41 protein-coding genes (1 of these 41 running past the window's edge) are annotated in these 52935 nt (G+C 70.1%); 20 read left to right on the top strand and 21 right to left on the bottom strand.

The genetic code is table 11. From position 1 onward, the window contains the following. Positions 1–382 precede the first annotated feature (382 nt). From CEK66_RS02760 to CEK66_RS02750, 3 genes are all read right to left on the bottom strand, one after another. The gene (locus CEK66_RS02760; RefSeq protein WP_152235869.1) at positions 383–1195 is read right to left on the bottom strand and encodes a sel1 repeat family protein; all 813 of its coding nucleotides are present in this window, start codon (positions 1193–1195) and stop codon (positions 383–385) included. A 418-nt stretch (positions 1196–1613) separates the two neighbouring features. Beyond that, positions 1614–3533, bottom strand: a complete 1920-nt coding sequence (locus CEK66_RS02755) for an alpha-amylase family glycosyl hydrolase (protein WP_193312546.1) — start codon at positions 3531–3533, stop codon at positions 1614–1616. Positions 3534–3580: 47 nt separating this feature from the next. Further along, on the bottom strand, positions 3581–6040 hold the full coding sequence (locus CEK66_RS02750; RefSeq protein ID WP_152235868.1) for a TonB-dependent receptor: 2460 nt from the start codon (positions 6038–6040) through the stop codon (positions 3581–3583). Between the two features lie 299 nt (positions 6041–6339). On the opposite strand from CEK66_RS02750, the gene CEK66_RS02745 reads away from it, so the two are divergent. After that, positions 6340–7686: an MFS transporter gene (locus tag CEK66_RS02745; RefSeq protein ID WP_152235875.1), complete on the top strand. Its 1347-nt coding sequence runs from the start codon at positions 6340–6342 to the stop codon at positions 7684–7686. Positions 7687–7814: 128 nt separating this feature from the next. Here the strand turns inward: CEK66_RS02745 and CEK66_RS02740 are convergent, their stop codons facing one another. The 4 genes from CEK66_RS02740 to CEK66_RS02725 all read right to left on the bottom strand — a co-directional run bounded on the left by CEK66_RS02740 (position 7815) and on the right by CEK66_RS02725 (position 12581). Then, on the bottom strand, positions 7815–8846 hold the full coding sequence (locus CEK66_RS02740) for a LacI family DNA-binding transcriptional regulator (protein WP_152235867.1): 1032 nt from the start codon (positions 8844–8846) through the stop codon (positions 7815–7817). 215 nt (positions 8847–9061) lie between these two features. Continuing rightward, on the bottom strand, positions 9062–9802 hold the full coding sequence (gene phbB / locus CEK66_RS02735; protein ID WP_010344527.1) for an acetoacetyl-CoA reductase: 741 nt from the start codon (positions 9800–9802) through the stop codon (positions 9062–9064). A gap of 130 nt (positions 9803–9932) precedes the next feature. Next, entirely contained in the window at positions 9933–11258 is a 1326-nt protein-coding gene (locus CEK66_RS02730) for a CitMHS family transporter (RefSeq protein ID WP_152235866.1), read from the bottom strand. Positions 11259–11390: 132 nt separating this feature from the next. Next, positions 11391–12581 carry a porin gene (locus CEK66_RS02725; RefSeq protein WP_152235865.1) on the bottom strand — a complete coding sequence of 397 codons (1191 nt, stop codon included), beginning with the start codon at positions 12579–12581 and terminating at the stop codon, positions 11391–11393. A 222-nt stretch (positions 12582–12803) separates the two neighbouring features. Here CEK66_RS02725 and CEK66_RS02720 point away from each other — a divergent pair, with 222 nt between their 5' ends. From CEK66_RS02720 to CEK66_RS02710, 3 genes are read left to right on the top strand one after another with little or no spacing between them, the layout of a single operon-like run. Next, entirely contained in the window at positions 12804–13508 is a 705-nt protein-coding gene (locus CEK66_RS02720; RefSeq protein ID WP_152235864.1) for a response regulator transcription factor, read from the top strand. Further along, positions 13501–14889 carry a sensor histidine kinase gene (locus CEK66_RS02715; RefSeq protein WP_152235863.1) on the top strand — a complete coding sequence of 463 codons (1389 nt, stop codon included), beginning with the start codon at positions 13501–13503 and terminating at the stop codon, positions 14887–14889. The genes CEK66_RS02720 and CEK66_RS02715 overlap by 8 nt, the downstream gene beginning before the upstream one ends. Beyond that, positions 14886–15968 (top strand): ABC transporter substrate-binding protein, encoded by a 1083-nt coding sequence (locus CEK66_RS02710; RefSeq protein WP_193312545.1) that lies wholly within the window; start codon positions 14886–14888, stop codon positions 15966–15968. Before CEK66_RS02715 ends, CEK66_RS02710 begins: the two co-directional genes overlap by 4 nt. A 19-nt stretch (positions 15969–15987) precedes the next feature. On the opposite strand, the gene CEK66_RS02705 is transcribed toward CEK66_RS02710, so the two are convergent. Next, positions 15988–19122 (bottom strand): ligand-binding sensor domain-containing diguanylate cyclase, encoded by a 3135-nt coding sequence (locus CEK66_RS02705; protein WP_152235862.1) that lies wholly within the window; start codon positions 19120–19122, stop codon positions 15988–15990. Between the two features lie 283 nt (positions 19123–19405). Here CEK66_RS02705 and CEK66_RS02700 point away from each other — a divergent pair, with 283 nt between their 5' ends. Both CEK66_RS02700 and CEK66_RS02695 read left to right on the top strand, forming a co-directional pair. Next, complete coding sequence (locus CEK66_RS02700; protein ID WP_017910914.1) at positions 19406–20044, top strand: response regulator transcription factor; 639 nt, start codon at positions 19406–19408, stop codon at positions 20042–20044. A 94-nt stretch (positions 20045–20138) separates the two neighbouring features. Next, positions 20139–20489: a DUF5713 family protein gene (locus CEK66_RS02695; protein WP_010344517.1), complete on the top strand. Its 351-nt coding sequence runs from the start codon at positions 20139–20141 to the stop codon at positions 20487–20489. Between the two features lie 163 nt (positions 20490–20652). Here CEK66_RS02695 and CEK66_RS02690 read toward each other — a convergent pair whose 3' ends face one another. Together CEK66_RS02690 and CEK66_RS02685 are read right to left on the bottom strand one after the other, a co-directional pair. Beyond that, entirely contained in the window at positions 20653–23298 is a 2646-nt protein-coding gene (locus tag CEK66_RS02690; protein ID WP_152235861.1) for a PAS-domain containing protein, read from the bottom strand. A gap of 316 nt (positions 23299–23614) precedes the next feature. Then, on the bottom strand, positions 23615–24787 hold the full coding sequence (locus tag CEK66_RS02685) for a porin (protein WP_017917402.1): 1173 nt from the start codon (positions 24785–24787) through the stop codon (positions 23615–23617). Positions 24788–25236: 449 nt separating this feature from the next. On the opposite strand from CEK66_RS02685, the gene CEK66_RS02680 reads away from it, so the two are divergent. Next, positions 25237–26601, top strand: a complete 1365-nt coding sequence (locus CEK66_RS02680) for a dicarboxylate/amino acid:cation symporter (protein WP_026143958.1) — start codon at positions 25237–25239, stop codon at positions 26599–26601. A 148-nt stretch (positions 26602–26749) separates the two neighbouring features. Beyond that, positions 26750–29035, top strand: a complete 2286-nt coding sequence (locus CEK66_RS02675) for an NADP-dependent malic enzyme (protein ID WP_017910606.1) — start codon at positions 26750–26752, stop codon at positions 29033–29035. A 465-nt stretch (positions 29036–29500) separates the two neighbouring features. Here CEK66_RS02675 and CEK66_RS02670 read toward each other — a convergent pair whose 3' ends face one another. Next, complete coding sequence (locus tag CEK66_RS02670; protein WP_255325562.1) at positions 29501–29749, bottom strand: helix-turn-helix transcriptional regulator; 249 nt, start codon at positions 29747–29749, stop codon at positions 29501–29503. 192 nt (positions 29750–29941) lie between these two features. On the opposite strand from CEK66_RS02670, the gene CEK66_RS02665 reads away from it, so the two are divergent. From CEK66_RS02665 to CEK66_RS02655, 3 genes are read left to right on the top strand one after another with little or no spacing between them, the layout of a single operon-like run. Then, positions 29942–30139 (top strand): zinc-finger domain-containing protein, encoded by a 198-nt coding sequence (locus CEK66_RS02665; RefSeq protein ID WP_010344507.1) that lies wholly within the window; start codon positions 29942–29944, stop codon positions 30137–30139. 10 nt (positions 30140–30149) lie between these two features. After that, the gene (locus CEK66_RS02660; protein WP_152235860.1) at positions 30150–31262 is read left to right on the top strand and encodes a glycosyltransferase family 4 protein; all 1113 of its coding nucleotides are present in this window, start codon (positions 30150–30152) and stop codon (positions 31260–31262) included. Continuing rightward, on the top strand, positions 31243–32598 hold the full coding sequence (locus CEK66_RS02655) for an O-antigen ligase (RefSeq protein ID WP_152235859.1): 1356 nt from the start codon (positions 31243–31245) through the stop codon (positions 32596–32598). Before CEK66_RS02660 ends, CEK66_RS02655 begins: the two co-directional genes overlap by 20 nt. A 4-nt stretch (positions 32599–32602) precedes the next feature. Here the strand turns inward: CEK66_RS02655 and CEK66_RS02650 are convergent, their stop codons facing one another. Beyond that, the gene (locus tag CEK66_RS02650) at positions 32603–33544 is read right to left on the bottom strand and encodes an LpxL/LpxP family Kdo(2)-lipid IV(A) lauroyl/palmitoleoyl acyltransferase (RefSeq protein WP_150409973.1); all 942 of its coding nucleotides are present in this window, start codon (positions 33542–33544) and stop codon (positions 32603–32605) included. A 103-nt stretch (positions 33545–33647) separates the two neighbouring features. On the opposite strand from CEK66_RS02650, the gene waaA reads away from it, so the two are divergent. Next, the gene (gene waaA / locus CEK66_RS02645; RefSeq protein ID WP_152235858.1) at positions 33648–34967 is read left to right on the top strand and encodes a lipid IV(A) 3-deoxy-D-manno-octulosonic acid transferase; all 1320 of its coding nucleotides are present in this window, start codon (positions 33648–33650) and stop codon (positions 34965–34967) included. Positions 34968–35269: 302 nt separating this feature from the next. On the opposite strand, the gene CEK66_RS02640 is transcribed toward waaA, so the two are convergent. From CEK66_RS02640 to CEK66_RS02630, 3 genes are all read right to left on the bottom strand, one after another. Further along, positions 35270–36637: a TolC family outer membrane protein gene (locus tag CEK66_RS02640; RefSeq protein ID WP_017911135.1), complete on the bottom strand. Its 1368-nt coding sequence runs from the start codon at positions 36635–36637 to the stop codon at positions 35270–35272. 18 nt (positions 36638–36655) lie between these two features. After that, entirely contained in the window at positions 36656–37315 is a 660-nt protein-coding gene (locus tag CEK66_RS02635) for a protein-L-isoaspartate O-methyltransferase (RefSeq protein ID WP_152235857.1), read from the bottom strand. 134 nt (positions 37316–37449) lie between these two features. After that, positions 37450–38040, bottom strand: a complete 591-nt coding sequence (locus CEK66_RS02630; protein WP_017911136.1) for a TetR/AcrR family transcriptional regulator — start codon at positions 38038–38040, stop codon at positions 37450–37452. Positions 38041–38329: 289 nt separating this feature from the next. Between CEK66_RS02630 and CEK66_RS02625 the strand changes: the two genes are divergently transcribed. The 8 genes from CEK66_RS02625 to CEK66_RS02590 all read left to right on the top strand — a co-directional run bounded on the left by CEK66_RS02625 (position 38330) and on the right by CEK66_RS02590 (position 47834). Beyond that, positions 38330–38986 (top strand): thermostable hemolysin, encoded by a 657-nt coding sequence (locus tag CEK66_RS02625; RefSeq protein ID WP_152235856.1) that lies wholly within the window; start codon positions 38330–38332, stop codon positions 38984–38986. Continuing rightward, entirely contained in the window at positions 38983–40476 is a 1494-nt protein-coding gene (locus CEK66_RS02620; RefSeq protein ID WP_152235855.1) for an AMP-binding protein, read from the top strand. Before CEK66_RS02625 ends, CEK66_RS02620 begins: the two co-directional genes overlap by 4 nt. Beyond that, a complete protein-coding gene (locus tag CEK66_RS02615; protein WP_043094824.1) occupies positions 40473–41150 on the top strand; it encodes an iron-containing redox enzyme family protein in 678 nt (225 codons plus the stop codon). Before CEK66_RS02620 ends, CEK66_RS02615 begins: the two co-directional genes overlap by 4 nt. Beyond that, positions 41150–41968: an SDR family oxidoreductase gene (locus tag CEK66_RS02610; protein ID WP_152235873.1), complete on the top strand. Its 819-nt coding sequence runs from the start codon at positions 41150–41152 to the stop codon at positions 41966–41968. Before CEK66_RS02615 ends, CEK66_RS02610 begins: the two co-directional genes overlap by 1 nt. Beyond that, the gene (locus CEK66_RS02605) at positions 41965–42621 is read left to right on the top strand and encodes a tetratricopeptide repeat protein (RefSeq protein ID WP_150411446.1); all 657 of its coding nucleotides are present in this window, start codon (positions 41965–41967) and stop codon (positions 42619–42621) included. The genes CEK66_RS02610 and CEK66_RS02605 overlap by 4 nt, the downstream gene beginning before the upstream one ends. 21 nt (positions 42622–42642) lie before the next feature. After that, positions 42643–43320 (top strand): response regulator transcription factor, encoded by a 678-nt coding sequence (locus tag CEK66_RS02600; protein ID WP_010344484.1) that lies wholly within the window; start codon positions 42643–42645, stop codon positions 43318–43320. Further along, on the top strand, positions 43317–44714 hold the full coding sequence (locus CEK66_RS02595; RefSeq protein WP_226978472.1) for an ATP-binding protein: 1398 nt from the start codon (positions 43317–43319) through the stop codon (positions 44712–44714). The genes CEK66_RS02600 and CEK66_RS02595 overlap by 4 nt, the downstream gene beginning before the upstream one ends. 183 nt (positions 44715–44897) lie before the next feature. Next, positions 44898–47834, top strand: coding sequence for a ligand-binding sensor domain-containing diguanylate cyclase (locus tag CEK66_RS02590; RefSeq protein WP_226978471.1), 2937 nt, complete (start codon positions 44898–44900; stop codon positions 47832–47834). A gap of 178 nt (positions 47835–48012) precedes the next feature. On the opposite strand, the gene leuB is transcribed toward CEK66_RS02590, so the two are convergent. From leuB to CEK66_RS02560, 6 genes are all read right to left on the bottom strand, one after another. Beyond that, on the bottom strand, positions 48013–49074 hold the full coding sequence (gene leuB, locus CEK66_RS02585; RefSeq protein ID WP_152235853.1) for a 3-isopropylmalate dehydrogenase: 1062 nt from the start codon (positions 49072–49074) through the stop codon (positions 48013–48015). Further along, complete coding sequence (gene leuD, locus CEK66_RS02580) at positions 49064–49642, bottom strand: 3-isopropylmalate dehydratase small subunit (protein ID WP_152235852.1); 579 nt, start codon at positions 49640–49642, stop codon at positions 49064–49066. The genes leuB and leuD overlap by 11 nt, the downstream gene beginning before the upstream one ends. Further along, positions 49642–49824 carry a hypothetical protein gene (locus CEK66_RS02575; RefSeq protein WP_152235851.1) on the bottom strand — a complete coding sequence of 61 codons (183 nt, stop codon included), beginning with the start codon at positions 49822–49824 and terminating at the stop codon, positions 49642–49644. The genes leuD and CEK66_RS02575 overlap by 1 nt, the downstream gene beginning before the upstream one ends. Next, positions 49824–51239, bottom strand: coding sequence for a 3-isopropylmalate dehydratase large subunit (gene leuC, locus CEK66_RS02570; RefSeq protein WP_019801584.1), 1416 nt, complete (start codon positions 51237–51239; stop codon positions 49824–49826). The genes CEK66_RS02575 and leuC overlap by 1 nt, the downstream gene beginning before the upstream one ends. Positions 51240–51323: 84 nt before the next feature. Further along, positions 51324–52880, bottom strand: a complete 1557-nt coding sequence (locus CEK66_RS02565) for a 2-isopropylmalate synthase (protein WP_152235850.1) — start codon at positions 52878–52880, stop codon at positions 51324–51326. Continuing rightward, on the bottom strand, positions 52877–52935 hold the 3' portion of the coding sequence (locus CEK66_RS02560; RefSeq protein ID WP_152235849.1) for a threonine dehydratase. The gene runs 1042 nt beyond the window's last position; only the last 59 of its 1101 coding nucleotides appear in the window; the start codon falls outside the window, past its right edge — the gene reads right to left on this strand; its stop codon occupies positions 52877–52879. Before CEK66_RS02560 ends, CEK66_RS02565 begins: the two co-directional genes overlap by 4 nt.

The following is a 52935-nucleotide window of genomic DNA, read 5'->3' as shown; positions in this document are numbered from 1 at the left end:
CCACCACCACCGCCGTCACCGCCGCCGCCGCCATTACCGCCACCGCCACCATCAACCACCTGTTGTTGGATTGGGGGACCTCCCAACCATCCGTTGTTGGTCCTGGTATAGGTAACGCAGGCGCTTCCATTACAAAGTATTACTTTGTCGCCAGGGCCGACAGTTACTGCTGGGGAGTTAGGCAGTGGGTGCATGTATTTTTTGAGAGTGTACTCTGCGTAGGTCCTGGTTCTGGCGTTCCAAGATAAATGATCTCATGGTATGGGCCATAAATCGCTGCCATGGCCAGTATAGAAATTGGGAAGATTGAGAAGACAAAAATAATTATTCTTGCGAGACTTCTATCCATGTCAAAGTTCCTTGGGTGGATTATTTTTTAAGCTCAGGCACAGCAATTTTTATATATAGATATGGCTTCTTTTTTGCCATCGGATATTTGCGCTGGTGTTAGTTCTAGCTCCATTTGTGATAGGGTGGTTGAAAGGATGCTTGGTGTTGTCATCTGAGTGGTGCGGTAAAATGCATAGGCTTTAACCGGATCCTTTGGTAAGAGGATTCCGTCATTATAGGCGTCGCCCATTTTCATTAATCCTTCAGGGCTTCCAGTAGATGCTGCTTCAGATAGAAACCTAACCGCCTTTTTCTTGTAGTCAATTACCTTTTCAGGGTTGCGTAACATATCGGTCGAGTCGCCTAAGATGGCCTCCGGATCACTGGCGTATAGTAATTTTGCTTGTAGATCTCCATGTATGGCCGCTTCTTCGAGCCATTCGCCCCTGCTAGAAAGATCTTTATCTGATACTCCGATGCATTGGGATATGCGTTTTTCTATATTTTCCGCAAACCGCTCTGGACTGATGCCTGCTGCTGCATATGCTTTTATTTCATCAGTAGAGACTTGGGTGTGTAGTGCGCTTTGGCACAATGAAAGTTTTAGATAAAGTGCAAGCGCTGATTTAGCGTCTCCGCTTTCAGCTTTGGCTCTCAGTGCGGGGGCGATATCCATAATGTTCCCTTCCGGAAATTGAGTTTCCGAAATTTGCTGCGATATCTTTGAAGGGAGGGGGGGGGGTGGTTTGACAAGTGTGGTTTTTATTGGATCTTCTGTTTTTGTGATTTTTCTGTCTATATTGGCGGTAAAGATCAGGATTGCTATAATCGCAAATGCAGTGGGCAAGTAATATCTTTTCTTCATCCTGATTTCACCATATCTTCAGTCGTTTCGTTAGACGCATATTTTTATTTCCCGGCCTTCCGTGGGGCGCACAAGCAATGCCTTGGTTAATTGGGCGCTGACTCAATGCGGCCCCGAATGTGTTGTCTTGCAATACCGACGAAGCACTTTGCGCTTCGATGGAATTTGTTCTTGCAGCGGCGTCAGGCCGCATCTGTGCAAGGCCCGTGAAAGATTGCAAACAATCGGATATCGTAGATAAGCCTCCAATGCTTGGATTTTCATATCTGCCACCAGTCCTTGACGAGCAGTGCCGATACTCGGCTTGATTAAGACCCAGCATCGCACCTGAAATTTGCAATTTCAAGCACCCGCCCCTCGCTCTACCTTGAGTATGGGCTCATCGGACGATGTGGCCCGATTTCTGAAAGACCGTGGCTCAGCCGCGCCGCCACCAGCGCAGACCGTACGCCGGCAGGATGCCATCCCAATGCATTAGCGTTGCCGGATCGTTGCCGCCATCGGCGATGGCGTGCCAGTCGCCTGCTCCAAGCGCATCGGCGACCTCCACCGCAACCGGCTCCGCACTGAAGTTGTACACCGCCACGAACGCCTCGCCGCGCGCCAGCCCGAGCAGGGCGGGATTGCCCAGTGGCACCGCACGCAACGGCTGGTCGGCGGCCAGTGCCGCAGTCGCGGCACGCGCGGCGATCAATCCGCGCAGGCGGGTGTAGACCTGGCCGGGCAGGCTGTCGGGGTCGTGGCGTTGCGCCGCGTGCGCCCAGTCCATGACCGGGCGGTGCAGCCAACGGCCTTCGTGGCCGCGCAGTGGATCGTTGCGGTAGGCCTTGTCGTTGCCCAGGGCCAGTTCGTCGCCCATGTACAACAGCGGGATGCCCGGCATCGCCAGCGCCACCGCGTACAGCAACACCAGGCGGCGCACGCCTAACTCCAGCGCTTCCGCGTCGTCGTCGGCCAGCGCGGCGGCGATACCGGTCAGGGCCGCGCTCATGCCGTTGCTGCCGTGCACTCCATCGCCGCTGCTCTGGAAGGCTTCGCCGCGCGCGTAGCTGTCCGCTGTGTCGCCGGCGTAGAACTGGGCGATGCGCGCCAGCGCGAACGGCGCCACGCCATCGCCACCGGCGGCTTCGCGCTGCAGTACGTTCCAGCCGATGTCGTCATGGCAGCGTACGTAGCTGAGCCAGCCGCAGGCCGGCGGCAGCGCCGGCGTGTGTGCGATCGCGGCCTGCACGATGTCGCCGCGCTGCTCGGCCAGGGCCACCCAGCCGGCCGCCATCAGCGTGCTGTGGTAGGCCAGGTGGCATTCGTGGCCGCGCGAGGCGCCTTCGCCGAAATACGGCGGCAACTGCGCCATCGGCACGATCGCCTCGGCCTTCAGCAGCACCGCCGGGGCCAGGATGTCGGTGAGTGCGCGCAGCGCCTGCAGGATCGTGTGCGCCTCCGGCTGGTTCATGCAGTCGGTGCCCGGGCGCTTCCACAGGTAGGCGGTGGAATCCAGGCGGAACACCTCCACGCCCAGGTTGGCCAGGCGCAGCAGCGCCAGCGCCATCTCGCCGAACACCGCCGGATTGCTCCAGTCCAGATCCCATTGGTAGGGGTAGAACGTGGTCCACAGCCAGGCGTCGGCTTCCTGCACCCAGGTGAAGTTGCCCGGGGCGGTGTGCGGGAACACCTGGCCCAGGGTGCGCTCGTAGGCGTCCGGTGCGCTGCGGTCGGGGAAATGGTGGTAGTAGTCCAGATGCCGCGCATCGCCGCGCTTGGCCGCCAGCGCCCAGGGGTGATCGTCGGCGGTGTGGTTGAGCACGAAGTCGGCGCACAGACTGATCCCGGCCGCACGCAGCCGCGCAGTCAGCGCCGCCAGATCGTCGGTGTCGCCGAGCCGCGGTTCGACCTGGCCGTAGTCGCTGACCGCGAAGCCGCCGTCGTTGTCGCCGGCGCGCGCGCGCAGGAACGGCAGCAGGTGCAGGTAGCGAACGCCCAGTTCCTGCAGGTAGGGCACGCGTTCGCCGACGCCATGCAAGGTGCCGGCGAAGCGGTCGACATAGGCGCTGTAGCCGAGCATCGCCGGGGTGGCGAACCAGTCGGGCGCGCGCTCGGCATCGAGCTGGCGCAGCGCCGACGGCCGCGCGTTGGCGGTGGCCGCCAATTGCGTCAGCCACTGCGGCAACCAGTGCGCGAACGCCGGATGCGCGCCGTACAGCGCATGCAACGGGGCGAGCAGGCGTTCGCCGTGGCGCTGCAGGCGTCGCAGCACCGCGTCGGCGGCGTCCGGTTGCAGATGCGCCTGCCACAGGGTGTGGGCGAGCGCGGACAGTGCGGAAGGAGCGGGTGCGGTCATGGGGGGCTTGGCCGCGCCCCGGGCGGGGCGCGGATGTGCGGTCCTCGTCAGAAGTCGTAACGCAGGCTGATGCTGGAAGTGCGGCCCGGGATCGAGCGCGCGCGGATCACGCCGGAAGCCGCGTCGGCGATCGACGCTTCCTCCGCTTCGGTCAGGCCGAAGGTGTTGAACAGGTTGTTGACGTTGAGCGAGACGGTCAGCGCATCGGTGATGCGGTAGTCGCCGAACAGGTTGACCTGGGTGTAGCCAGGCATCTTCAGCTGGTTGCTGTCCTGGGTGTAGGCCGACGTGGTGCCGATCGCGTTGACCCCGACCTGGTAGCGCTCGCCGCGGTAGCTCGGCGTCAGCTGCCAGACGAAGCGCGCCTGCCGACGCGGGGTGTTGCCGGCATTGGCCGGTGTGATCTGGTCCTTGTCGATGGTGGCGTCGGTCCAGGTCAGGCCGCCGTTGAGGGTGAAGCCGCCGGTACGGTACGCGGCTTCCAGTTCCAGGCCGTGCGCCTTGTAGGTGCGGTCGAAGAAGCGCTGGGTGGTGGCTTCGTAGTTCTGCTCTTGCGTGCGCGCGGCGAACGCCGTGGCGAACAGGCTCAAGCCGCCGTTGCGCCACTTCAGGCCGCCTTCCAGTTGCTTGACCACGTTCACCGCCTCGTTGGAGGACACCGAGCCGTCGTCGCGGATCACGCCGAACAGCAGGCGGTCGGCGTTGGCGCGGGCGCCGCGGCTGTAGCGCGCGAACGCGGCCAGGTCGTCGTTGAGCATGTAGTTGCCGCCGAACGAATACGACAGGTAGTTCCAGTCGTAGCGCACCGGCTTGCGGTTGCCGTAGTCGATGGTCGCCACGCGTTGCTCCGGCGCCTCGATCACGCCGTCGCCGTTCACGTCGACGTTGTTGGCCAGCAGGCCGCCGGCGGTGTTGCCGCGCGCGCGGCCCATGTCGTAGCGCAGGCTGCCGTCCACGCTCAGCGGGCCCTGGTCCCAGCTCAGCGCCAGGTACGGCGCGTTGATGTCGTAACGCACGTCGTAGTGGCGGGTGTTGTCCAGCCCCCAGTACGGCACGCCGTAGGCGTACAGGCCGTCCTGCGAGCGCAGGCTGCCGTCGGCGGCGACCACGTCCAGCAGCCGCGGGCGGTGCCCCAGCGACTGCACGTAGGAGTTCCAGGTCCAGTCCACGTCGATGGTCTGCCGCGAGGTGTACCAGCCGGCCTTGAGGTTGAGATTGCCGCCGTCGCCGCTGCCGAAGTCGCGCGCCAGACTGAGGTCGTTGACCGCGTTGCCCAGGTCGTTGAGGTGCACGTTGAACAGATGCGTGCGCAGCGCCAGCCCGGTGTAGGCCTGGCCGGCGTTCGGGCCGTCGACGTAGCGCAGGCCGGCGCCGGCGCCGCCGATGCTCGCCGCCAGCGCGCCGGCATCGGCGACTTGCGCCGGGAACGGCGAAACGAAGCGGCCGGAGGTATCGGCGATGCGGAACTTGTCGGTCAGGGTCCAGCCGCCGCCGATGTCGAACTGCGCCTCGGCGCCGAACGCGCGCGACAGCGGGTGCATGCCGTCGCCCAGTTCCACCCTCGAGGGTTTGTTGCCGCCATCGAGGGTGGCGCTGCTGCGGAAGTACGGGCTGTACAGCGTGTCGGTGCCGGGATCGAAACCGTCGATGCTGCCGAAGTGCGGCGACTTGTCGCTGCCGCTGACCCGGGTCGGCACCGGCAGGTAGCCGGCGGCGCGGTCGTTGAGGTACTTGGCGTAGACGCGCACGTAGCCGTTGTCGAACAGCCGGGTCAGGTTGGCCTTGAGCTGGCCGCCCTTGTCGGTGGTGTAGCCGGCATCGCGCACGCCGTCGCCGCGGCGGTAGAAGCCGCCGACGTTGAACTGCCAGTGCTCGGCGAACGGCGCGCCGTAGTCGAAGTCCAGGCGGGTGTTGTCGTAGCCGCCCAGGCCGCGGGTGAGGCCGACGCTGCCGCCGGCGGTGTCGCCGGTCTTGCTGATGAAGTTGATGATGCCGCCGGGCGAGTTGCTGGCGAAGGTGGAGGCCGAACCGCCGCGGATCGCCTCGATGCGCTCCAGGCTGTAGTCGGCGCGCAGGAAGATGTCGGCATTGCCGAAGGCGATGTCGCCGAATTCCAGCACCGGCAGCCCGTCTTCCTGCAACTGCAGGAACTTGGCGCCGCCGGAGGCGACCGGCAGGCCGCGCACGGCGATGTTGGCATTGCCTTCGCCGCCGCTGGATTCGGAGCGGATGCCGGGGATGTTGCGGAAGATCTCGGCGGTGCTGCGCGGCGCCGACTGTTCGATCGCCTCGGCGCCGACCGTGCTCACCGAGACGCTGGACTTGAGCTTGCTCTTGGGCGTGGCGGTGCCGGTGACGAAGACCGAGTCCAGGCTGACCACGTCGCCCTGCGCCGCCGGGGCGTCGGCAGCGGCGGGCGTGGCCTGTTGCGCGAGCGCAGCCGGTGCGGACAGCGCCGCGGCGACGGCCAGGGCCAGGGTCTGCAGGCGGATCGAAGGGTGATGCATCGCTGTCTCTCCCGAAGCGAGTGGTGCAGTGGGTGGCGGCGCGCCGCTGCCGGAACGGGCAGGGCGCGGCGCGGTTGGTGGGTGCGGCGGCGTACAGATACGGCCGCCCGCAATCGATTGCAATTTGCAGTGCAGCAAATCCACCTGTGGCGCTTACGCCAACCTTCTCGCTGAGAATTCGAGGCATTCTGCATGGTGCAACGCAGCGTTACAAACGATTGCAGGCGCAGCGACACTCCGCTCCGTCGCTGCGGCACGCCTCCCGCGTGCCCGCCCCGCCCAGGCCGATGCCGATGCTGATGCGTTCCGATCGTCCCCTGCTTCCGCTCTCGCGCGTGCTGGCGCTCAACGCCGGTTTCTTCGGCGTGCAGTACAGCTTCGGCCTGCAGCAGAGCAACATGAGCCCGATCTACAACTACCTGGGCGCCGACCACGCCAACCTGCCCTACCTGTGGCTGGCCGGCCCCATCACCGGGCTGGTGCTGCAACCGGTGGTCGGCGTGCTCAGCGACCGTACCGTGACCCGCTGGGGCCGGCGCATGCCGTACATGGTGGTGGGCGCGCTGGTGTGCAGTCTGTGCCTGCTGACCATGCCCTTCAGCGTGGCGCTGTGGATGGCGGTGGCGCTGCTGTGGATGCTGGATGCGGCCAACAACGTGGCGATGGAGCCGTACCGCGCGCTGGTCAGCGACGTGCTGGCGCCGCCGCAGCGGCCGCTGGGCTACCTGACCCAGAGCGCGTTCACCGGCCTCGGCCAGACCCTGGCCTACGTCACTCCGCCGTTGCTGGTGTGGCTGGGCATGAACCAGGACGCGGCCAACGCCCACCACATTCCCTACGTCACCATCGCCGCGTTCGCGATCGGTGCGGGCTTCTCTGCCGCCTCGATCCTGCTCACCGCGCGCAGCGTGCGCGAGCCGGTGCTGCCGGCGGCGGAGCTGCAGCGCTTGCGCAGCGCCGCGTCCGGGCCGCTGGCGACGTTGCGCGAGATCGTCGACGCGGTGCGGCAGATGCCGCCGACGATGCGGCAGATGGCGCCGGTGATGCTGTTCCAGTGGTATGCGATGTTCTGCTACTGGCAGTACATCGTGCTGTCGCTGTCGACCACGCTGTTCGGCACCACCGCGGCCGATTCGCACGGCTTCCGCGAGGCCGGCCTGGTCAACGGGCAGATCGGCGGCTTCTACAACTTCGTCGCCTTCCTGGCCGCGTTCGCGATGGTGCCGGTGGCACGGAGGTTCGGCCCCAAGGCCACCCACGCCGCCTGCCTGGTCGCCGCCGGCATCGGCATGTGCGTGCTGCCGTCGATCCACGACCGCTGGCTGTTGCTGCTGCCGATGCTCGGCATCGGCCTGGCCTGGGCCAGCATGATGGGCAATCCCTACCTGATGCTGGCCAACAGCATCCCGCCCGAGCGCACCGGCGTGTACATGGGCTTGTTCAACCTGTTCATCGTGCTGCCGATGCTGATCCAGATCGTGACCCTGCCGCTGTACTACGACCGCCTGCTGCAGGGCGACCCGCGCAACGTCATTCGCCTGGCCGGCGCGCTGATGCTGGCGGCCGCGGTGGCGATGGTGTTGGTGAAGCGTCGGGAATGGGGAACCGGGAATGGGGAATCGGAAAAGCGCGGCATCGTGCGCTGAAACTCCGCGTGCTGACCGATCTCCCCAACTCCCTAATTCGAATGTAGAGCCCTAGGCCAGCTGACTCAGCGTCAGCGCGCGACCAACGCTTTTCCGATTCCCTATTCCCGACTCCCCATTCCCAGCCCTCAGGCCGACTCCCGCACGACCAGACTCACCGGCAGCTCCACCGATTCCACCGGCGTGCCGGCGATCAGGTTCAGCACGCCGTCCACCAGCAGGGTGGCGGCCTGGGCCAGGTCCTGGCGCACGGTGGTCAGCGGTGGCTGGCTGTAGGCGGCCAGGGGGATGTCGTCGAAGCCGACCAGGGCGATGTCCTGCGGCACGCGGTGGCCGGCTTCGATGAGGGCGCGGATCGCGCCCAGGGCGATCACGTCGGAGGCGGCAAACACCGCATCCGGCGGATCGGTCTTCTTCAGCATCGCGCGGGTCAGGCGGTAGGCGTCCTCGCTGAGGAAGTGGCTGCGCGCGTGCAGCCGCGGGTCGAACGTCAGGCCGTGCGCGTCGAGCATGCGCCGGTAGCCGGCGAAGCGCGGCGCCACTTCCGGCAACTGCTCGTCGCCGAGGAAGGCGATGCGCCGGCGGCCATGTTCGATCAGGTGTGCGGTGGCCAGTTCGCCGCCGCGCAGGTTGTCGCTGCCCACGCTGGCATAGGCCTGGCCGTCGATGCGGCTGCCCCACACCAGCATCGGCAGGCCGCCGCGCGCGGCGGCGTCGAGCGAGGCGTGCTCGTGGCTCTGGCCGAGCATGATGACGCCGTCGGCGCGGCTGTTGCGTGCCAGGTCCTCGACCCAGTGGTCCTGGTGCTGGTCCAGCTTGGACAGCAGCATGCTGTAGCCGCGCGCGGTCAGCGCGTCGGCCAGCAGCGCCAGCATGGTCATCATGAACGGGTCCGACAGCGGCTGCTCGTGCGCGTGCATCAGCGGCACCGCCACGCAGACGATGTTGGAGCGGCGCGAGCGCAGGCTGCGCGCGACCGGATCGACCCGGTAGCCGGCGTCGCGGGCGAGTTGCTTGATATAGGCGCGGGTGCGTTCGGCGACCACCGGGTTGTCGGCCAGCGCACGCGACACCGTGGATTCGGAGACGCCGGCCATGCGCGCGATGTCGGCCATCTGCAGGCGCGCGGCGGGCGCGCCGGGTTCGGGTTTGTCGGACATGCGGAGCGGGCGCGACGGACGAAGCGGAACCGGCAGTGTATGCCAGGCGGGCGTCGCGGCGCTTTGCACGCCGCGGCTGCAGTGCCGCGGCGTGCCTGCCTGCCGAATCCGGCGGCTGCGCGCGGGCGCATCCGCCGCGGTCGAGCGCAGGTCCACGTCCCGCGTCTCCGCTGCATGCACGCGCAACCGTGGCGCCATGCGGGGCAGGCGAGGCGCTAGGCCATGTGCAGGCCGCCGTTGACCGCGTAGTCGGCGCCGGTGACGTAGGCGGCCTCGTCCGAGGCCAGCCAGGCGCACAGCGCCGCCACTTCCTCGGGCTTGCCGAGCCGGCGCAGCGGCACCGAACTGGCGAGACGATCGAGCACGTCCGGCGGGAAGCCGCTGATCGCCGCGCTGGCGATGTAGCCGGGTGACACCGTGTTGACGGTGACGCCGCGCGAGGCCACTTCCTGCGCCAGCGCGCGGCTGAAGCCCTGCATCGCCGCCTTGGCGGTGGCGTAGTTGATCTGCCCGATCTGACCCTTCTGCGCGCTGACCGCGCCGATGTTGACGATACGGCCCCAGCCGCGCGCGGTCATGCCGTCCACCACCTGCTTGGTGATGTTGAACAGCGCATGCAGGTTGCTGGCGATCACCGCCTGCCAGTCCTCGCGGCCCATCTGCCGGAACAGCATGTCGCGGCTGCCGCCGGCGTTGTTGACCAGCACGTCGATCTCGCCGACCTCGGCCTTGACCTTGGCGAACGCGGCCACCGTCGAATCCCAGTCGGTGGCGTTGCCCTCGGAGGCGATGAAGTCGAAACCCAGCTCGCGTTGCTCGCGCAGCCACGCCGACTTGCGCGGCGAGTCCGGCCCGCACCCGGCGACCACGGTATGGCCGTTGCGCGCCAGCTTCTGGCAGATCGCGGTGCCGATGCTGCCCATGCCGCTGGTGACGTAGGCGATTCTTAGTGTCATGAAGATGCTCCGTGGCAGGTGGGGAACGCCGGGACTCGGGACCGGGGACCCGGGACCCGGAGAACGGAAGTCGGTAAAGCTTTAGTCACTGCGCTGAGCTCTTCCGGGTCCCGGGTCCCGGGTCCCGGCTTCACCGCGCCACCGGATACAGCGCAAACAGCAGGCTGCCCGCCATCAGCAAGAGGGAAATCAACACCGCCCACTTCAGGGTGAAGCGCTGGTGGTCGGCGAAGTCGACCTTGGCCAGGCCGACCAGCAGGTAGGTGGAGGGCACCAGTGGGCTGAGCAGGTGCACCGGCTGCCCGGCCAGCGAGGCGCGGGCCATTTCCACCGGGGTGATGCCGTAGTGGCTGGCGGCGTCGGACAGGATCGGCAGCACGCCGAAGTAGAAGGCGTCGTTGGACATGAAGAAGGTGAAGGGCATGCTCGCCAGTGCGGTGATCACCGCCAGGTACGGCCCCCATGCGTCGGGGATCACCGCCAGGAAGCTGCGCGACATCGCCTCGACCATGCCGGTGTTGGAGAGGATGCCGGTGAACACGCCCGCGGCGAAGATCAGCGACACCACCGACAGCACGTTGCCGGCATGGTTGACCAGGCGCCGGCGCTGCTCGGCCAGGTTCGGGTAGTTGATCAGCAGCGCCAGGGCGAAGCCGATCATGAACAGCACCGGCATCGGCAGCACGCCGATCACCAGCGCCGCCATCAGCGCCAGGGTCAGCGCAAGGTTCACCCACAGCAGCCGCGGCCGCTTGATGTCCTCGGCGTCTTCCACGGTGGGCAGCGCCTCGCCGTCGTCGGCCACGCTGCCGTCCATCCAGGCATCGCCGGGCAGCGTCACCACGCCGAGGCGGCGGCGTTCCTTCATACCCAGGTACCAGGCCAGCAGCAGGATGCCGACGATCGCCAGCGCCATCGCCGGCACCAGCGGCACGAACACGTCGGCCGGGTCCACGTGCAGCGCGGTGGCCGCGCGTGCGGTCGGGCCGCCCCACGGCGTCAGGTTCATCACCCCGCCGGCGAGGATGGTCACGCAGGTCATGTTCAGCGCGTTCATGCCCAGCCGCCGGTACAGCGGCAGCATCGCCGAGACGGTGATCATGTAGGTGGTGGAGCCGTCGCCGTCGAGCGAGATCAGCAGCGCCAGCACCGCGGTGCCGACCACGATCTTCATCGGGTCGCCCTTGACCAGGCGCAGGATGCGCCGCACCAGCGGATCGAACAGGCCGGCGTCGATCATCACCCCGAAGTACAGGATCGCGAACATCAGCATGACGCCGGTGGGCGCGATCTTCTTGATCCCCTCCAGCATCATCTCGTTGATGCCGGTGCCGAAGCCGCCGGCCAGCGCGAACGCGATCGGGACGATGATCAGCGCGACCAGCGGCGACAGCCGCTTGCTCATGATCAGGTACATGAAGGTAATGACCATTCCGAAACCGAGCGCGGTCAGCATGGAAGTTCCTTTTGATGAAAAGCCGGAACCCGGGACCGGGGACCCGGGACTCGGAGAACGAAGATCGGTAGAGCCTTGGCGGCAGCGCTGCGCTTTTCCGGGGCCCGGGTCCCCGGTCCCGGGTCCCGGCCTTCAGAAGTCATACTGAAAGCGCCCGGTGATCGCCCGCGTATGGTCCAGCGTCACGCCGGCCAGGTGATCGCGGTTGCGGCTGTCGATCAGGTTGAGCATCAGCCGCAGGTTCGGTTTGATGTACCAGTTGCCGGCCAGCGTCCACGATGCGGTGGACGCGTCGAGCAGATCGGGCTGCCCGTCGCGGTGCTGCGCGCCCCACATGCGGTCGTAGCGCAGCGCCAGTTCGAAGGCGCCATATTTGTGGTTGACCTGCTTGATGCGGGTGAAGCGGCCGGTCTTGCTGTCGTAGCGGCGCGATTCGCCGGTGGCGAACCAGCTGACGAAGCCATAGGCCGCCATCACGTCGGCGCGCTGCGCGCCGTCGTCGAACAACCCGCCGCTGAACTCGCCTTGCCACGACAGCGGCCCGCGCACCTGCGCGTATTCCAGCGACCACTTGTCCACGTCGGTGTCGCGGCCGTCGGCGAAGCGCGCCAGGGTGACGCGGCTGTCGTCGGACAGGTGCCCGGCCGGGCGCGGGCGGATGCTCAGCGCCGGCGCGCCGCCGGCACCGGGATGGTCGTAGTGCTCGTGCGCCAGCGACAGGCCCAGGTGCAGCACGTCGCCGTCGCGCGCGCCCGGCGCCCAGGTGCCGCGGCCGCCGAACGCTTGGCCGCGGACGTTGGAGACGTCGATGCTCTGCAGGCTGTAGACGCTGGCCGCCCAGGTGTAGTCGGTGCCCGCGGCCTGCCACGACACCGCCTTGCGGTACAGCGGCGCCAGCGTACTGGCTGCGCCGCTGCGCTCCAGGAACTGGCCGAAGTTGGAGCCGGTGCGGTCGTCGAGCGTGAAGTACTGCTTGAACTGGCCCACAGTGAGCGTGCCGGCATCGAATTTGCGGGTGAGGTAGACGTCCTTGGCCTCGATGCCCTTGCCGTTGAAGTCGTCCTGCAGCCCGGCGAAATCGCCTTCGACCTTGTAGCCGAAGCCGAAGACCTTGCCGGACACGTCCAGCCACAGCCGGCGGATCTCGGTGTCGTCGGGATTGGGCGTGCCGCGATTGTCGTTGTCGAAGTGGGCGAAATCCCAGTGCAGGCGCCCGCCGAGTTCGGCGGTCACTGGGCCGTCGTCGTCGCTGGCGGCGTGCGCCGATCCGGCCAGGCACAGCAACGCGCAGGCGCTGCCCCATGTCAGAGTCTTCAGTTCCACGTCCCCTCCCAGGTGCGTGTCGCAGCGATTGGATCGGTCCGCCCGCAACGGCCGCGGACCGGCATGGACGCAGCCTAGTCGGAGGTAGCTGTCAACGACCTGTCGGCGGTGGGGAATCGGGAATCGAGAATGGGTAATCGAAAAAGCACGTTCCTGGATGCGCTAGGCTTCTGCCGTTGCTGTTTCCATTCCCCATTCCCGATTCACCATTCCCGGCCTCCAATGCGCCTGCTCCTGGTAGAAGACAACGCCGATCTCGCCGATGCGATCGTGCGGCGCATGCGCCGCAGCGGGCATGCGGTGGATTGGCAGCGCGATGGGCTGAGTGCGGCCGGGGTGCTGCGCTACCAGCGCTTCGATCTGGTGGTGCTGGACATCGGCCTGCCCGGGCTGGATGGGCTGCGCGTGCTGGCCGGTCTGCGCGAGCGCGGCGATACCACGCCGGTGCTGATGCTGACCGCGCGCGATGGCATCGAGGATCGGGTGCAGGCGCTGGACGTGGGCGCCGACGATTACCTGGGCAAGCCGTTCGACTTTCGCGAGTTCGAGGCGCGCTGCCGGGTGCTGCTGCGGCGCAATCGCGGCCAGGCCAGCGAGGTGGTGCAGCTCGGCGGTTTCGCCTTCGACAACGCCGCACACAGCGTCAGCCTGGACGGCATGCCGATCGAATTGCCCAACCGCGAGTACCGGCTGCTGGAGATCCTGATCGGCCGGCTCGGCCAGGTGGTGGGCAAGGACGAGATCGGCAACGGCCTGTTCGGCTTCGACGACGAGGCCGGGCCGAACGCGATCGAACTGTACGTCGGGCGCTTGCGCAAGAAGCTGGCCGCCGCGCCGCTGCGCATCGTCACCGTGCGCGGCGTCGGCTACAAGCTGGAGGCGGCCGCGTCGCCGCCGGACCCGGCGGCAGCGGACGCCGATGGCTGAGGCCGCGCCGCCGGCGCCATCGATCCGGCGCACGCTGCTGCGTTACCTGGGCGCGCTGTCGCTGCTCGGCGCGGTGGCGCTGTTCTTCGTCGCCCGCGACTACGGCCAGCGTGCCGCCAACCGCTCCTACGACCACCTGCTGGTGTCCTCGGCGCTGTCCATCGTCGACTCGGTGGCGCTGGCCGGCGGTCAGTGGCAGGTGGACCTGCCCTATGCCGCGCTGGACCTGCTGGCGATGGCGCCGGAGGACCGGGTGTTCTACCGCGTGTTCGATGCGCGCGGGCGCACCATCACCGGCTACGACGACCTGCCGGCGGCGCCGTCGCTGCCGCGCGCCAGCGCGCCGCCGCGCTTGTTCGATGCGGTCTACAGCGGCGAGCCGGTGCGCTTCGCGGTGGTGTCGCGGCGGGTGTCCTCGGCGGCGGCGCAGGACCAGGTGTGGGTGCAGGTGGGGCAGACCCGGCGCGCCCGCGAGGCGCTGGCGCAGGACGTGGTGCTGCACGCGCTGGTGGCGATCGCGCTGTTGTCGCTGCTGGCCTTGGCGCTGGTCTGGCTTGGTGTATCGCGTGCGCTGCGGCCGCTGCGGATGCTGGAGCGCGAACTGTCGCGGCGCGAACCGTCCGAACTGAAGCCGGTGGCCGCGACGGCGCCGCAGGAGATGCAGCAGATGGTGGCGGCGCTGAACCGCTTCATGGCGCGCCTGGCCGGCAGCAACGAGACCCTGCGTGCGTTCATGGCCGAGGCCGCGCACCAGATGCGCACGCCGCTGGCGGCACTGCGTGCGCAGGCGCAACTGGCGCTGGACGAGGACGACCCGCACGAGATGCGTCGCAGCCTGGAGGCGATCGAGCGCAATGCCACGCACATGAGCCGCCTGCTCAACCAGTTGCTCAGCGACGCCAGCGTGATCCACCGTTCCAACCTGCAGCGCTACGCCAGCGTCGACCTGGCCGAGGTGTTGCACCAGGCGCTGCACGAGGCCGTGCCGCAGGCCGCGCCGCGGCCACGCGTGCAACTGGCCGTCGCCAGCGAACCGGCGCTGGTGCGCGGCGATGCGCTGCTGTTGCGCGAGGCGATCAAGAATCTGATCGACAATGCCTGCAAGTACGGCGGCGATGGCCCGCTGCAGGTGGCGCTGACCTGCAGCGCGCGCGATTGCGTGGTGACCGTGGCCGACCATGGCCCGGGCATCGCCGCCGCCGAAGCCGAACGCGTGTTCGAACGTTTCGTGCGCGGCGAGGGTGCGGCCGCCGGCGGCGCCGGGCTGGGCCTGGCGATCGTCAAGCGCGTGGTCGAGGCCCATGGCGGGCGCATCGACCTGTCCAATCGCGTGGGCGGCGGCCTGATCGCCAGCCTGCATCTGCCGAGGTTGCATCCATGATCCTGCCCGCACTGCTGCGCGGTCTGCCGCTGCTGCTGACCGCGCTGCTTGCCAATGCCGCACTGGCCGCGCCCGGCGACGTGCGCCGCTTCCCGGCGCAGGGCACGGCCACCGCGCAACTGTGCATCCAAGGTTCGACCGACATCGAGGTGTTCGCCGCGGTGATCGGCGACTACCAGCGCCTGCATCCGCAGACCGAGGTGGTGTACCAGGACGTGATCGCCGGCGATATCTACCGGCGCTACCTGCATCCAGGCCCTGGCCCGCGCTGCGCCGATCTGCTGATCAGCGCCAGCATGGATCTGCAGACCAAGCTGGTGAACGACGGTCACGCACTGGCGCACCGCTCGCCGCAGACCGAGGCGCTGCCGGCGTGGGCGCAGTGGCGGCACGAGGTCTTCGGCATCAGCTACGAGCCGGTGGCGATCGTCTACAACACGGCGCGGCTGCCGGCCGCGCAGGTGCCGCGCACCCGCCGCCGGCTGCTGGAACTGCTGCGCGCGCCGGGCTCGCCGCTGCGTGGGCGTATCGGCACCTACGACGTGGAGCGCAGCGGCGTGGGCTACCTGTTCGCGACCCAGGACAGCCAACTCGGCAGCATGGCCGGCGCGTTGCTGGCGGCGATGGGCGACAACCAGGTGGTGCTGGAAGAACGCACCGGCGTGCTGCTGGACAAGGTCGCGCGCGGCGACCTGCTGCTGGCCTACAACGTGCTGGGTTCGTACGCGCAGGCGCGCATCGATGCCGGCGCGCCGCTGGCGATCGTGCAGCCGGAGGACTACACCCTGGTCGCGCTGCGCACCGCGGTGATCCCACGCGACAGCCCACACGCGGCCGAGGCGCGTCGTTTCCTGGATTACCTGCTGTCGCCGCGCGGGCAGCAGGGGCTGTCGCGCGAGGCGCGGCTGCAGCCGATTCTGCCGCAGCCGGGCGTGGCGGCGCAGGGCGGGCCGGCCGCTGCGTCGGCGTTCCGCCCGATCGCGCTCGGGCCCGGGTTGCTGGTGTACCTGGATGCGCTGAAGCGACGTCAGTTCCTGGACGCCTGGCGCAGCAGCATGCAGCAGGCACCGCCGCGCTGAGCCGCCGCGCCGGCGTCGCTCAGCGCGCGAAGCGCGGCTGGCGGCCGGGCGAACACAGCACGCGTACGCTGTCGCCCAGTTCTTCCGGTGCGCCGCCGGCCAGCAGCGCGTGCAGGCGCGGCCGGTCCGGCGCCGCGCCCGGGGCCAGTCCCACCCAGGCGTCCTTGCCGGCGCCCTTGGCGGCGTAGAGGCAACGGTCGGCCAGGCCCACGCTCTGTTCCCAGTCGCCCAGCGCCGGCCATGCGGCGACGAACGGCCACGGCGCGAAGCCGATGGAGCAGGTCAGGGTCAGTTCGCGCTCGGCCAGCGCGAAGCGCTGCGTCGCCACCGCCGCACGCAGGCGTTCGGCCAGGTCGCTGGCGACGTCTTCGCGCGGCAGGCGGGTGACCAGCAGGAACTCCTCGCCGCCCCAGCGCACCAGCAGGTCGCGTTCGCCGCACAGTCCGCGCAGGCGATCGGCGCAGTGCACCAGCGCGGCGTCGCCGGCCTGGTGGCCGTAGTCGTCGTTGATGCGCTTGAAGTTGTCCACGTCGATCATGAAGAAGTACAGCGCATCGGCACTGCCGCCTTCGTCCAGCGCCGCCAGCAGGGCCGGGCATTCGCGCGCCAGCCAGTCCTGCAGCTCGCGGCGGTTGGCGACCTGGGTCAGCGGATCCAGGCGTGTGGCCGCCTGCAGGCGCGCATTGCTCTGCAGCAACTGCTGGTTGGCGCGTTCGAGCTGGCGGGTGCGCTCGGCCACGGTCAGGTTGAGCAGTTCCACCATGTCGCGCTCGCGGTTGACCGTGTGCCGCACCCGCTGCAGCGCCAGGCCGAGCAGCGCCAGGCCGAGCACGACGTAGCCGGCGTAGGCCAGCGGATGCCGCCACGGCGGCGGCAGCACCTGGATCTGCAGCCGCCGCGCGCCACCGAACTGGCCGTCGCGCCCGGCCGCTTCCACCACCAGCGTGTAGCGGTCCGGTGGCAGGTGGCTGACCGAGAAGTCGCTGTGCGCGGTCTGCGGGTATACCCAGCCCTTCTGCAGCCCGTCGACGCGGTAGCGCAGGCGCGCGGTGCCGGGCGCGGCGAAGTCGATCGCGGTCATGCCGATGGTGAACACGTTGTCGCGGTGGTCCAGGGAGATGCGCTGCGCGTAGACCACGTCGTTCTCGGTCTGGTTCTCGCTGCCGTCGCGGTCCTCGCCGGCATTGAGGATGCGCAGGTCGGTGAGTACTGCGCGCGCCTGCGGGCTGCGCAGCGGCAGGCGCGTGGGATCGATCACGTCCACGCCCTGGGTGCCGCCGAAATACAGCAGGCCGTGCGCGTCGCGGTAGCCGCGGCCGCTGTTGTACTCCTGGTTCTGCAGGCCGTCGCGGCGGCCCAGGCTCTGCACGATGCGCGTGCGCGGATCCAGCACGCTCAGGCCGTTGTTGGTGCTGAGCCACAGCCGCCCCTGCGGATCCGGCAGGATCGTGTAGATGACGTTGCTGCTGAGCCCCTCGCGGTCGCTGTAGCGCAGCGCCACGTCGCGCTTGAGGTCGATGCGGTACAGCCCGCCGGAGAAGGTGCCCACCCACAGCACGCCGTCGTGTTCGCACAGCGACCACACCGACGGGTACAGGGTGCTGCCGCGCGGGCGGTAGGACTCGGCGGGACGGCCGCTGCGCATGCGCCACACGCCGCAGTCGTTGCAGCCGATCCACAGCGTGTCTTCGCTGTCGCGGTAGACCCGGGTCAGGGTGTGCCCGTTCAGGGGTGTCCAGCGCGGATCGTTGCGCACGCGCCCATCGACCACGCGGGTCAGGCCGCGGCGGGTGGCCACCCATAGCGTGTCGCCTTCCAGCAGCAGATCGTTGACGTGCTCGTCGGCCAGCCCGCCCAGGCGCCGCAATGTGCCGTTGCGGTCCAGGCGCCACAGCCCCTGGCGCGTGCCCAGCCACCAGCCGTCGCGGTCGGCGGCGATGCTGCGGATCGCCTGGCTGGCCAGCCCGGGCACCAGCTGCCAGGGGGCACGGCTGCTGTCGCGCAGCAGCAGGCCCTGGTCGGTGCCGATCAGCATGCGCTCGCCGTCGCGCCAGATGCTGCGCACGCTGCTGCTGGGCCACGCATGGGTGTCGCTGACGCGCTCCTCGTCGTTGCGGATCACCGCCGACAACGGACGCACCCGGTACAGCCCGCCGGTGTAGGTGCCGATCCACCAGGTGCCGTCGGGCGCCTGGTAGAAACGGATGATGGCGCTGTTGGGCGGCATGTCGAAGCTCAGCCGCTGCGGCGCATGCTGCGCGCTGTCCAGTTGCGTCACCGTGGCATTGGTGGTGCCGACCAGCACGCGGCCGTCGTGCAGCCGGATCAGCGCGCTGAGGTCGCTGCCGCCGGTGGCCAACTGCGCTGGCGTCCAGTGCGCCAGCACCGCGCCCTGCGCATCGAGCTGGAACAGGCCGCCGCTCGCCGACGCCAGCCACAGCCCTTCCGGGCCGGACTGCAGGCCTACGCATTCGTCGATGCCGCGCGGTGCCGGCAGTTCCTCGCGCGCGTCGCGGCCCAGCCTCCACAGCCGGCATTGCCGGTCCAGTGCCACTGGTTGCTTGCCGTCCGGCATCCAGGTCAGGCCCACCACCGGCGCATCGCCGCCCAGCGGGCGCGCCCGCTGCAGGTCGGCCTCGACCCGGTCCATGCCGCGTTCGGTGCCCAGCCATGCGCCGCCCTGCGGATCGATCAGGATCTGGGTGACGCGGTTGTGCGACAGGCCCTGCTTCGCGTCGAGACGGTGGTGTTGCCAGGTGGCCAGCTCGATCACTTCCAGGCCGGCGTCGTTGGTGCCCAGCCACAGGCGGGTGCCGCGCGGCTCGAAGGCGATGCTGTCGATGCTGCTGCTGAGCAGGCTCTGCCGGCTGTCGCTGCCGAGTTCGCGCCGGTAGGCGCGGAACAGATGCCCGTCGAAGCGGTTCAGACCTTCCTGCGTGCCGACCCACAGGAAGCCCTGGTCGTCGCTCTGCAGGGCGTTGATCGACAGCTGCGACAGGCCCTCGTCCAGGCCGAAGTGCTCCAGGCTGCTGGGCAGGTCGTCGTCGCTTGCGGTGGCGGCCGCGGACACGTCCGGCGCGAGCGCCAGGCACACGATGAGGCAGGACGCGGCCAGCGGCAGGCGGCCCAGCAGATTGGAGAACGAGACGATCACGCCGTGTTATCGGCCATGGTGGGGCCGGCCTTGAATGCGCGGCCGAGGACGCCTTGCTGCGCGCTGCGGAGCGCCAATGCGCGGCGTGGCGGTGTTGTGCGCGGCGTCCTGCACGAGTTTCTCCGCAGGCACCCGGCACGCCGGTCTCGGGCAACCCGCCGCCGCCCGATCGGGTCTCGCGCACTCGGCATCCAGCGGCCACGCACGTACACTGCGGGTCCTGCGCGTTGTCCGCGCCCACCCGACGCCGCGTTGCAGCGTCATGCCAGCCGCCTTCACGCCCATGGATGCCCCGACGATCCTGGTCGCCGACGACCACCCGCTGTTCCGCGCCGCCGTGCTGCACGCGTTGCGCCAGGCCTTGCCGCGCGCCCTGGTGGTGGAGGCGGCCAGCGCTGGCACCCTGGACGCCGCGCTGGCCGCGCAGGCCGATGCCGACCTGATCCTGCTGGATCTGGCCATGCCCGGCGCGCGCGGCTTCTCGGCCCTGCTGCACGTGCGCGGCGAGCGCCCGGACGTGCCGGTGGTGGTGATTTCCTCCAACGACCATCCGCGGGTGATCCGCCGCGCGCAGCAGTTCGGCGCGGCCGGCTTCATTCCCAAGTCCTCGCCGGCCGAGACCATCGGCATTGCGGTGGCGGCGGTGCTCGACGGCGGCACCTGGTTCCCACCGCTGACCGCGGCGCGGTCGGAGGCCGACGCGCAGCTGGCGGCGCGCCTGGCGCAACTGACCCCGCAGCAGTTCCGGGTGCTGCTGTGCCTGGCCGACGGTCTGCTCAACAAGCAGATCGCCTACGAACTGGGCCTGGCCGAGAACACCGTCAAGGTCCACGTGACCGCGATCCTGAAGAAGCTCGAATGCCACAGCCGCACCCAGGCCGCGGTGCTGGTGAAGGCGCTGGAGCCGGAAGGCGAGGCCTGAACCGGGCGCCGGCGGGGGGCGTTTTCTGCGGCGCCCGGATACGCGATGCTATGCGCCGATGCCCGCGCCCCCCGCGGGCGGAGACCACCGGACCATGCCCACCACGACCCTCCGCAACGAGCAGACCGCCCACTATCCGTTCCTGCAGGAGATGCTGGACGACGACTACTTCCCCCCGTCGCTGGTCGGCAAGGGACAGAAGATCCTGCTGCGGTTGTGCGAGGCGATCGAGGCGCAGGCACCGGCGGACCTGCCGGCGCTGTACCGGCTCACCCATGCCGCCACCGAAGAGTTCAACAAGCTGGCGTTGGAGTTCGAGGCCCACGACAGCGAGATCGAGACCGCCGCAAGCGAGAACATCGGCGTGGATTTCCTGCACATCGCCAAGGCCTATGGTTTCGAAGACGCCGACGTCGAGGAACTGATCGCGCCGCGCGAGTGGTAGAGGCATCGCTGCGCGCCCGTACCCTCACCCCAACCCCTCTCCCGGGGGGAGAGGGGCTAAGCGCTTCCCTTCTCCCTTCGGGAGAAGGTGCCCCGCAGGGGCGGATGAGGGTACGGCAGCCAAAGATCCACATTCCCCAAGCCTGATAAACCGCTCACACGCCTCACCCACGCCGCAGCAACATCTGCGTCATCAGTGCGCGCAGGGCTGGCGCGCGGACCGGTTTGGCCAGGAAGCCCCAGCCGCGGTCCTGTGCCAAGGTGCGCAGCGCCGGATCGGCTTCGGCGGTGACCAGGATCACCCGCGGCTCGGCCTGCCAGCGTGCGCACAGCTGCGCGAACAGGGTCGGGCCGTGGCAGTCGCCCATGCGCACGTCCAGCAATACCAGTTCCGGCGCCTGTGCCGGCTGCGCCGCGGCCAGCGCCTGGTCCGGGCCGGCGGCCAGTTCCACCTGGCAGGCCCAGCGCGTCAGCAGGGTCCGGCTGGCCTCGCAGACGCGCGGGTCGTCGTCGATGCACCAGACCCGGCAGCCATGCAGGATCGGGTCGTCGCCGTTGTCGCTGGCCATCGCCGCCGGCACCTGGCGTTGCGCCGCAGCGGCATCGCCCAGCGGCACGGTCACCGAGAACACGCTGCCGCGGCCCAACTGCGAGCGCAGGCCGATGCGGTGACCGAGCAGGCGGCCGATGCGCTCCACGATCGCCAGGCCGAGGCCGGCGCCGCGGTCGTTGGCGACGCCGTCGCCAAGTCGGCGGAATTCTTCGAAGATCTCCTGCTGCAGGGCGTCGGGAATACCCGGTCCCTGATCGTGCACTTCGATGCGCAACTGCGCACCGTCGCGCCGGCAACCCAGCAGCACCCGTCCGCGCGGGGTGTAGCGCACCGCGTTGGAGAGGAAGTTCTGCAGGATGCGCCGCAGCAGGGTCGCGTCGCTGCGCACGGTGGCGCGGGTCGGTACGTAGTCCAGGCGCAGCCCACGGCCTTCGGCGACGATGCCGAACTCGCGTGCCAGGGTCTGCAGCAGCGGGTCCAGCGCCAGGTCCTGCACCTGCGTCTTCAACGTGCCCGCTTCCAGTCGCGAGATGTCCAGCAGGCTGTTGAGGATCGCGTCCTGCGCCGCCAGCGCGTTGTCGACATGGTCGGCGATCTGCCGCGCATCGGCCTCGTGCAGCTTGCCGCGCAGCGCCGAGACGAACATGCGCGCGGCGTTGAGCGGCTGCAGCAGGTCGTGCACCGCCGAGGCCACGAAGCGGGTCTTGTAGCGGTTGGCGTTCTCGGCCTCGCGCTTGGCCTCGGCCAGGTCGTGGGTGCGTTCGGCGACGCGATGCTCCAGCGCGTCGGCCAGCGAGCGCAGCTCGCGCGCGGCGTTCTTGTAGCTGGTGATGTCGGCGTAGCTGGTGACGAAACCGCCGTCGGGCAGCGGATTGCCGCGGATCTCCAGCACCGTGCCGTCGTCCTTCTCGCTCTCGCGCATGTGCGGGCGGCCGCTGCGCAGGTGGTCAAGGCGGCGCTGGATCGCCGCTTCCACCGGGCCGGGGCCGAGCAGGCCGCGGCGTGCGTTGTAGCGGAACACATCCTCGATCGGGCGCCCCACCCGGATCAGTTCCGGCGGGAAGCGGAAGATCTCCAGATAGCGTGAATTCCACGCCACCAGGCGCAGTTGCGCATCGATGATCACCACGCCCTGCGGCAGGTGCTCCAGGCTGCGGCTGAGGCCGGTGTCGGCCTGCTGCGCGGCCTGCACGATACCGTCCTGGGCGGTGCGCAGCTCCTGCGCATGCTGCTGCAGCAACGCCTCCAGTTCGCGCCGGCTGCGCTGGCGCAGCCGTGCCAGGCGCTGGCGCTGCTGGAACAGCAGACCCAGGAACGACAGCGCCAGCCAGATCCCGGCCGCGGCCAGCGCGGCGGCGCGGCCGGCCGCGCGGCTGCCGCCGACGTCGTGTAGCAGGTGCAGGCGCCAGCCGCCCTCCGGCAGCGCCATGCTCTGCCACAGCAGCGGCGCCGGCTGCGCAGGCATGTCGATGCGCATCACCTGGCCGCCGTCGTCCAGCGTCTCCAGCACCCGCCGTCGCGCCGGCAGCAGCGTCTGTTGCGCGTACTGGCGGGTGGCCAGCAGTTCGTCGCGCTCGTGCGCGCTGAGCGGCTGCAACTGGCGATAGCGCCAGACGTCGCGGCTGGACAGGAACACCACGCCGTGGCCGTCGCTGACCAGCACCACGTCGGGCACGCGCAGCCATTCGTGCTCCAGCGCGGCCAGTTCGATCTTGATCACGATCACCCCGAGCGGGCGCCCGCGTGCGTCGAGGATCGCCTGCGAGAGGAAGTAGCCGGGCACGCCGGTGGTCATGCCGATGCCGTAGAAGCGGCCCTTGCCCTGCGCCAATGCCTGTTTCACGTAGGGGCGGAAGCTGTAGTCGGCGCCGACGTTGCTGCTGGCCAGGCGCCAGTTGCTGGCGGCCAGGGCCACGCCGTTGGCGTCGATCAGGGTCAGGGTCGAGGAGCGGGTGACGTCGTTGGCGCGCTCCAGCTTCAGGTTCAACTGCTGCTGGGTAGCCGCGTCCAGCGGATGGGTCAGGGCGTCGCGCAGTTCCGGATCCAGCGCCAGCACCTGCGGCAGGGTACGGTAGCGGTCGATGCGCTGCTGCAGCGTCTGCGCATACAGCTCCAGCTGTTGCCGCAGTTGCACGCTCTCGGCGCGCAACGCGCGCTGTTCGGCGACGTGCTGCGCCGACAGCATCGCCAGCACCATGCCGCCGACGATGACGACCAGCAGCAGGATCAGGCGACGATGGCGCAGGAGCGAGGGCATGCGGAAGAACGCGGCGACCGGGACCGCATCAGCTTAGAGGGTGCGCTGCCGTTTGCGGCATGCGGCGGAGATGGCGGGCGTCGCGGACCGCCAACGAGCCGAAACCGCCGGCAGGTGCAACGGCGATCGCATCAGGGAACGTCGCCGGTGTCGTCTTGCGGATGTGCCGCGAACACGCGGTGGACGCCGAGGCCGCATCACCCAAGGGGCCTTGGCATCGCCGACGCCCCTCCTGCGGCTCGCTGCGAAGCCTTTGCGGCTGGCGCAGCGGGGTGCACGCCGGCCGATCGCCTCGGATCGGCCGACGTGCGCTGGCTCAGAACTGAACCTGGGCGCGGACGTCCAGCGAGTTCGGCTTGACGTGCACGCCGGCGCGTTCGGCATCGGCGCGCACGTAGTTGACCTGGAACTTGAAGTGGCTGGTCAGGTACCAGTTGGCGCCGAAGGTCCAGTCGTGCTGGCGGCCGCCGAGCACCGTGCCGTCGTCCAGGTCCAGGCGGCTGTAGCGCGCCAGCAGCTCGACCGCGCCGTAGGCGTTGGCCGGCTTGATGTTGCCGACGTTGCCGGCGCTGTACGGCCGCGATTCGCCGGTCAGCACGTAGCTGGCGAACACGTACTGGCCGTCGGCGGTGTAGTCGGGGCGGCCGTTGTCGCGGGTCACGTCGGCGCGCAGCGCCTCGCCCTGCATCGAGAACGGTCCCTTGATCCAGATCGCCTCCAGGCCGGTGCGGCGCACCTGGTCGACGTCGACCAGCGTGCCCGAATCGATCAGGCGCACGTCGGTCAGGCCGGCTTCCGGACGCGCACGGAAGCGCGCGCGCGGGCTGAAGCTCACGTCCAAGCCGTTGTGGTAGCCGCGCGGATTCTCCTGCGAGTACGCCAGGCCCAGGTGCAGCACGTCGCCGTCGGCCTTGAACGGGGTCCACACGCCGCGCACCGCCTGGGTGGTGCCGGGGTTGTCGCCCTGCAGGTCCTTGCCGCCGTAGGCGCCGGCCTGCAGCAGGTATTGCGGACGCTCGAAGGTCCACTCCACGCCGGTACGGCGGCCCTGGTAGATGGCCTGCACCGGCAGCGCCACTTCCATGAAGCTGTCCGCGCGCGAGCTGGTCACGCCTTCCAGGCCCACCGGCACCTTGATGTAGCCCAGGCGCACCTTGCCGTAGTCGGCGCCGAACAGGGCCTTGGTCTCGAAGCGGAAGAACACGTCCAGCCACAGCTTGGACTGGAAGTCGAAGTACACCATCGCGTCGTACACGCCCTTCTTCTTCAGCGTCGCGCCGAACTCCTTGCGCCGGAACGCGTTGTCGTCCTCAAGGCGACCGTCGTCGTTGGAGAAGTTGTTCCAGTCGTAGGCGTAGTTGCCGGTCACGGCCAGTTCGGTGCCGTCGTTGAAGGCGACCTTGGTCGGCCAGTCGTCGAAACCGTTGGCGGCGACGGCGGGAGCGGCGGCGGTCAGGCCCAGCGCAGCGAAGAGGAGAGTGTGGCGCATGATGGAGTCGTCTCGGTAAGGAATGAAGGCGCGGCAGTCCCCGGCCGGGCTGGTGGTGCCATGGATGGCGCGGGCAGTGCGGTGGTGGACCGCACGCGAACGGCGAGGCCGCTGCGATGCGGACACGGTGCCGGACGCGATGCCCCCTGCATGCAATAGCGGACGCGCCCGGCCGTTCTTTACGGCGATGTTGCAGTCCTGCGACGCCGTCTCCCCCTGAAGACGTGCGCTGCGATGGCGGCCACGCCGCCATCGGCCGCGAGGGGCGGCGTCTGCGTGCGGCGTTGCGTCAGCCCTTCCGTGAGCCTGCCGCGCCACTGTAACCGCGTCGACACGGCGCGGCGCCGGGCCTAGTACCAATAGGTTATCTGCTTAGACGCTGGCGACGCGTACAAAGGCAGCATTCCGCGACCCGCGTCGGGTGGGCGGACCGTCCCGGAGCGCCTTCGATGCATATCTCAACTTCCCCGGCCAGCCCTGCGCCGCGGCCGGTGCCGTTCTACCGGCATACCTACGTCCAGGTGCTGGTGGCCATCGTCATCGGTGCCGTGCTCGGCCATCTGGAGCCGCAGTTCGCCACGCAGCTCAAGCCGCTGGCCGATGCCTTCATCAAGCTGGTGAAGATGATCATCGCGCCGGTGATCTTCCTGACCATCGTCACCGGCATCGCCGGCATGACGCACCTGAAGACGGTGGGCCGGGTGTTCGGCAAGGCGATGGTGTACTTCCTGTTCTTCTCCACCCTGGCGCTGGTGGTGGGCATGATCGTCGCGCACGTGGTGCAGCCCGGCGCGGGCATGGACGTCAACCTGGCCACGCTGGACCAGAGCAAGGTCGCCAGCTACGTGCAGAAGTCGCACGACCTGACCCTGGTCGGCTTCCTGATGGACATCATCCCCAACTCGCTGCTCGGCGCGTTCACCGGCGACCAGGTGGTGAACGGCAAGCTGGTCGGGACCAACGTGCTGCAGGTGCTGTTCGTCGCCGTGCTGTTCGGCGTGTCGCTGGCCATGGTCGGCGAGCGCGGCAAGCCGGTCCTGAACTTCCTGGAGGCGTTGATCGCGCCGGTGTTCAAGCTGGTGCACATCCTGATGAAGGCCGCGCCGATCGGCGCGCTGGGCGCGATCGCCTACACCATCGGCGAGCACGGCCTGCACTCGCTGGTGCAGTTGGCCTGGCTGGTCGGTTCGTTTTACGTCACCTCGCTGCTGTTCGTGGTGGTGATCCTCGGCGCCGTCGCCTATCTGTGCGGCTTCTCGATCTTCAAGCTGATCCGCTACCTCAAGACGGAACTGTTGCTGGTGCTGGGCACGTCCTCGTCCGAATCGGCGCTGCCGTCGCTGATGGAGAAGATGGAGCGCGCCGGGTGCGAGAAGTCGGTGGTCGGCCTGGTGGTGCCCACCGGTTACTCGTTCAACCTCGACGGCACCAACATCTACATGACGCTCGCGGCGCTGTTCATTGCGCAGGCCACCAACACCGAACTCACTCTGGGCCATCAGATCACGCTGCTGCTCGTGGCGATGCTCAGCTCCAAGGGCGCGGCCGGTGTGACCGGCGCCGGCTTCATCACCCTGGCGGCGACGCTGGCGGTGGTGCCGGAAGTGCCGGTCGCCGGCATGGCGTTGATCCTGGGCGTGGACCGCTTCATGAGCGAATGCCGCTCGCTGACCAACTTCATGGGCAATGCGGTGGCCACCGTGGTGGTCTCGCGCTGGGAGAATGCGCTGGATCGCGACCGCCTGCGCCTGGCGCTGGATGGCGAGGCCGTGCCGCTGCCGGCGGTGGCGGCCGAACCGCTCGCCACGCGCTGATCCCTTGCATCACACGACGCGCCGGCCTTGCCGGCGCGTTGCTTTTTTCCTGCCCCCAAGGCCGTGGCGACAGCCGCCAGACAGGACCGCTCCTGCGGCTGGGGGTAGAATTCCGGGCCTCCGCGCCTTTCGACAAAAGAAGCCCTCGATGTCAAACGACGATTTCAAACAGGCCGCCCTCGACTATCACCGCCAGCAGCCGCCGGGCAAGATCAAGGTCTCCGCGACCAAGCCCATGCTGACCCAGCGCGATCTCTCCCTGGCCTATTCGCCGGGCGTCGCCTTCGCCTGCGAGGCCATCGTCGCCGATCCGAAACAGGCCAGCGAACTGACCGCGCGCGGCAACCTGGTGGCGGTGATCAGCAACGGCACCGCGGTGCTGGGCCTGGGCAACATCGGCCCGCTGGCGTCCAAGCCGGTGATGGAAGGCAAGGGCGTGCTGTTCCAGAAGTTCGCCGGCATCGACGTGTTCGACATCGAGATCAACGAGAACGACCCGGACAAGCTGGTCGACATCATCGCCAGCCTCGAGCCGACCTTCGGCGGCATCAACCTGGAAGACATCAAGGCGCCGGAGTGCTTCATCGTCGAGCGCAAGCTGCGCGAGCGCATGAACATCCCGGTGTTCCACGACGACCAGCACGGCACCGCGATCATCGTCGGCGCGGCCGTGCTCAATGCGCTGGTGGTCACCGGTAAGAAGATCGAAGAGGTCAAGCTGGCCACCACCGGCATGGGCGCGGCCGGCATCTCCTGCGTCAACATGCTGGTCTCGCTGGGCCTGAAGCCGGAGAACATCCTGGCGCTGGACCGCGACGGCGTGATCCACACCGGCCGCACCGACCTGGACCCGGACAAGGCGCGCTACGCGCGCGACACCGACAAGCGCACCCTGGCCGAGATCGTCGAGGGCGCGGACATCTTCCTGGGCCTGTCGGCCGCCGGCATCCTCAAGCCGGAGATGGTGGCGACGATGGCGCCGCAGCCGGTGATCTTCGCCCTGGCCAATCCGAATCCGGAGATCACGCCGGAGGCAGCCAAGGCGGTGCGTCCGGACGCGATCATCGGCACCGGCCGTTCGGACTATCCGAACCAGATCAACAACGTGCTGTGCTTCCCCTACCTGTTCCGTGGCGCCATCGACGTCGGCGCCACCGGCATCAACGAGGAAATGAAGATCGCCTGCGTCAAGGCGATCGCGGCGATGGCGCGGCGCGAGGCCTCCGACCTCGGCGCGGCCTACGGCGGCGAGACGCCGAGCTTCGGCCCCGACTACCTGATTCCGCGGCCGCTGGATCCGCGCCTGCTGGTCGAGCTGTCCTCGGCGGTGGCGCAGGCGGCGATGGATTCGGGCGTGGCCACGCGGCCGATCGCCGACATGGCCGCCTACCGCGACAAGCTCAGCCAGTTCGTCTACCGCACCAGCCTGATGATGAAGCCGGTGTACGACCGCGCCCGCGCCGACAAGCAGCGCGTGGTCTATGCCGAGGGCGAAGAGGAAGTGGTGCTGCGCGCGGTGCAGAGCGTGATCGACGAGGGCCTGGCGTTCCCGATCCTGATCGGCCGCCCGGACGTGATCGAGGCGCGCATCCAGCGCCTGGGCCTGCGCATCACTGCCGGCGTGGATTTCGAGATCACCAACATCCACGACGATCCGCGCTTCAACGACTACTGGCAGTACTACCACGCGCTCACCGAGCGCCGCGGCGTCACCGTCACCGCGGCCAAGGAACTGATGCGCTCGCGGCCGACCCTGATCGCCGCGGTGATGGTCGCGCGCGGCGAAGCCGATGCGCTGCTCACCGGCGTGGTCGGCCGCTTCCACAAGAAGCTCGGCTATGCGCGCAGCGTGATTCCGCTGGAGCCGCGGGTCAGTTCGACCTCGGCGATGACCGGTGTGATCAACCAGCAGGGCGCGTTCTTCTTCGTCGACACCCACGTGCAGGAAGACCCGAGCGTGGAGCAGATCGTCGAGGCCACGCTGCAGGCCGCCTATCGCCTGAAGCTGTTCGGCATCGAGCCGAACATCGCATTGTTGTCGCACTCCAATTTCGGCAGCCACGATTCGCGCGACGCGCTGAAGATGCGCCAGGTGCGCGAGGCGCTGCTCAAGCGCAAGCCCGAGCTCAACATCGACGGCGAGATGCAGGGCGATACCGCGTGGGACGAGGCGCTGCGCAAGCAGATCATGCCCAACAGCACGCTGAAGGGCCGCGCCAACCTGTTCGTGCTGCCGAACCTGGAAGCGGCCAACATCGCCTACAACCTGGTGCGCGTGTTCACCGACGGTGTGGCGATCGGCCCGATCCTGATGGGCATTTCCAAGGCGGTGCACATCCTCACCACCAGCGCCACCTCGCGCCGGGTGATGAACATGACCGCGATCGCCGCGGTCGACGCGCAGATCCGCAAGCAGCTCGAAGCGGAAAAATAAGCCGCCACGCGGCTTCCAGCCCGCACCGGCCCGCATGACTGCGGTGCCGGTGCGGCTGCATGTGCTCAAGCGGCGCTTCGGGCGTGCGCACACGGCACGGCTGGCAGCACGGCTGCCACCCTCATGTCTTCAGGAGATCCGCTCGCGCGCTGCGCGCGCCTCACGTGCGAGTCGTGCGCGAGGCCGTGCCTGAGCGCGCGATGTCGCCGCAGACGGAGTGACTGGCAGGGAAGGCAACCGCGATTGCGTCAGGGGCAGTGAGGGAGTGGCGCCGCAGCGGCACGCGTGCCGCAACCGCTGCGTCGGATCGCGGCGAGATCAGCGAAAGGGCGGGGCTGGAAGCGGTTTCATATCGGGGCGACAGCAGGTGTCGCGGTGCGAGTCGCGTCTTCACGCGCAGCCCGCACCTGGGCTGCGCGGGGTCGAGCCGGGCACGGGGACGACGCCAGTGGCGCCGCGCCGCGCTCAGGCCATGCGCTTGCCCACCGGCAACGGCAGGCTGTCGCTGTCGGTCTGGTTCAGCTTGGACGGTTTGCCGGTCAGCAGCACATACGCATCGACGCCGGTAAGTTCGGCGATCTTCAGCAAATGCCGGGCATTGGGGACCGAACGGTTGTTCTCCCAATGACCCAGGGTGCTATGCGCCACGCCCAGCAAGGCGGCAAGCTCGCGCAGTGTGAAACCGGCATTTCGCCGCGCCTGCATCAAACGCACACCTATATCCACGAGACACCTCAAAGCGGCATGTCGGCGCCGCGTGATGCCAGCATAGTGGTGCGTTGGTTCCGTATCAAGCGAACCGGAAAGGCGCGTGAAAGGACCGCCTGGGGCCGCCGCCGCGCACCGCGCCCGTGGCGGGACGGGCTGCTAGAATCGCCTGTCCCTTTTTGCCGTGTCCCCACCGCCATGAGCCATACCGCCACCGCGCCCGCCAATGCCCAGACGCGCTACGAGGTGCGCCGCGCCGACCTGCCGCTGAGCTGCCCGACCCCGGAAATGGCGCTGTGGAACTCGCATCCGCGGGTCTACCTGCCGATCGAGGACGAGCCGGGCCTGGAAGCCAAGTGCCCGTACTGCGGCGCGGTCTTCGTGCTGGTCGACTGATCCGGGTTCGATGCACCGCCTGACCGTGGTGCAGCTGCTGCCGGCGCTGGAGTCCGGCGGCGTCGAGCGGTCCACCCTGGAAATCGCCCAGGCCCTGGTCGAGGCCGGGCATCGCGCCGTGGTCGTGTCGGCCGGCGGCCGGCTGCTGCCGGCGCTGGCCGCCACCGGCGCCGAACACATCGCCCTGGACATCGGCCGCAAGTCCTTGCTGACCCTGCGCCACGTGCCGGCGCTGCGGCGCCTGTTCGCGCGCGAGAGCGCGGACGTCGTGCACGCGCGCTCGCGGCTGCCGGCCTGGCTGGGCTGGCGCGCGCTGCAGGGCATGCCGGCGGCGCAGCGTCCGCGCCTGGTCACCACCGTGCATGGGCTCAACTCGCCGAGCCGCTACAGCGCGGTGATGACCCGCGGCGAGCGGGTCATCTGCGTGTCCGAGACCGTGCGCGACTACGTGCTGCGGCACTATCCGCAGACCGATCCGGCGCGCCTGCGGGTGGTGCCGCGCGGTATCGATCCGGCGCAGTTCCCGCGCCGTCCCTGGCCCGATGCACAGGCGCGGGCCTGGGCCGTCAGCCAGGCGCCGGCGTTGGCCGGGGATGGGCCGCTGCTGCTGTTGCCGGGGCGTGGCACCCGCCTGAAGGGCCACGCCGACGCGCTGCGCCTGCTGGCGGTGCTGCGCGGCGAGGGACGCGACGCGCGGCTGTGGCTGCCGGGCGCGCGCGAGGCCGGGCGCGAGGCCTACATCCGCGAACTGGAAGCCGAGGCGGCGACCCTCGGCGTGGCCGACGCGGTGGCGTTCACGCCGCCGACCGCACGCATCGCCGACGCCTACGCCGCCAGCGACCTGGTGCTGCAGCTGTCGCGCAAGCCCGAGGCGTTCGGTCGCACCGTGGTCGAGGCGCTGGCGGTCGGGCGGCCGGTGCTGGGCTGGGCGCATGGCGGGGTCGGCGAATTGCTGGCGCAGCTGCAGCCCGCCGGCGCAGTGGCGACCTTCGACGCCGTGGCCTTGCTGGCGGCCGCGCGCGCACTGCTGGCACAACCGCCGGCGCCGCCGGCCACGCTTCCCTATACGCTGCAGGCGATGCAGCGCAGCACCCTGGCGATCTATGACGAACTCCGGCCCTGACGGTTCCCTGTCCGCTTCTGCCTTGCCCGAAGTCCGCGAACGCTGGGCGCCGGTGTGGGTGCTGGTGTTCGTCGCGCTGTGGCCTGCGCCGGGCCTGGCCGCCGGGGTGCTGGCGCTGGGCGCCCTGGTCACCCTGGCGCGCCTGCTGCACAGCCGCTTCCGCGGCGGCGCGCGCCTGCTCAGCGGCCCGGCCTGGGCGCTGACCACGCTGCTGTTCCTCACCTACTGGCTGCCGCAGCCGCTGTCGGCGCTGGGCGCGGTGGACGTGCCGCTGGCACTGCGCGAATCGGCGGTGGACCTGCGTTTCCTGCCGTTCCTGTGGCTGGTGGCGATGGCGGTGGCGACGCCGCGCGGTCGCCGCACCACCTTCAACGGCCTGGCGGTGATCGCCGCGATCTGGACCCTGGATGCGCTGGCGCAGGCGTTGTGCGGCACCAGCCCGCTGTTCTGGTCGCTGGACCAGCTGAAGTGGGCGATCAGCCACCACGGCCTGTGCACGCCGCAGGAGATCGCCCTGGCCGATCGCCTCAGCGGCGTGTTCGGCCCGTGCAACCTGAAGTTCGGCCAGGTGCTGGCCAGTGTGTCGCCGTTCCTGCTGTGGCTGGCCGCGCGCCGCGGCGGTGCCTGGGGCTGGCTGATCGCGGCAGGGGCGGTCGGCGTGGTGCTGGTGCTGGCGGGATCGCGCGCGTCGTGGATCACCTTCGCGGTGCTGCTGGTGCTGTCGGGCTGGCGCCTGCTCGGCGCGCGCAAGCTGCTGGCGCTGGGCGTGGCCGCGCTGCTGGGCGCCGGTGTGCTCGGCGTGGTGTCGCCGCAGGTGCACGACCGCTTCGAGCGCACCGCGCGCGCACTCAGCGGGCATCCGGCCGACCTCAACGCGGCGCTGACCGGGCGTGCGCAGATCTGGAGCGCGGCCTGGTGCATGATCCGCCAGCACCCGATCAACGGCGTCGGCGTGCGCGGCTTCCGCGAGGCCTACGTCGGGTGCGACCCGGATCCGAGCCATGCCGGGGAATGGGGGCGCGAGCCGGCCTTTCATGCCCACCAGATCGTGCTCGAGGTGCTCGCCGAGACCGGCGTGATCGGCCTGCTGCTGTGGCTGGCCGGTGCCGCGCAGGCGTGGCGCGCGTGGCGCTACGCCTCGGCGCAGGCGCGCGAGCGGGCGCGCCCGGCGATGCAGGCGCTGCTGATCACGGTGTTCCCGTTCAATACCCACCTGGCGTTCTATTCGTCGTTCTGGGGCGGGCTGACCATGCTGCTGATCGGCCTGTACGCCGGCGCCCTGCTGGCGAACGACCCCGAACCGGGCGAGCGCGCCGACGCCGCGACGCCTGGGTGAGCGCTCAGCCGCGCTCGTAGAAGTCGCTGCGGCCGCCGGGCTGGCGCTTGAAGCGGCGGTGGATCCACAGATACTGCGCCGGCGCTTCGCGCACCATCGCCTCGATGGCGGCGTTGACCCGCGCGGTGTCGGCGACCATGTCCTCCGACGGGAAGTCCTGCAGCGGCGGCGCGATGCGCAGCACGTAGTCGGCGCCTTCGCGGCGGTGGAAGTACGGCACCACCGCGCAGCCGGTCAGCCGCGCCAGTTGGTGGGTGGCGGTGATGGTGGCCGCAGGCATGCCGAAGAACGGCACGAACACCGTGTCCTTGCCGCGCATGTCCTGGTCCGGCGCGTACCACAGGAAACCGCCGCGCTTGAGATGGCGCACGCTGCCGCGCAGGTCCTCGTTGGCGAACATCGCGGTGGCGTAGCGCAGGCGGCCGCGCTTGACCGCCCATTCGAACACCGGATTGCGGTGGCGCCGGTACATGCCGGCCAGCGGCACGTACTGGCACAGCAGCCGGCCGCAGATCTCCAGGGTCATGAAGTGGCCCGACACCAGCAGCACGCCGCGGCCCTGCGCCTGCAAGGCCTGCAGGTGTTCCAGCCCCTCGATGCGGGTGCGCCGGCGGATCGCGCCGATGCCGCCCCACCAGGCGCGGGCGAATTCGAACACGCCCACGCCCAGCGCATCGAAGCTGTCGCGCAGCAGGCGTTCGCGCCAGGCATCGCTCTGCTCCGGGAAGCACAGCTTCAGGTTCACCTCGGCGGCGTGGCGGCGGGTGCCGGCCAGGCGCAGCGCCAGCCAGCCGATGCCGCGACCCAGGGCGCGCTGCAACAGCCAGGGCAGGCGCGCGGCGATCACCGCCAAGCCGAGCAGCAGCCAGGTGGGCCAGTGGCGGGGCGAGCGTGGCGGCGGTGCGGCCTGGGTGGCGGACGCGGGCGGAGTGGGGGCGGCAGACATGCGCCAAGTTTAGCCGGGCGCGTGCATCACCGCGTCGGCGTGCGCTGCGGCGCGCGTGGCGATCGTCTGCCGCCGCCTGCTTGCAACCGGCTATGCTGTCCGGATGCGCAACGATTTCATCGAGCGGCTGCTGCGCGGCCTGTACTCGGCCGTGCTCTATCTGCTGCTGCCGGTCACCGTCTATCACCTGGTCTGGCGCGGTTTTCGCGTGCGCCAGTACTTCCAGCGCTGGGACGAGCGCTACGCCTCGTATTCGCAGGCCCGCGGGCGGCCGCGGGTGTGGCTGCATGCGGTCTCGGTGGGCGAGGTCAACGTCGCCGCGCCGGTGGTCAATGCGCTGCGCGCGCAGCGCCCGGACATCCGCTGGGTGATCACCACCATCACCCCGACCGGTTCGGAGCGGGTGCGCGCGCTGTGGGGAGACGCGCTCGATCATGTGTATCTGCCCTACGACGTGCCCGGCAGCGTCGGCCGTTTCCTGCAGCACTTCCGCCCCAGCCTGGCGCTGATCCTGGAAACCGAGCTGTGGCCGAACATGCTGTTCGGCTGCCGCGACCGCGGCATTCCCGTGTACGTGCTCAATGCGCGGCTGTCGGCGCGTTCGTTGCGCGGCTATCGGCTGCTGCGGCCGTTGATCGGGCGCGCGCTGCGCACCGTCACCTGCGTGGCGGCGCAGTCGCAGGAGGATGCCGAGCGCTTCGTCGCGCTGGGCGCGCGTGCCGAGCAGGTGCGCGCGTTGGGCAACCTGAAGTTCGACATCGCCGCGCCTGCGCACTTGCCGGAGGTCGTCGCCGCGTTCCGCGAGCGCGTGCCGGCGACGCGTCCGGTGTGGATCGCCGCCAGCACCCACGACGGCGAGGAAGCGGCGGTGATCGAGATGCACCGGCAGTTGCGCCGGCAGTGGCCGGACCTGCTGCTGCTGTGGGCGCCGCGGCATCCGGAGCGCTTCGCCAAGGTCGAGGCGCTGGCGCGCGACCAGGGCTGGCGCGTGGCCACGCGCCGCCAGCAGCAGTGGCCGGGCACCGAGGATGCGGTGTTCGTGATCGATACGCTGGGCGAGCTGATGGGGTTCTATGCGTGTGCCCAGGTGGCTTTCGTCGGCGGCAGCCTGCAGCCGATCGGCGGCCACAACCTGCTGGAGCCGGCGGCGGTCGGCACGCCGTCGGTGACCGGCCCGCACCTGCATAATTTTTCCGAGATTTCGCGGCGCATGCGCGAAGCCGGGGCGGTGGCCATCTGCGAGGACGCCGGCGCCGTGTGCGCGGCGCTGCAGTCCCTGCTGGGCGATGCCGAGGCGCGCACGCGCATGGCCGAGGCCGGCTGCGCGCTGGTCGCCAACGGCCGCGGCGCGCTGCAGCGGACCCTGCAGCTGATCGCGCCGCACCTGCCGCCGTTGGCGGGCGATGCGGGCGTGGAGGACTGACGCGTCGTAGAGGCGCGCGTGCAGATCCGTCGCAGCGGGTATCGCCATGACGGGCTGTTCATGGGAAGTCCCGTCGCGGCTGAAGCCGCTCCTGAAGCTCCTGCGAATGACATGCGTCGTTACTCGAGGTGCCCTGCAAGTCGCGACGCATGGCTCTCGCCATCCCTCTCCTCCCATCGCGCAGCGCGTCGGGACTGAAGTCCCTCACACAGGAGGCTGCCGCATCTCGCCCCACGCCTCCATAAACAAAAACGGCGGACCCGAAGGCCCGCCGTTTCGGCGGCAAGCGCGTGTGCGTGCGCTTACTGCGTGCTGTTGGCGGAGTTGAGCTTGGATTCGGCGCTCTGGGTCAGCAGCGCGTTGATCGACTGCACCTCGGCCACGTCCAGCGAGCCGAGCGCCTGGCTCAGCAGCAGACGGTTCTGCAGGAAGTTGTAGCGCGCCTGCGCGTAGGCCAGCTGCGCCTGGTACAGGGTGCGCTGGTTCTGCACCACGTCCAGCACGGTGCGGGTGCCCACTTCCAGGCCGACCTGCGAGGCATCGAACGCGGCCTGCGCCGAGACCACCGCCAGGCGCCGCGCCTCGATTTCGCTGATCCCGGCCACCACCGTCTGGTAGGCGTTGCGGGTGTTGCGGTCGAGCGCGCGCTTCTGCAGTTCGTAGGTGTCCTGGGCGATGTCGCGCTGCGCCAGCGCCTGGCGCACGCCGGACTGGGTGGCGCCGCCGGCGAAGATCGGGATGTTCAAGGTCAGGCCGATGGTGTTGCTGTCGGCGCGCGGGGTGCTGCCGCTGCCGGAGACGCTGTTGCCCCAGTTCGCATCGCGGCCGGCGCTGGCCGACAGGCTCAGCGTCGGCAGGTGCCCGGCGCGTGCCGCCGAGACGCTGGCCTCGGCCGCCTGCACCTGGTACTGATAGGACCGCAGCGACGGGTTCTTGTCCAGCGCCGAGGCGATCAGGCTGTCGATGTCGCCGCCGGTGGCCGGCAGCTGCGGACGGAAATCCTCCGGCAGGCCGCGCAGGTCGCGCACCGGCTGGCCGGTGATCTGGGTCAGCGCCTGGTACAGGTCCTGCAGCGAGTTGCGCGCATTGATCGTGTCGGCGCGGGCCTGGTCGTACTCGGCGCGGGCTTCGTGCACGTCGGTGATCGGCGCCAGGCCCACTTCCAGGCGCTTGTCGGCGTAGTCGAACTGCTTCTTGGCGGCGGCTTCGTTGGTCTCGGCGGCGACCAGCGATTCGATCGCCACCAGCACGTTGAAGTAGGCCGCCGAGGTGCGCACGATCAGGTCGTCGTTGGCCGAATCCAGGGTGTAGTCGGCGGCCAGGCTGCGCGCCTTCTGCGCGCGCAGGTTGGAGAACTGGGCGAAGTTGACCAGGGTCTGCTGGCCCTGCACGGCGTAGCTGCGGCTCTTGCCGGTGCCGGCCAGTTCGCCGCCGCCGCGCTCGACTTCGCTATGGTTGCGCTGCAGCGAGGCGCTGCCGTTGATCTGCGGCAGCAGGGCGGCGCGCGCCTGCACTTCGCCTTCCTTGTCGTACAGCCGGGTCGATTCCGCGGAGGCCAACTGCGGGTCGCTGTTGCGGGCCATTTCGTAGACTTGCAGCAGGTCCGTGGCGTTGGCGGCCAACGGAAACAGCGCGGCGGCCAGCGCCAGGACGAGGGATCGGCGGATCATTGCGGCTTCCTTGATGGATCAGAATGTGAACTGGGGGACTGGCGCTGCGCCTCGCAGGTAGTACGCCAGGTCGGTTTCGAACAGCGATTCCGTGCGCGGCGCGCCCGCTTCGGCATGCACCAGCACCGCTTCCATGACCGGCGCGCGGCCGCGGATCGCGAACAGGCGGCCGCCGGGGCGCAGCCAGGCCAGGAACTGGGCCGGGATCTCGGTGACCGCGGCGGTGACGCAGACCACGTCGAAGCGGCGCTCGCTGTTCCAGGCGAAGGCGTCGGCGGTCTCGATGCGGACGTTGCTGCCCAGGCCGGCGGCGTCCAGGTTGGCGCGCGCGGCGGCGGCCAGGGCCGGCTCGATCTCCAGGCTGACCACTTCGCGGCCGAGCTCGCCCAGGCAGGCGCTGACGAAGCCGCTGCCGGTGCCGATCTCCAGCACGTCCTCGCCCGGCTGCAGATCCAGGGCCTGCAGCATGCGGCCTTCGATCACCGGCTTCATCATGAACTGGCCGTGGCCCAGCGGAATCTCCAGGTCGGCGTAGGCCACGGTGCGGTGGGCCGGCGGCACGAAGGTCTCGCGCGGCAGCCGCGACAGCACGTCGAGCACGCGCAGGTCCAGCACGTCCCAGGGACGGACCTGCTGTTCCACCATCTTTTCGCGGGCTTGGGAGTAGTCGATCGTCATTTCGGGCATCCAACGCGGAGGGCCGGGCATTTTAGCCGGCACGGAGGCCGGGCGTATGCCGCAGCATCGCCGCCGGACGGTCCGGCGCGCAGTGCCGGAAGTCATCGGCCGTCGCGGACAGCCCCACGGCCGGGCTAGCGCGCCGCATAGGCACGCAGGAAGAAGTCGATGCTGGCCTCGACATGGGCGCGGATCCGCTCCTGGCTGGCGTCGCGGCACAGCCCGCACATCATCAGCGAGTACAGCTCGCCCTTGACCAGGCAGAAGAACTGCGAGGCGGCCAGGTCGAGGTCGGCGATGTCCAGCGCGCCGGCGGCGACGTGGGCCTGCAGCAGCTGCGCCAGGTGCTGCTGGGTGCGCTTGGGACCGGCATTCCAGAACATCTCGCGGACGTGGTCGTCGCCGGTGCCCGGGGTCAGCATCATGCGGTGGGTGGCCATCGCCGCCTCGCTGCTGATCATGGCGAAGAAGGCCTGGCCGATGTCCAGCAACTGGGTGCGCAGCGGTCCTTTCAGGGCGTGTCCGAACAGGTCGTCGGGCAGCAGCGCCTGGCATTGCGCGCGCACCGCCTCGGCGAACAGGGTTTCCTTGTCGCCGTAGTGGCTGTAGACGGTGAGCTTGGAGACGCCGGCGCGGGCGGCGATGCCGTCCATGCTGACCCCGCCGAAGCCCAGTTCGGTGAACATTTCCCGTGCCGCTTCCAGGATCGCGGCGCGTTTGCCCATGTCCTTGGGGCGACCGGGCCCGGCGGGACGCGAGGAGGATTTGGCGGAGGCGGCGGACGATTTGCTGACCATGGGTGGCAATACTAGACCAGTCGGTTCGATATTTATACTAGACCCGCTGGTTCATTATTGTGACGCTGCGTTCGGCGGGCGGGGCAGCCGGGCTGCGCAGTGCGCCGGCGGGCACGGGCGGCAGGGCCACGGCATCCAATGCTTTGCTTATGCGCGGCTTACATTTGCCTAACATCGGGCTCATGGTCGCCTAATCGACCGCCCCGACGATGCCGCCATGGCCATCGTCCCCCTCTCCGCTGCTTCCGGTTTCCGCTTCGCCGATCCTGTGCTGGTCGATGCCCTGCATCCCGATCGCGCGCAGGTGGAAGCCTTCATCGCCCGGGTCTACCGCGAGCGCTACGGCGCGGTCCTGCGCGGCTTTCTTCCGCACCTGCTCGCCTACCACGGCGCCGACGGTCGCCTGCAGGCCGCGCTGGGGCTGCGCTGCGCCAGCGAGGGTCCGCTGTTCGTCGAGCAGTACCTGGCGCAGCCGGCCGAGCTGGCGATCGCCGAGCGGATGCCGCGGCGGGTGGTGCGCACGGAGTTGGTGGAGGTGGGCAATTTCGCCGCCGAGCACGCCGGCGACGCGCGGGCGATGATCCGCGCGCTGACCTGCACCCTGCATGGCGCGGGCCTGCGCTGGGTGCTGTTCGTGGCGACCCGGCAACTGCGCAACGCCTTCGATCGCCTGCACCTGGCCACTGTGGAGCTGGGCGAGGCGCGTGGCCAGGACCTGCGAGACGATCCCAGCGACTGGGGCGACTACTACGCGGCGCAGCCGCGGCTGATGTTCGGCGACATCGCCGCCGGGCACGCCTTCCTGCAACGCGAGGGGGAACCCCGCCACGGCGTGCTGCCCACGTTCCGCGCCTGCCTGGCGGGGGCGCCGTGAGCACGCCCGGCGTCGCCGACCTGCTGGCCGGCTTGCGCGGCGACGACGCGCGCGTGCTTTACGCCGATGGGGCGCTGCGCGAGCGCGATCTGCTCGAGCGCGCCCAGCGCCTGGCCGATGCGCTGCAGGAGCATGGGATGCATTGCGTCGCCAGCCGCCTGGACAACGGCCCCGAGTGGCTGCTGCTGGATCTGGCGATCCGCCTGAACGGCGGCGTGCACGTGCCGCTGCCGACCTTCTTCAGCCCGGCGCAGGTGCAGTACGCCCTGGCCAGCAGTGGCGCGCAGGGGCTGATCGCGGCGCCGGGTCCGGCCCTGGCCGACCTGGACGGCGAGGCGCTGCGCCTGCCGGAGCCGGGACTGGCCGGCCGGCGCCTGACGCAGGCGCCGGTGGCCCTGCCCGCGGGCACCGGCTGCATCACCTACACCTCCGGCACCACCGGCCAGCCGAAGGGCGTGTGCCTGAGCGCCGACGCGTTGCTGCAGGTCGCCGGCTCGCTGGCCGACGCCGCCTCGGCGCTGGCGCCGCGCCGGCACCTGTGCCTGATGCCGCTGTCGACGCTGCTGGAGAACGTCGGCGGCCTGTACGCGCCGCTGCTGTCCGGCGCGCAGATCGCGCTGCCATCGCTGGCCGAGATCGGCTACAGCGGCGCTGCCGGCCTGGACATCCCGACCCTGATCGCCTGCCTGCACCGCTACCAGCCGCATAGCGTGATCCTGGTGCCGCAGTTGCTGCTGGGGCTGGTCATGGCCGCCGAGCGCGGCGTGCCGCTGCCCGCCTCGTTGCGCTACCTGGCGGTCGGTGGTGGCCGCGTCGGCCCGGGCCTGCTGCGCCGTGCGGCGGCGCTGCAGTTGCCGGTGTTCGAAGGCTACGGCCTGACCGAGTGCGCCTCGGTGGTGGCCTTGAACCGGCCCGAGGCGCAGCGCCTGGGCAGCGTCGGACGGCCGCTGCCGCATGCGCGGGTGCAGGTGGTCGATGGCGAACTGCAGGTCGAGGGCGTGCGCTGCCTGGGCTACCTGGGTGCGCCCGGCCCGGCACCGGGGCCGATCGCCACCGGCGACCTGGGCCATGTCGATGCCGACGGCTTCGTGCACATCACCGGCCGCCGCAAGCATGTGTTCATCACCGCCTTCGGCCGCAACGTCTCGCCGGAGTGGGTGGAAAGCGAACTGCTGCAGCATCCGCTGATCGCGCAGGCGGTGGTGTGCGGCGAGGCGCGTGCGCACAACCTGGCGGTGCTGTGGCCGCGCCGCGCTGGCGAAGACGACGCCGCGCTGCACGGCGCGCTGGCCGAGGTCAATGCCGGCCTGCCCGATTACGCCCGCGTCGCCGGCTTCGTGCGCGCCGCCGCGCCGTTCAGCGCCGCCGACGGTCTGCTCACCGGCAACGGCCGCCCGCGCCGCGACGCCATCCTGCAGCGCTACGCCGACGCCGTGGCGCAGCGCTATGCCGAACTCGAACCCGATCCCGCCCCAGGAGCCTTCCAATGAGTTTCCATGCCCGGCTGCTCGCCGAGACCCAGGCCGAACGCGCCGACCTGATCGCCATCCCGATCATCCAGACTGCCCTGGCCGGGCAGATCGCCGGCGCCGACTACGTCGCCTTCCTTGGCCAGGCCTATCACCACGTGCGCCATACCGTGCCCCTGCTGATGGCCTGCGGCGCGCGCCTGCCGGCGCGGCTGGAGTGGCTGCGCAGCGCGGTGGCCGAGTACATCGAGGAAGAACTGGGCCACCAGGAGTGGATCCTCGACGACCTGGCCGCCTGCGGCGCCGACCGCGCCGCCGCCGCCGCCTCGATGCCATCGGCGGCGACCGAACTGATGGTGGCCTACGCCTACGACACCATCGCCCGCGGCAATCCGGTCGGCTTCTTCGGCATGGTGCTGGTGCTGGAAGGCACCAGCGTGGCGCTGGCCACGCGCGCGGCCGAGAGCATCGAGACCTCGCTGGGCCTGCCGCGCAACGCCTTCAGCTACCTGCGCTCGCACGGCGACCTGGACATCGAGCATGCCGGCTTCTTCGAAGGCCTGATGGACCGGCTCGACGATGCCGACGACCAGCGCGCCGTGGTGCATGCGGCCAAGCGCTTCTACGGCCTGTACGGCGACATTTTCCGCAGCCTGCGCGCACAGCCGGCGCTGCCCATGGCGGAGGCCGCATGATGGATCTCAACGGACGCAGTGTGATTCTCACCGGCGCCAGCGGCGGCATCGGCGCCGCCCTGTGCGACGAACTGGTGGCCGCCGGTGCCTGCGTGCTGGCGGTCGGCCGCGACCCGGTGCGCCTGGCGCAGGTCGCCGGCCGGCATCCGCAGGGGCGGGTGCTGCCGCTGCCGCTGGACCTGTCCACGCCGGCCGGGCGCGCGCAGTTGCTCGCCGCCGCCGGGGCCTTGCCGATCCGTCCCTCGCTGCTGCTGATCGCGCATGCGCAGAGCGGCTTCGGCCTGTTCGCCGAGCAGTCCGAGCAGGATCTGCGGCAATTGCTGGACACCAACCTGATGGCGCCGATGTTGCTGGTGCGCGCGCTGCTGCCGTTGCTGCAGGCGCAGCCGCAGGCCACGGTGGTGGCGGTGGGCTCGACCTTCGGCAGCCTGGGCTTCCCCGGTTTCGCCGGCTACAGCGCCAGCAAGTTCGGCCTGCGCGGGCTGTTCGAGGCGCTGGCGCGCGAGTACGCCGACAGCCATGTGCGTTTCCAGTACCTGGCGCCGCGCGCCACCCGCACCGCGTTCAATACCGCGCAGGTGGATGCGATGAATCAGGAGCTGAAGGTCGGCGCGGATACGCCCGAGCGGGTGGCGCGCGCGCTGCGCCAGGCGATCGAACGCGGCGACCGGCGCCTGCAGATCGGCTGGCCGGAAAAACTCTTCGCCCGCCTCAACGGCGCCTTGCCGGGGCTGGTGGACCGCAGTTTGAAAGCGCAGTTGCCCGTGGTGCGCCGGCATGCCGCGCGCGTTCCTTCCCGATTTGGAGATGCCCGATGAACGTCCGTCTGCGTGCGCTGTCGTTGTTGCTTGCGCTGTCGCCGCTGGGGGCGGCCGTCGCCGCCGCGCCGCTGACGCCGGCGGTGGTCGCGGTGCGCGACCAGTGGGCCCAGGTCGCCTACCAGACGCCGAAGCCGCAGCGCCTGCAGGCCTATGCCAGCCTGGCCGCGCAGGCGGCCGCCGCCCGCCAGGCGGCGCCGCGCGATCCGGCGGCGCTGATCTGGGAGGGCATCGTGCTGTCCAGCGAAGCCGGCGAGCGCGGCGGCCTCGGTGCGCTGGGCCTGGTCAAGCGCGCCCGCAGCGATTTCGAGCAGGCGCTGGCGCTGGACCCGGCCGCCCTGAACGGCGCCGGCTGCACCAGCCTGGGCGCGCTGTACTACCAGGTGCCGGGCTGGCCGGTGGGCTTCGGCGACGACGCCAAGGCGCGCGCGCTGCTGCAGCAGGGCCTGCAGTACGACCCGGACGGCATCGACGCCAACTACTTCTACGGCGATTTCCTGCGCGCGCAGAAGGACTGGAGCGGCGCCGCGGCGGCGCTGCGCAAGGCCCTGGCGGCGCCGCCGCGGCCCGGCCGCGAGGTGGCCGACCACGGCCGCCGCCAGCAGATCCAGGCGGCGCTGCACGAGGTCGAAACGCATCTTGCCAGCCGCTGAGCGGCCGCCCACACTGCGGTCATGCGCATCCTGCTGGTGGAAGACGATCTGTCGCTGGGAGAGGGCATCCGCACCGCCCTGCGCCGCGCCGCCTATTCGGTGGACTGGGTGCAGGACGGTGCCGCCGCGCTGGCCGCGATCGGCGATGGCGAGATCGACCTGGTGCTGCTGGACCTGGGGCTGCCGCGGATGGACGGGCTGGAGGTGATCCGGCGCACCCGCCAGCTCGGTGCCGACGTGCCGATCCTGGTGCTCAGCGCGCGTGAGCGGCCGGCCGACCGTGCGTTGGGCCTGGACGTGGGCGCCGACGATTACCTGGGCAAGCCCTTCGATACGACCGAACTGCTGGCGCGCACGCGTGCGCTGCTGCGGCGCAGCGCCGGCCGCGCCACGCCGCAGCTGGAGATCGGCGCGCTGCACCTGGACCCGGAGCGCCTGGCGGTGCGCTGGCGCGGCCGTGCGCTGGACCTGACCCGGCGCGAGTTCGCCCTGCTGTGGCTGCTGGCCGAGCGCCACGGCCGCGCCATCGCCCGCGATTCGATCCAGCAGCGGCTGTACGGCTGGGACGAGGATGTGGCCAGCAACGCAGTGGATGTGCACGTGCACCAGTTGCGGCGCAAGCTCGATCCGGCGCTGATCCGCACCGTGCGCGGGGTCGGCTACGCGCTCGACACCCAGGCCGCGACGGCGGCGCCATGAGTTCGATGCGGCGACGCTTGCTGGGCGGCCTGCTCGGCGTGGTGGTGCCGGTGTTCGCGCTGACCGCGCTGCTGAGCTACCGCGCCGGGCTGCAGGAGGCCGGCGAGATGTTCGATGCCAAGCTGGTGCAGTCCTCGCGCGTGTTGCTGAGCCTGGTCGACGAGCCGCTGGACGATCTGTCGCGGCTGGGTCCGGCCGGCGATGCCATCGTGATCCGCGGCTGGCATGGCCAGGCGCAGGGCGTGGGCGAGGCGCTGGCGTTTCGCACCGGGCACGCCTACGAAAGCAAACTCGCGTTCCAGGTGCGCGACCGCAATGGCCATCTGCTGCTGCGCTCGGACAGCGGGCCGACCCGGCAACTGGCGCCGCTGCGCGCCGGCTTCGCCGACGTCACCCTGGATGGCGACCGCTGGCGCACCTTCAGCCTGCGCTCGCCGGGCGGGCGCTGGTTCCAGACCGGCGAACAGGCCGATATCCGCGAGGAACTGGCCGAGGACATCGCGCTGGGCACGGCCCTGCCGTTGCTGCTGGCCCTGCCGGTGCTGGTGGTGCTGGTGTGGCTGGTGGTGAGCTGGGCCAGCGGTGCCCTGAGCCGGGTCTCGCAGGCGATCGGCGAGCGCGACCCGCAGCGGCTGGAACCGCTGCCGCTGCAGGGCGTGCCGCGCGAGATCCTCGGCCTGGTCGCCGCGGTCAACGGACTGATGCGGCGCCTGCAGACCGCGCTGGAGCGCGAACGCCGCTTCATCGCCGATGCCGCGCACGAACTGCGTACTCCCATCGCCGCGCTGAAGGTGCATGCCGACAACCTGCGCCAGGCCCGCGACGCCGACGAGCGCGGCGAATCGCAGCGGCACCTGGACGCCAGCGTGCGCCGGGTGGAGCGGTTGGTCGCACAGTTGCTGACCCTGAGCCGGGTCGAGCCGGGGGCTGCCGCCGCGGCGCTGTCGCCGCTGGCGCTGGACGCGCTGGTGGCGTTGCAGGTGGAGGAGGCGCGCGACCAGGCCGCGCGCCGCGGCCAGCACCTGCACCTGCGCCGCAACGACCCGGCACGGCTGCCGGCCAACGAGGCGGCGCTGTCGGCGCTGGTGCGCAACCTGATCGACAACGCGCTGCGCTACGCGCCGCCGCAGGGCCAGGTCGAGGTGGCGCTGTGCGCCGGCCGTGACGGCGTCTGCTTCAGCGTCGAGGATTCCGGCCCCGGCATCCCGGCCGAAGCGCGCGAGCGGGTGTTCGCGCGCTTCCACCGCGAGCTGGGCAGTGGCGTGGAAGGCAGCGGCCTGGGCCTGGCGATCGTGCGCGAGGTGGTGACCGCGCACGGCGGCGAGGTGACCCTGGACGCCTCGCCGACCCTGGGCGGCCTGCGCGTCTGCGTGACCCTGCCGCTCCCCCCGTGAGCCAGGCCTGGGCGTCAGGAACACCCTGACATCGGCGCCGAACAGGCGGTGATAGATTAGCCATCTGCCCACAGGGGGTACCCGCGCGCCGTTGCAGGTGTGATTCGGAAAGGGATGGAACAGGGGGATCGGCGTCACGATAGTCGCGACGGCGCGCACGCGCTGTGTCGCCGCCTGGGCGTGGTGATATGCCTGCTGCTGGCGCTGTGCTGCGCCAGTGCCGCCGCGCGCGCCGAACCGGCCGCGCCGCTGACCGAGCGCGCCGTGCTCGACCGTCCGGTGATCGCGCGCTGGACCATGGAAGAGGGGCTGCCGCACAACCTGGTGCACGCGCTGGCCCAGGACCGCGACGGCATGATCTGGGTGGGAACCTGGGAAGGCGTGGCCCGCTTCGACGGCCGCGCCTTCACCGTCTTCGATCGCCAGAACACCCCGGGCATGGAGTTGTCGGGCGTGTTCGCGCTGCTCGCCGAAACCGATGGCGGCATGCTGGTCGGCACCGCCTACGACGGCGTGTTCCGCTACGCCGCCGGGCGCTGGGAGCATCTGGGCGATGCGCGCGCGCAGCGCCTGCGGGTCACCGCGATGCTGCGCGATGCCGACGGCGCGCTGTGGGTGGGCAGCGAGGACGGCCTGTTCCGGATCGAGGCCGACGGCCGCCTGGTCGATGTCGGCACCGCCGCGGGGCTGCGCCGGACCCGCATCGCTGCGCTGTTGCGCTACCGCGATGCGGTGCTGGTGGGCACCTCGCAGGGGCTGTTCCGCCTGACCGCGCACGACACGCAGGCGCAACGCTGGGGCACGGCGGCGATGCGCACCGCCTCGATCCGGCGGCTAACCCCCGACCGTCACGGCGGCCTGCTGGTGGCCAGCGACGAGGGCGTGTTCTGGCTCGGCGGCAACGGCGAGCTGCAATGGCTGCGGCGCGGCCAGCGCGTCGATGCCGCGCTGCAGGACCAGGACGGCCAGCTATGGATGAGCCTGTCCAGCGGGCAACTGTTGCGGCGCACCGCCAACGGCGCCAGCGACGAAGTCCTGTCGATCTCCGGCGTGGTCAGCCCCGCGCTGATCGAGGACCACGAGGGCCTGGTGTGGGCCGGCAGCACCGACGGGCTGTTCCGTGTCGCCAAGGGCGACGCCGGCGGCCTGACCCGCCAGGACGGGCTCGGCAGCGACTACGTGCGCGTGGTCGAGCAGAACGCCGATGGCACGATCTGGATCGGCCACGCCGCCGGCGTGGACCGCTGGGAGGGCGGCCGCATCCGCGCGGTACGGCTGAGCGAGCGGCCGGGCCGCGATCCATCGGTGCTGGCGCTGGCCGCCGCCCGCGACGGCGGCATGTGGGTGGGCACTTACGACCAGGGCGTGCTGCTGCTGTCGGCCGACGGCACGATCCGGCAACGCCTGGGCGTGGCCGCGGGCGTGCCGCACTCCATGGTGCGCGCGCTGCTGGCCGATGCCGACGGCGGCCTGTGGATCGGCGGCAACGAGGGGCTGCTGTACCGCAAGGGCGATCGCACGCGGGCCTACGGCAGCGCCGACGGCCTGCCCGGGCGACAGGTGCAGGCACTGTACCGCGACCGCGCCGGCGTGCTGTGGATCGGCACCAATCAGGGCGTCGCCACGCTCGCGGGCAACGGCACGCTGCAGGCGCGGCCAAGCGGGCAGGGCTTCCCGGCGCAGAACGCCTTCGACTTCCTCGAAGATGCCGACGGCACCCTGTGGGTCGCCAGCGACCGCGGCCTGCTGCGGCTGCGCGGCGGGCAGTGGCGCATCTACGACCATAGCGTCGGTCTGCCGCGCGACAAGCTGTTCCGGCTGCTCGACGACGGCAACGGCAATCTTTGGGCGAACAGCAACCGCGGCGTGCTGCGCATCGCGCGTGCGCGGCTGGCGGAGCTGGACGCGGGCCAGCGCAGCACCCTGGCGGTGGACGTGGTCGACCGCAGCGACGGCATGCCCGGCGGGCAGGGCAACGGCAGCAGCGCACCGGCCGGCTGGCGCAGCCGCGACGGTGTGCTGCTGATCCCGACCTCGGCCGGGCTGGCGCTGATCGATCCGGCCCTGCCGAGCCGGCGCAACGTGCGAGCGCCGCCGCTGGTGATCTCGCATGTACAGGTGGATGGCGTGGCGCAGCCGCTGCGTGGCGAGTACCGCCTGCACGGCGGTGTCGCCCGGCTCGCGGTCGGCTATGCCGGGCTGAGCTTCCGCTCGCCGGACAAGGTGCGCTACCGCTACCGCCTGCAGGGATTCGACCGGCAGTGGGTCGATGCCGGCAGCAACGAGGAAGCCGTCTATACCAACCTGCCGTCGGGCAGCTATCGCCTGGACGTGCAGGCGATGACCAGTCCGCTGGACTGGTCGCGCAGCGAACGCATCGGCAGCGCCTCGCTGCAACTGCAACTGGTGCCGCCGTTCTGGGAGCGCTGGCCGTTCGTGGTGCTGGCGGCGCTGTGCGCGACCGGTCTGATCCTGTGGTGGTACCGCGGCCGCAGCCGTCGCTACCGGCGCCGCCAGCGCCGGCTCAACACCATCATCGCCGAGCGCACCCACGAGCTGAAGGCCAAGAACCTGGCGTTGAAGCTGGCCAATCTCGAACGCGAGGACCTGGTGCGCAAGCTCGCCTACCAGGCTGGGCACGATGCGCTGACCGGCCTGCCCAACCGACGCACCGGCGATCCCTATCTCAACACGGCGCTGGAGCGGGCGCTGAGCGCGCGCACGCCGTTGTGCGTGGCGCTGCTGGACATCGACCACTTCAAGAAGATCAACGACGCCTACGGCCACGAGATCGGCGACGAGGTGCTGCGCCGGGTCGGCGAGGCGCTGCGCGACAGCCTCGGCGAGCAGGCGTTCGCCGCGCGCCATGGCGGCGAGGAATTCCTGCTGGTGCTGCCCGGCCTGGACCAGGAGGCGGCGCGCGCGCGCCTGGACGCGCTGCGCCTGCGCGTGGCCGACCTGGTGCTGTACGCCGACGACGGCCGCGCGGTGCGCTTCACCGCCAGCATCGGCTTCGCCTGCCTGTCGCCGGCCCTGCGCACCCGCCGCGACCTGCTGGTGAAGGCCGACAAGCACCTGTACCAGGCCAAGCGCGAAGGCCGCGATCGGGTGGTCGGCTAGGCCGCTGCCGCAACCCGGACGCAGCGCGTCGGTGGCGCGGCGACGAACGTTGTGTGGGGAGCGCGCGCAGGCGCCAGGCAGGCGCCGCGAAGCGCGTGGGGCGTGGCAGTGGGGCGTTGCGCACCGCCGCATCGCTGCGGCGGGCGGGAGACGGCCGGCGCGGGTGCGCCGCCGCGGATCAGGCCTGCAGGCGCTGCAGCACCGCCTGCGTGGCGGCGTCGGTGGAGATGCCCTGGCCGGGCGCGGCGAGATCGGCGGTGAACGCCTGCGCGTCGAGCGCGGCATCCACCGCCTGCTCGATCGCCGCCGCCTCGGCTTCCAGGCCCAGCGAGTGGCGCAGCAGCAGCGCCGCGCTGAGGATGGTCGCGTAGGGGTTGGCGATGCCCTTGCCGGCGATGTCCGGCGCCGACCCGTGGATCGGCTCGTACAGGCCGATGCGGCCGTCGCCCAGCGAGGCCGACGGCAGCAGGCCCAGCGAGCCGGCCAGCATCGAGGCTTCGTCGGTGAGGATGTCGCCGAACATGTTCTCGGTGACGATCACGTCGTACTCGCGCGGCTTGGCCAGCAGGTGCATGGCCATCGAATCGACCAACTGGTGTTCCAGGCGCACGTCCGGGAATTCCTCGCGGCCGATGCGTGCGGCGACGTCGCGCCACAGCCGCGAGGTTTCCAGCACGTTGGCCTTGTCCACCGAGACCACGTGGTTGCGGCGCTGCCGGGCCAGGCGGAACGCGCTGCGCAACACCCGTTCGATTTCCGCGACGGTGTAGCGGCACAGGTCGCTGGCGTCGCTGGCGCTGCGGGTCTTGTCGCCGAAGTAGATGCCGCCGGTCAGTTCGCGCACCACCACGATGTCCACGCCCTGCAGCAGGTGCGGCTTGATCGGCGAGGCGTCCAGCGCCGCCTTGTGCGGCTTGACCGGGCGCAGGTTGGCGAACAGGCCCAGGCCGCGGCGGATCGCCAGCAGGCCCTGTTCGGGGCGCACCTTGGCGTTGGGGTCGGACCACTTCGGTCCGCCGACCGCGCCCAGCAGCACCGCGTCAGCGCCCTGGCAGGCGGTCAGCGTCGCCTCCGGCAGGGGCTCGCCGTGGCGGTCGATGGCGATGCCGCCGATGTCGTGTTCGTGGAACTGGACGTCGTGGCCGTGGCGTGCGGCGACGGCGCGCAGCACCGCGACCGCGGCGGCGGCGACTTCCGGACCGATGCCGTCGCCGGGCAGGACGACGATGTCAGCGTGCATGGGTGGCCTCGTAGCGTTCGATATCGGGTTGGCGCAGCAACAGGTAACCCATCTCGTCCACGCCTTCGAGCAGGCAGGTCTGCGAGAACGCATCGAGCGGGAAGGCGTAGACGCGGCCGTCGGGCGTGCGCAGCTCGCGCGCGGCCACGTCCACGGTCAGTTCGTCGTCCGGGCGCTGCATCAGCGTCTGCACGTCGTCCTCGGCCAGCACGATCGGCAGCAGGCCGTTCTTGAGGCTGTTGTTGCGGAAGATGTCGGCGATCTCGCTGCTGACGATGGCGCGCAGGCCAAGGTCGGTCAGCGCCCACGGCGCATGCTCGCGCGAGGAGCCGCAGCCGAAGTTGCGCCCGGCCAGCAGGATATGGCGGCCGGCGTTGTGCGCCTGGTTGAAGGCGAATTCCGGGTTCGGCGTGCCGTCGGCCTGCCAGCGCCAGTCGTTGAAGGCGTGGCGGCCGAGGCCGGCGCGTTCGGTGGTGGACAGGAACCGCGCCGGGATGATCTGGTCGGTGTCGATGTTGGTCTGGCGCAGCACCACGCTGCGCGAGGTGAGGGTGGCGAAGCCGGCCATCACGGGGTCTCCTGGGAAGCGACGGAGTCGGGGGCGGGCGCTGCGGCGTCGGCCACTGGCGGCGGCAGCGCCGCGGGCGGCACGTGCGGCGGCAGCAGCGGCTGGTGGCGGTGCGCGAAGGCGCGGGTGGTGGTGGCGACGAAGGTCAGCGTGGCCGCGAACGCGGCGATGTGCGACGCCATCACGCGACCTCCGCGAACAGCGCGCGCGGATCGCTGACCTTGCCGTTCACCGCCGCCCAGGCCGCGGTCAGCGGCGAGGCCAGCAGGGTGCGCGAGCCCGGGCCCTGACGGCCCTCGAAATTGCGGTTGCTGGTGCTCACCGCCAGCTGTCCCGGCGCCACCAGGTCGCCGTTCATGGCGATGCACATCGAGCAGCCGGACTCGCGCCATTCCGCGCCGGCCGCGCGCACCACCTCGTGGATGCCCTCGGCCTCGGCCTGGCGCTTGACGATCTCCGAACCCGGCACCACCAGCATGCGCACGTGCGGCGCCACCTTGCGCCCGCGCAGCACCTGCGCCACGGCGCGCATGTCGCTGAGCCGGCCGTTGGTGCAGGAACCGACGAACACCACGTCCACCGGCGTGCCGATCAGCGCGTGCCCGGCTTCCAGGTGCATGTAGTGCAGGCCCTTCTGCGCCGCCGGATCCTGTGCGGCCGGGATCGGCACGTCCACCGCGATCGCGGTGCCGGGGTGGGTGCCCCAGGTCAGGGTCGGGCGGATCTCGCGCGCATCGATGTGCACCTCGGCGTCGAAGCGCGCGCCGGGATCGCTGCGCAACTCCGACCAGCGCTGCACGGCGGCGTCGAAGTCGGCGCCCTTGGGGCCGCGCGGGGTGTTGGCGACCCAGTCGAAGGTGACCTGGTCCGGCGCGACCATGCCGGCACGCGCGCCGGCCTCGATCGACATGTTGCACAGGGTCATGCGCTGCTCCATGTCCATCGCTTCGATGGTGGAGCCGCGGTATTCCAGCACGTGGCCGGTGCCGCCGTTGACTCCGATCACGCCGATGATGTGCAGGATCACGTCCTTGGCGCCGACGCCCGGCGCCAGCGGCCCGTCGACGGTGATCGCCATGGTCCTGGCCTTGCGCTGCAGCAGGCATTGCGTGGCGAGCACGTGGCCGACCTCGCTGGTGCCGATGCCGAACGCCAGCGCGCCGAACGCGCCATGCGTAGAGGTGTGGCTGTCGCCGCAGACGATGGTCATGCCGGGCTGGGTGAAGCCCTGCTCCGGCGCGATCACGTGGACGATGCCGCGGTTGTCCGAGCCCATGTCGAACAGTTCGATGCCGTAGTCGGCGCAGTTGCGCGCGAGCATGTCCACCTGCGCCTCGGAGGCCGGGGTGTAGTACGGCAGCTTGCCGTCGGCGCCGCGCGGCAGGGTCGGCGTGGAATGGTCCATCGTCGCCTTGGTGCGGTCGGGCCGGCGCGGCGCCAGGCCGCGCGTCTTGAGCTCGGTGAACGCCTGCGGCGAGGTCACCTCGTGGATCAGGTGCAGATCGATGTACAGCACCGCCGGGGCGGCGGCGCTTTCGGGGACGACGACGTGCGCGTCCCACAGCTTGTCGTACAGGGTGCGGGGAGTGGCGGACATTGCGGAACTACCTGGCAGGAAAGCTGGGCGGGGAGGGCAAGCGAAGGCGAGCGTGCACGAGGACGATGACCGCGGCGTGGCCGCTCACGCCATCGCGTCGGCGGCGGCCGGCGCCGCCTGGCGCTGGCGCAGCACGCGGTTGGCCACGTCCAGCCAGGCCAGCGCGCTGGCCTCGATGATGTCGCGGCTGGTGCCGGTGCCGTCGTACTCGACCTCGCCGTGGCGCACGCTGAGGTTGGCCTCGCCGCGCGCGTCGGCGCCGATGCCGACGCTGTGCACCTGGTAGCTGTCCAGCACCAGCTGCACGCCGGTGGCGGCCGACAGCGCGGCGAACAGCGCGTCCACCGGGCCGTCGCCCTCGGCGCGCTCGCTGACCCGCTGGCCGTCCGGATCGGACAGCTCGACCTGCGCGCTGGCGCGCTGGCCGCGGTCGCTGACGGTCATCGACGACAGGCGGTAGCCTTGGCTCTCCGGCGCGTCCTGCATCATCGCCTGCAGGTCGGCGTCGTTGACCACGCGCTGCTGTTCGCACAGCGCCTTGAACGCGTCGAAGGCGATGTTCAGTTCGGCCTCGTCCAGCACGTAGCCGAGCGCACGCAGGCGCTGCTCGACCGCGGCGCGGCCGCTGTGGCGGCCCAGCACCATCTGCGAGGACTCCCAGCCCACGTCTTCCGGGCGCATGATCTCGTAGGTGCCGCGGTGGCGCAGCATGCCGTGCTGGTGGATGCCCGACTCGTGGGCGAAGGCGTTGCCGCCGACGATCGCCTTGTTGCGCTGTACCGGCATGCCGACCAGGCGCTGCAGCAACTGCGAGGTGGCGACGATGCGCGGGGTGTGGATCGCGGTGTCCAGTTCGTAGAACGCGTTGCGCACCTTCAGCGCCATCGCGATCTCTTCCAGCGCGCAGTTGCCGGCGCGCTCGCCGATGCCGTTGATGGCGCATTCCACCTGCCGCGCGCCGCCTTCCACCGCGGCCAGCGAGTTGGCCACGGCCAGGCCCAGGTCGTTGTGGCAGTGCGCGCTGAACACCACGCGGTCGGCGCCGGGGACGCTGGCGATGATCCGCGCGAACATGCCGCGGATCTCTTCCGGGGTGGTGAAGCCGACCGTGTCGGGCAGGTTGATGGTGGTGGCGCCGGCGGCGATCGCCACGCTGGCGACCTCGGCCAGGAAATCCTCCTCGGTGCGGGTGGCGTCCTCGGCCGAGAACTCCACGTCGTCCACGTACTGGCGCGCCAGCGCGACGTGCTTGCGCACCGACTCCAGCACCTGCTCGCGGGTCATGCGCAGCTTGTGCTCGCGGTGCAGCGGGCTGGTCGACAGGAACACGTGCAGGCGCGGATTGGCCGCCGCTTCCAGCGCCCGTGCCGAGGTCTCGATATCGGCGGCCAGGCAGCGCGACAGCACCGCCAGGGTCGGGCCGCGCACTTCGCGGCCGATCAGCGCCATCGCCTCGCGGTCGGACTGCGAGCTGGCCGGGAAGCCGGTCTCGATGATGTCCACGCCCAGCTCGGCCAGGGCGCGCGCCATCACCAGCTTCTGCGGCGGGGTCATGCTGCAGCCGGGGGATTGCTCGCCGTCGCGCAGGGTGGTGTCGAAAATGCGGATGCGGGGGGTCTGGGAAGAAACGGAAGTGTTCACCAGATGGGTTCCTCTACGGCGGCGTTGGCTTGCGGATGGGGATGCGGGGACGCGG

It is taken from the genome of Xanthomonas sp. LMG 12460, from assembly GCF_009192895.1.
Lineage (GTDB): Bacteria > Pseudomonadota > Gammaproteobacteria > Xanthomonadales > Xanthomonadaceae > Xanthomonas_A > Xanthomonas_A sontii.
The sequence above is the reverse complement of the archived record's forward strand: the minus strand, read 5'-3'. Positions and strand labels throughout refer to the sequence as shown.

Bases quoted from the DNA above. Each gene is read 5' to 3' on its own strand.
- CEK66_RS02760 (WP_152235869.1), bottom strand. From the start codon at position 1,195: ATGAAGAAAAGATATTACTTGCCCACTGCATTTGCGATTATAGCAATC.
- leuD (WP_152235852.1), bottom strand. From the start codon at position 49,642: ATGGCCGGCTTCGCCACCCTCACCTCGCGCAGCGTGGTGCTGCGCCAG.
- leuB (WP_152235853.1), bottom strand. From the start codon at position 49,074: ATGCACGCTGACATCGTCGTCCTGCCCGGCGACGGCATCGGTCCGGAA.
- CEK66_RS02635 (WP_152235857.1), bottom strand. From the start codon at position 37,315: ATGACGATCGACTACTCCCAAGCCCGCGAAAAGATGGTGGAACAGCAG.
- CEK66_RS02665 (WP_010344507.1), top strand. From the start codon at position 29,942: ATGAGCCATACCGCCACCGCGCCCGCCAATGCCCAGACGCGCTACGAG.
- CEK66_RS02640 (WP_017911135.1), bottom strand. From the start codon at position 36,637: ATGATCCGCCGATCCCTCGTCCTGGCGCTGGCCGCCGCGCTGTTTCCG.
- CEK66_RS02700 (WP_017910914.1), top strand. From the start codon at position 19,406: ATGGATGCCCCGACGATCCTGGTCGCCGACGACCACCCGCTGTTCCGC.
- CEK66_RS02575 (WP_152235851.1), bottom strand. From the start codon at position 49,824: ATGGCGTCGCACATCGCCGCGTTCGCGGCCACGCTGACCTTCGTCGCC.
- CEK66_RS02730 (WP_152235866.1), bottom strand. From the start codon at position 11,258: ATGCTGACCGCGCTCGGTTTCGGAATGGTCATTACCTTCATGTACCTG.
- CEK66_RS02690 (WP_152235861.1), bottom strand. From the start codon at position 23,298: ATGCCCTCGCTCCTGCGCCATCGTCGCCTGATCCTGCTGCTGGTCGTC.
- CEK66_RS02715 (WP_152235863.1), top strand. From the start codon at position 13,501: ATGGCTGAGGCCGCGCCGCCGGCGCCATCGATCCGGCGCACGCTGCTG.
- CEK66_RS02710 (WP_193312545.1), top strand. From the start codon at position 14,886: ATGATCCTGCCCGCACTGCTGCGCGGTCTGCCGCTGCTGCTGACCGCG.
- waaA (WP_152235858.1), top strand. From the start codon at position 33,648: ATGCGCAACGATTTCATCGAGCGGCTGCTGCGCGGCCTGTACTCGGCC.
- CEK66_RS02720 (WP_152235864.1), top strand. From the start codon at position 12,804: ATGCGCCTGCTCCTGGTAGAAGACAACGCCGATCTCGCCGATGCGATC.
- CEK66_RS02650 (WP_150409973.1), bottom strand. From the start codon at position 33,544: ATGTCTGCCGCCCCCACTCCGCCCGCGTCCGCCACCCAGGCCGCACCG.
- CEK66_RS02630 (WP_017911136.1), bottom strand. From the start codon at position 38,040: ATGGGCAAACGCGCCGCGATCCTGGAAGCGGCACGGGAAATGTTCACC.
- CEK66_RS02685 (WP_017917402.1), bottom strand. From the start codon at position 24,787: ATGCGCCACACTCTCCTCTTCGCTGCGCTGGGCCTGACCGCCGCCGCT.
- CEK66_RS02655 (WP_152235859.1), top strand. From the start codon at position 31,243: ATGACGAACTCCGGCCCTGACGGTTCCCTGTCCGCTTCTGCCTTGCCC.
- CEK66_RS02695 (WP_010344517.1), top strand. From the start codon at position 20,139: ATGCCCACCACGACCCTCCGCAACGAGCAGACCGCCCACTATCCGTTC.
- CEK66_RS02595 (WP_226978472.1), top strand. From the start codon at position 43,317: ATGAGTTCGATGCGGCGACGCTTGCTGGGCGGCCTGCTCGGCGTGGTG.
- CEK66_RS02745 (WP_152235875.1), top strand. From the start codon at position 6,340: ATGCGTTCCGATCGTCCCCTGCTTCCGCTCTCGCGCGTGCTGGCGCTC.
- phbB (WP_010344527.1), bottom strand. From the start codon at position 9,802: ATGACACTAAGAATCGCCTACGTCACCAGCGGCATGGGCAGCATCGGC.
- CEK66_RS02625 (WP_152235856.1), top strand. From the start codon at position 38,330: ATGGCCATCGTCCCCCTCTCCGCTGCTTCCGGTTTCCGCTTCGCCGAT.
- CEK66_RS02675 (WP_017910606.1), top strand. From the start codon at position 26,750: ATGTCAAACGACGATTTCAAACAGGCCGCCCTCGACTATCACCGCCAG.
- CEK66_RS02600 (WP_010344484.1), top strand. From the start codon at position 42,643: ATGCGCATCCTGCTGGTGGAAGACGATCTGTCGCTGGGAGAGGGCATC.
- leuC (WP_019801584.1), bottom strand. From the start codon at position 51,239: ATGTCCGCCACTCCCCGCACCCTGTACGACAAGCTGTGGGACGCGCAC.
- CEK66_RS02750 (WP_152235868.1), bottom strand. From the start codon at position 6,040: ATGCATCACCCTTCGATCCGCCTGCAGACCCTGGCCCTGGCCGTCGCC.
- CEK66_RS02740 (WP_152235867.1), bottom strand. From the start codon at position 8,846: ATGTCCGACAAACCCGAACCCGGCGCGCCCGCCGCGCGCCTGCAGATG.
- CEK66_RS02605 (WP_150411446.1), top strand. From the start codon at position 41,965: ATGAACGTCCGTCTGCGTGCGCTGTCGTTGTTGCTTGCGCTGTCGCCG.
- CEK66_RS02610 (WP_152235873.1), top strand. From the start codon at position 41,150: ATGGATCTCAACGGACGCAGTGTGATTCTCACCGGCGCCAGCGGCGGC.
- CEK66_RS02755 (WP_193312546.1), bottom strand. From the start codon at position 3,533: ATGACCGCACCCGCTCCTTCCGCACTGTCCGCGCTCGCCCACACCCTG.
- CEK66_RS02660 (WP_152235860.1), top strand. From the start codon at position 30,150: ATGCACCGCCTGACCGTGGTGCAGCTGCTGCCGGCGCTGGAGTCCGGC.
- CEK66_RS02615 (WP_043094824.1), top strand. From the start codon at position 40,473: ATGAGTTTCCATGCCCGGCTGCTCGCCGAGACCCAGGCCGAACGCGCC.
- CEK66_RS02680 (WP_026143958.1), top strand. From the start codon at position 25,237: ATGCATATCTCAACTTCCCCGGCCAGCCCTGCGCCGCGGCCGGTGCCG.